Raw genomic sequence first — 56,840 nt, forward strand, 5'->3', positions numbered from 1 at the left:
GAGTCCAAAGCGTGCAAAACTTAAAATTGAGTGCATGGGGGTTCGCAGCTCATGTGACATATTTGCTAAGAAGTCTGATTTACTTAAATTTGCCGCTTCGGCTACATTTTTAGCATGCTCTAACTGCGATGTACGGGCTTTGACCTCTTCTTCTAGTAACCCTTTAGCTTCTTGAAGTAGCTCTTCTTTTTGTTTTAAGTGAGTTACATTTTTGAAAATTACAGCCAGTGCAATCTCACCATGGTGATCTATTTCGTTAAAAGAGCCAAATAAAGGTACTGTGCCACCACTCTTAATGGGTAGACGTAAATCGTAACTAAACTGACGATTGCTGTTTAATGTTGAAATTTTTTCTTTGATTCCAGCAATCGAATCGTTATCTAAAAAATCAAATAAAGATTTACCAGAAAGCCCGCTAAACGGTAGATCTAACAGTCTTAAGCAAGCGTCATTTGCTTCAATAATTTGACCGTTGCGTTTAAATAGCATGATAGCGTCAGGGGTGTGTTTATAAATAACTTGTAGCAAGCTGTCTTTTTCTATTAGTGCATCGACAGTTTCTTGAAGGCGCTCAACTAACTCGGCATTGCGGCGTTTTAATAATTCAGTTTGCCAAAGCTTATGCACTGATTGCAGTAAAATATTTTCATTGAGGGGTTTGATCAGTACGTCTTCAACACCTTGGCGAATAGCTTCAATCATTGAAACTTGGTCAGGGCGGGAAGTGAAAAGCAAGCACCGTGCATTTGGTTGCGACACTTTTAATTTTGAAAATATTTGAAGGCCAGTCGCTTCACCTAGGCTAAAATCGCTGATTAAAATATCAATTTTATTACTTTTTGCAATAGTGAGTGCGTCATTTAAGCTGCTTGCCGTAAGAGTTTTAATATGTGCACCAATTAAATTGCTCTTCATATTATCAAGGCGATTTTGGATATGATCGACCAACAATATAGTGGGCAGTTGCATCATATGGTTAGAGTCTAGCTCTAATAAACTTTCTAAAAGAGAGGTGATCTCTTTATTAGAGAAGAAAGGATAAACAACCGTAGCATCAGGTACTATTTTATTTAGGCCAGCAAATGCGGTTAACTGCTCTGTGTTTTCGGTTTTTGGGGCAAGTAATAATAAACGCCCATGAGATAATTTATCAATTAGCGGTTTAATAGGTGCAACCGGCACACCGTGAGCTATAACAACTAAATCGTAATTTTCGGCGTGAGTAAACATCTCAAGCATAGAGAAATGAATCAGCTCAACATTACATCCAATGAGCTCTAAGAGTACTTTTACTCTCATTGCTATGATGGTGCTGCTGTCTATGATCAATATTTTTCTAGCCATTAAACTACACTTACAACCAATAAAATTAATATGTTACCAGCGTAGTATAAAAACACGAAAATAACACACATTCCTGTGCGTTATTTGTAAACAAATATGACCAATAAATAAGCGTAACTTATTCTAAATGCTTACCAAATATGGTTAGGCTGTATAAGTTATTATCCATAACGGCAACGTTTGGTAACTCCCCCCACACATCAAAACCAAAGTGCTTAAATAACTTTACGCTTGGCAAATTATGGCTAAAAATAAAGCCAAGTAACACGCTAATATCAAGCTTTTTAGCCTCCGATTGCGCAAACTGCATTAACTTTTTACCCAAGCCTTTACCTTGTGCATTTTTAGTTATGTAAATGCTCATTTCTACGGTTCCATCGTAAGCAGGGCGTCCGTAAAACGATTTATAACTCACCCAGGCAAGTACAGTATCGTTTTCGCAATACACATAAATTGGGCGTTTTTGTGTATGACTATTAAACCAATCTTTTTTTTCTTCAACGGTTACTTCTTCGGTATCTGCCGTTACCATTCGCCCTTCTATGGTTTCATTATAAATGGCGACAATATCATTAAGGTCGTCAATAGTTGCTAAGCGAGTTGTCATAGTAAATTTAAGTGGTTGATCAATTTCCTCCATATTAGCGTATGATCAGCCAATCAAACAATCGGATAGTTAGGTAATATAATGCTTAAAAAAATGATAATAGGGTTTACTGCGTTGCTGGTTAGTTCAACTTTAATGGCACAAACACAGCCAAATAATGAAGCCGTAAATCCCCAAGCCTGTGACGATTTTACTAACGTTGATATCCGAAAGCTTCGCTCTAAAGAGTCCATTAATTTATGCGACTACAAAAACAAACCTCTGTTAATTGTTAATACTGCGAGTAACTGTGGCTTCACACCTCAGTTTGAAAGCTTAGAAAAACTACACAAAACATACAAAGACGAAGGGCTTGTAATATTGGGCTTCCCTTCTGATGACTTTTTCCAAGAAGAAGATAACGAAAAAGAAACGGCCAAAGTCTGTTTTATTAATTACGGGGTCACCTTTCCTATGTTCGCCACCAGCGAAGTGAGAGGGAGTGATGCAAATCCTATATTCAAGCATTTAAACGAGCAAACAAGTTCGCCCAATTGGAACTTTTATAAATATTTGGTATCTGCTGATCGTAAAACAATTTTACGATTTAACAGCAAAGTAAAACCAGATTCAGAAAAAATGATTAAGGCAGTGGAAAATTCCCTGTCTAAAATCTAAATTTATACTGGTACAATTTGTACAAACTAACTAGTATGGCAATACACTAGGTTAAAAAAACACCACTTATAATCAGGAGATTTTATGGCAGTGGCAAGCGCACGACACATTTTGGTAGACAGCGAAGCACAATGTTTAGACTTAAAAACAAAAATTGAACAAGGCGAAGACTTTGCTGAATTAGCAAAAGTACATTCTAATTGCCCATCAGGACAAGACGGCGGCGCTCTGGGTGAGTTTGGCCCAGGTATGATGGTTCCTGAGTTTGATAAAGTGGTTTTTTCTGCCCCAATAAACCAGGTACAGGGCCCTGTGCAAACGCAATTTGGTTACCATTTACTTGAAGTTACTAGCCGTTCAGAATAAATTGAGCTTTACTGCTATTAACGTTTAATAAAAGCCGCTTCAGCGGCTTTTTTTTGGAGTGATTATGCAATTAATTGGTTCTGTTCCCTCACCTTACGTTCGCCGAATTAGAATATGGGCTCTGCAAAACAACTGTAATATAGAGCTTATAAGCTTAGACATATTTTCAGCTCAAGACCGCCCTAAAATGGCCAATAAAAACCCAGCCCGAAAAATACCTATTTTAATTGATGGTGATTTAACACTGAGCGACTCAAACTCAATAATACGCTACTTATTAGAGAAAACAGGCAAATCAAAGCTAAACTGGCCGCAAGAGCACTTACTTACCACTATTAATGCCTGCAACGACTCGCTTGTTGAAATGCTATTATGCAAGCGCTCAGGTTTAGATACACAAAGCGATGCATTATTTTTTAATCTGCAAAATGAGCGAATAGAACAAACATTAAGCTTTTTAAACAACCATTTAAACGATGAACAATTTAAAAGCTGTGAATACCTCAACATCAGTTTATACTGCCTGCTTGATTGGATTAGCTTTCGTGAATTAACTGACTTTAGTCAGTACAGTGAACTTGTTGCATTTCATGGACAATTTAGCGAACGTCAATCAGCAATAGAAACTAATCCTCGTCACTAACTTAATAAGGTAAACACATGAGCGATATTGAAATTGAATCACAGCTAGTTAACTTCGTAGAAAAAGTACGTGTTAGCGAAGTCATTTGGGCACTGGGCGCAGAAGATAATGGCTTTGTAGTGTGCGACTCAAACCAATTTGACGACACTGATGTTTTACTGCTCTGGGAAAGTGAAGAAGCGGCTAAAGCGCAGTGTAAAGAAGAATGGAAAGATTACAGCCCGGTAGAAATTAACCTTGATGAATTTTTAGATGCATGGGTTGAAGATTTAAATGAGGACGACGCATTAGTTGGCATTAATTGGAATGATGACCAAGTATGTGTAGAGATTGAACCAACGGGTTTAGCTCGTGCATTAAGTGAATAATAATTTACACACAGGACCTTAAAGCCTGATAACCCGACTAGCATCTAGTGCTAGTTGGGTATAAAATAAAGCATCTCACTATTTTCAAGGTATTACGTTGAAAACCCATCTTGGTCGCCGCCCTTTTTCAGCCATGGAACTGCACACTATTTATAATGGATATATATACGGTGATGTTCGACTCCCTCGCGAGCAAGCAAAACATTGGCACTTTTGGCTGCCACTAATAGCCTATTACAGCGGTGCTTACAGTGATGAAATTGGCTGTTTAACACTTGATGATCTTTGTATTATTGATGATATTTTATGTTTTAGCTTTCATACTCACGGTAAAATAAAGCCCCGCTTAGTCCCTGCACATAAAGCACTTATCGATGCAGGATTTAGCGATTATGTTGAGTTTATAAAGTCTAAAAACCACCAGCGACTTATGTTTGATCTCCCGGCTAAAACAGGCAGATACAGTGAAAAAGTACGTATTTGGTTTTCGGGTGAAGGCGATCGTGCCGGCTATTTGCAAAAATGTGATATCCCCAACGTTGACCAGCTCGGTATGAAAACCGCCATTAGTAGCTTACGCCTTAACTTTGAACAACAAGTGCGTATTTATGCGCTTCAGGCTAACTCTAAAGATGCTTTTAATTATTTAATGGGTTTTAATGAATACCCAGATAATCAGTTTGATGAAATCAGCTTATTAAATACGGTTATTCAACAAGTACGTATTATAAATACACAACTCAGCTGGCAACGTTTTCTATCACGCGAAAGCCACTGACAAACTTTGTTACTATTTACCATCAAAGCCACTTCTTAAATCAATTACGCGCCTCACAAAAACTGGTAGGATAAACTGTACCCATAAAAATCTGGGCGTTTCTAACAATAAACAAGGGATCACTATGTTTCTTAAAAGCCTCTTAACTGTGAGTGTTGCGCTAGCAATAAATGCAGCAAACGCTAACGAATTCGTTATCGAAAAACTCGCAAAACCAAGTTCGCAAAATGTATCGCTAACGCTCGACCCAAGCAAAGATACATTCACAGGGATGACTGAAATTGCCTTAGAAGTATTAAAACCAACACATTACATTGAGCTAAACGGTGTGGATTATGCTGTAAAAATGGCGCAACTTTTAGGTAAAGAAAACTGTGACTTAAGTAATGAAATACTTAAAACAGGTAAAGTTAAATTTAGCTGTGATGAAAAAATTCAACCAGGTAAATACACACTTAATATTGATTTTTCTGCTCCCTACAACCGCCAAAGTGTGGGGTTATACAAAACATTGGATCAAGGTACACCTTACCTATTTACCCAATTTGAAATGAGTGATGCACGTCGTGCCTTCCCCGTTTTTGATGAGCCAAGCTATAAAATTCCTTTTCAGTTAACAATAACGGCTCCAAGTTCACAAAAAGTATATGCCAATACACCAGAACTAAAAACAACAATAAATGGTGATATGACAACCCACTTTTTTGATAAAACACCGCCTATTCCATCGTATTTAGTTGCAATGGCTGTTGGCCCGTTTGAAGAAATAGACATTGAAGGGATGCCCATTCCTGGGCGTGTTATTACTCCTCAAGGTAAAATTCATTTAGCCGAATATGCTAAAGATAATATGCCGCGCGTACTTGCAGCATTAGAAGAGTATTTTGGTATTCCTTATGTGTATAAAAAACTCGACTCAGTTGCCGTGCCTGAATTCCCATTTGGCGCAATGGAAAACTCAGGCTTAGTAACTTACCGCGAAGACATTTTACTCGTTGATTTAGCAGCAGCGACACGCAGTAAGAAACAACGTAACGTATCTATTATTGCTCACGAACTAGCACACCAATGGTACGGTAACTTGGTAACCATGAAGTGGTGGAATGACCTGTGGTTAAACGAAGCGTTTGCAAGCTGGATGGCAGCTAAAATGACCAAGCAGCTAAACCCTGAGTTTGAATCACATTTAGACTTACCACAAAATAACGTAATGGCATTAGACGCCCGCTTAAGCACTAAGCCTATTCGTAAGCCAATTAAAACCGAAGCTGACATTATGGACGGATTAGGCCTTGCATACAGTAAAGGTAGCTCAGTACTTGCAATGGTTGAAAACTGGATTGGCGAAGAGGCGTTCCAAAAAGGGATTCAGCGTTATTTAAAAGATTTCTCTTATAAAAATGCAGAAGCGGCTGATTTATGGCAAGCACTAGGTAAAGCATCAAATAAAGATGTAGCCAGTGTTTTAAAATCATTTATTGAACAGTCTTCTTTTCCTCTTGTGAGTGTCAAACAGCAAGGCAAAAAAGTAACCATTTCACAAAGCCGCTTTGTAAATGCAGGTGTTGATGCGCCAGCACAACTTTGGAATGTGCCAGTAACGATTAAATACGGTGCAGGCGACAACGTTAAAACAGCCAGTGTTTTACTAAACAAACAAAGCCAAACGCTTGATTTAGATTTTGCACCAGAGTGGATTTACCCTGACCAAGGTGCTCTTGGCTACTACCGCTGGGTAATGGATGACGCGCAATTTAACGCATTAATTGAAAACGCGCCAACAGTGCTGACTGACCGCGAACGTTTAGCGCTATTATCGGCCACCGATGCACTGCTTAAGGCTGGCGTTATCTCTGCCGCCAAGTTAATGCAAACACTTGAAGTATTTGTAAGTGACAGCCACCCTCGTGTAGCAAATACTGCACTGGGCTACTTAGTATCGCAGCAACGTACGTTCAAAGATGAAAGCAATAAAGACTTATGGCCTGCATTTATCCGTGACGCAGTGACTCCTGCTGCTAAAAAATATGGTTTAGAGGCAAAAATTGACGAAGATGGTGCAGTGTCGCAACTTCGTGCAGCCGTTATATCACGCTTAGGCTTTGATGGCGAAGACCAAAACGTAATCAATAAAGCCAAAGAACAAACGCAAGTGTATTTGACTAATCCTCAAAAAGTAGACCCATACTTAGCAGGTGTTTATTTAAGACTCGCGGCTTTTCATGGTGATAAAGCCTTGCTTGCTCAATTCATGACAACATTTAAAACGACTAAAGACCCTCAAGTGCGCACTAACATGCTAGCTGCTATGGGCTTTTTTGGTGAGTCTGAGTTACAAAATACAGTGCTGGCTTACAGCTTAACTGATGAAGTAACCGCCTCTGATATGCGTACTATTTTATCTGGGCAAAGTTACACAGAAGAGCGCCAAGCATTATTTATCGATTGGGTTTATAACAATTACGATAAAGTAACAGCAAGTTTGCCGCCGTTCTTTATTCCTAATTTACCGTACTTTACAACCGTAGGCTGTGATGCCAAAAGCTTAGCAACCACTCAAAACTTCTTTAACGATAAAATTTCAGAAGTGCCTGGGTACAGCCGTACATTGAGTAAACTAGAAGAAAGTACGCTTGATTGTATTGCACTAAAAAAACGCGAGCTTGATTCGGTTAATAGCTTCTTAAACAGTAAATAACCACTATGTGATTAAGCTATAAAAAAGCCGCTGAGTATTCACTCAGCGGCTTTATAATTTTAGGGCGAAACTAATTAACTCAAATTACGGATAAAAAACTTCTTAACTAAAGTTCAGATTAATTACCAATGATCATCGTCAACTTAGCAATAAAGTCTTTTGCAGCTTGCTCTGAATTTATTTTAAATGCGACACCATAATGAATTGGTTGAGCGCTTTTATATATACGAGTTGGAAATCGGGTCATTTCACTGCTATGAAAATACCCTTGTGCACGTGTTACACAATCTATGTCATTAAAGTCATCGCTAAATACTTCAAATGCAGGGCGAATCACTATTTTGCCTTTCCCACTTTCACTGTGAGTGTAAAAGGCCTCTTTAGAATTAACTAACATGTATTCAGCAATGTTTTTAATTTTAAAATTACTTCTGCATTGTAGTTTTATAAGCTGCTCTGTTAACTCATCTGCACTGTACGCCATGTTTATCCCTATTCGTTAATTTGCGTATCACCTTAACGCATACGCAGTTTGAAGTCTTACTTTATTGTGTTACGTCGCATACAAATGCAAGCTTATCGTTGTTGTAACTCATTCGGGTGATATTAGTTTCGCAGTAAGTGCTTAAATCAAGCCATTGCGATATTTCATTACTGCCATCGAGCTTACGTTGATAAATACGGTTTTTAATAGCGTAAGCAATTGTTTTATCATCTTTTAAAATGAAGTCTTGTACCTGAGTGGGTAGTCTTAATAAATCGCCTACTTGTTTATTTTGTGGATTAAAGCTCGCTAAAATATGCTGATCATTTTTAGTGTAACTAAATAAAAACATCGCCGCGTTGTGGTTATAAATAAGTGTACGAGAAATATCACTGGCGGCTATTTCACCTCTAGCAGCGTCTACTGAGGTGTATTGAAGCGTATGCGGCTGACCTAAAATAAACATCACTAAATCGTTTTTAATGCCCCAAGCATGGTAGCCAACAGGCTCTATCCAATCAAAAATACGACTAGGCGCACTTTGTGTATCAAGCGGATACTGCCACAATTTTTGTTTTGAATCGGCCTCTACAACAATGGCTGACAAACTTGTTTTATTAGGCATTAACGTTGGCGAATACTCACTGACAGGTGTATTTGTTAAGTTAGTTATTTCACGTGTTGTTAAATTGTAGTGTGCAATATCGGTTTGGCTTTGGTTATTAGTTATTACCTCATGGGTAAAGTATAAATCGTCATTAATTAAGTAAGGCTGGTTATTGTAACTTGTTTTGTCGCTTACTATGGTCACTTGAACACCATATGGCGTATTTAAATCAGCAAGTAATATTTGGCTTTTAGGCATGTTAGCGTGTGCACAACCTGCGGCTAAGGCACTTAATGAAAAGAAGCTAAGTAATGGTTTTAAAAGTTTCATGCTTTCTCTCGTTTTAATTTTAAGCACCTCATGATAACGTTATTTGCTGATGACGTCACTTGAGCTTAGTCAGTCAACACGTAAGATACCCAAACGACTTAAAAAAGTGTTAAGTTTAGTCTGGTTATATAGCCTGGTCCTAAAAAAGAGAATTAACATGTCAGCTAAAAATCCTATCATTGCAATTACTGGTTCGTCGGGTGCGGGTACAACCACCACGACCAATGCCATTAAGCATATTTTTCGTAGCCTAAATATTCAGGCTGCATTTATTGAAGGTGATAGCTTTCATCGTTATACACGTCCCGAAATGGACAAAAAAATACGCGAAGCCCAACAAGAAAGTAAACATATTAGTTACTTTGGCCGTGAAGCTAACGACTTTGGCGCCCTTGAATCGTTATTTAGTAATTATGGTGAAACAGGGCAAGGCAAATTGCGCCGCTACTTGCACACCTTTGATGAGGCTGTACCTTATAACCAACTGCCTGGCACATTTACTCCTTGGCAAGACCTTGAGCATAATACAGATATTTTGTTCTACGAAGGTTTGCATGGCGGAGTTGTTGACCAAGACGTTGATGTAGCCAAGCATGTTGATTTACTCATAGGCATGGTACCTATCATTAACCTTGAATGGATACAAAAGCTAATCCGCGATACTTCAGAGCGAGGCCACTCTCGCGAAGCCGTGATGGGGTCAATTGTGCGTAGTATGGACGATTACATAAATCATATTACCCCTCAGTTTTCACGAACGCATATTAACTTTCAGCGTGTGCCTACCGTTGATACATCAAACCCATTTAGCGCAAAAGACATTCCATCACTTGATGAAAGCTTTGTTGTGATCCGCTTCAGAGGCATTGAAGATGTTGATTTTCCTTATTATTTGAGAATGATTGAAGGCAGCTTTATGTCGCGTATTAATACCCTGGTAGTACCGGGCGGTAAAATGGGTCTTGCAATGGAGCTTGTATTAACACCACTGATAAAAGATATTATTATGAAAAAGCGCGCACTAGAAAACCTTGCTCCGCTTGATTTACCTATTTAGTATTATCGCTTTAGTGCCCTTTTTTGTTTAACAGAAGTCACGTACACTGCTGATTTTACTCAATACGAGATCAGCATGTCATCATTGTTAAAAGTTATAGTTGGATCTAAAAATCCAGTAAAAATAAATGCAGCAAAGCATATTTTTACTATGTACTTTCCAAATAACACCATTGATTGCCTAGGTGTTAACGCTCCTTCAAACGTGCCAGATCAACCTATTGGTGAAGATGAAACACGTATTGGTGCGCAAAACCGTGTTAACTATTGTAAAAAGCTCCATCAAGCCGATTACTACGTGGCAATGGAAGGCGGTGCAGAGCAGTTTAGCTATGGTGCAGCGACCTTTGCCTATGTTGTTATTGATAACGCCACAGAACAGGTTGTAGGGCGAAGCAGTAATCTTCCATTACCCAATATACTTTTTAAAGCATTACTTAATGGCGAAGAGCTTGGCGATGTAATGGATAAAGCATTTAACACCACAAATATAAAACAAAAAGGCGGCGCCATTGGCCTGCTTACAAATAACCATGCAACACGCGAAAGTACCTATACCCAAGCACTAACTTTGGCCATGGCACCCTTTTTACATAGCGACCTTTATCGCAAATAAAATACAGGAAATTGAATGAAATACAGCTACGTGTTGTTTGATGCAGACGAAACTTTATTTAGGTTTGATATATTAGCCGGTATGACCCGTATGTTTAAAAATTACGGCGTTAATTTTACGCAAGACGATTACATTCACTATCAAAAAACCAATAAACAACTGTGGGTTGATTATCAAAATGGTGTTATTAGTGCTGATTACTTGCAGGTAACCCGCTTTAACGAATGGTCAGCAAAATTAAATGTCCCCGCTAAAGAGTTGAACGATGCATTTTTAGATGCAATGGCGCAAATTTGTGAACCATTACCAGGCGCTATAGAGTTGCTTAATAAATTAAGACCTCATGCTAGGTTAGGCATCATTACTAATGGCTTTGCTCGCCTACAAACAGTACGTTTAGAGCATACTGGTTTAAAAGATATGTTTGAATGGTTAGTTATTTCTGAGCTTGTAGGTATAGCAAAACCTAACAAAGCTATTTTTGGACATACGTTCGAACTGATGGGTAACCCAAATAAGGGTCAAATATTAATGGTGGGTGATACCGCATCAAGTGACATACTTGGCGGTAATAATGTAGGTATAGATACATGTTGGTTGCAACACCCTGGTGAACAATTACCAGAAGGAATAACCCCCACTTACACAATAACCAAATTAGAACAGTTACAAGCCATTTTAGGTATTTAATTTTTAAAACTTACTATTTTAAAAGAATAGATACATAGCAAAAAAAATGACGCTAATAAGCGTCATTTTTTGTAACTGTTTTAAGTGTGTACTTTAAAATACTTGGTTAGGCTGTTGCTAACTCAAGACCGGGTGCAGGCATCGTTACAGGCGTTTCAAATGTTGCCCACTCCCACGCTGACTCGGTAGCCATTACTTTACGAAGCAACTTATTGTTTAAATCGTGACCCGACTTAAACGCTGTCACCTTACCTAAAATGTTATGGCCTGTCATAAACATGTCACCAACACAGTCTAGTATTTTGTGCTTAACGAACTCATCGCTGTAGCGTAAACCATTTGGGTTTAGTACTTTAAACTCGTCAAGTACTACTGCGCTGTCCATGCTGCCACCTAGAGCAAGGTTATTAGCATGCATGTATTCAATGTCTTTCATAAAACCAAAAGTACGAGCACGGCTAATTTCTTCAGTAAAGCTTTGAGCGGTGATGTCTAAACCAACACGCTGACGACTTTCGTTAATAGCCGGGTGATCAAAAGCGATTTCAAAGTCGATGTGAAAACCGTCGTACGGTTCTACTTCGGCCCATTTGTCGCCTTCTTCAATACGAACTTTTTCTTTAATACGAATAAAGCGTTTAGCTGCATTTTGCTCTTCAATGCCGCCTTTTTGTAATAAATAAATAAATGGTAATGCACTACCATCCATAATTGGCACTTCTGAGCTGTCTAATTCTACAATTAGGTTATCAATCCCCATTGCTGCAACCGCAGCAATTAGGTGCTCAGTAGTTGATAAACGAACGCCATCTTTGTTAATTAAACAGGTACACAACTGCGTATCGCCAACGGCTTCAGGTGTTGTTTCAAATTCAACAACCGGATCAAGGTCGACACGACGAAATACAATCCCAGTATTTGCGCTCGCAGGTCGGAGAGTTATTGTGACCTTCTCACCTTTATGAAGTCCAATTCCTATGGCTTTGACTACTTCTGCAATCGTACGCTGTTTAATCATAGGTTCGCTCACTTAAATTTATTACAGTTAGACGGCGGATAGTAACATATATACGCGCGCCTTACAATATTCGCTCAATTTACCAGCAAAATAACGTTTTTTATTAGTCTGCTTGTTTGCGTAAAAATGCAGGGATGTCAAAGTAATCACCACCCTCTGATTTATCCGCTTTTTTACTCGTTTGCGACGACGAGCTTGCTGTATTGCTAGAACTTGCTGAACTCGCTTTTTCTGCGCTTTCAGTTTGTGCTTTAGCTGCACTTTCATCGGTGCTGTCTTGGCTTGCAAAGCTAGGCACATACATGCTGCTTGCTTGGTTAGACGTGTTTGCAACATCAGAACCCGAAGCCTTTTTAAAACCGTTATCAACAATACCAAACTGTGGACGACGATCGCCGCCTAAACCCGTTGCAACTACAGTTACACGTAACTCGTCGCTCATTTCAGGATCAATTACCGCACCCACAACAACCGTTGCGTTTTCAGAGGCAAGTGCTTTAACGTGGTTACCGACAATTTCGAATTCTTCAATCGCAATATCCATACCCGCGGTGATATTAACTAAGATACCTTTGGCACCTGTTAAATCAACGTCTTCCAATAATGGGCTTGAAATAGCAGCTTCTGCGGCTTCTTGTGCACGATCAGGACCTGACGCAGATGCAGTACCCATCATAGCAGTACCCATAGCAGACATAACAGTTCGTACGTCAGCGAAATCCACGTTAATTAAACCAGAGCGCGTAATGAGTTCTGCAATACCTTGTACTGCACCAAATAATACGTCATTAGCTTTAGCAAATGCATCTAGAAGTGTAGTGCCTTTGCCTAAAACTTTAAGTAATTTATTGTTCGGAATTGTAATAAGCGAATCTACAATTTCTGACAACTCGCTGATACCTTGTTCAGCTGCTGCTGCACGCTTCTTACCTTCAAAGTCGAAAGGACGCGTCACTACCGCAACAGTTAAAATACCCAGCTCTTTAGCAATTTTAGCAACCACAGGCGCAGCCCCTGTACCTGTACCGCCGCCCATTCCAGCTGCGATAAATACCATGTCGGCACCTTCAAGGCTTGCACGAATAGTCTCTGCATCTTCTTCAGCCGATTCACGGCCTACTTCAGGGTTTGCACCCGCACCTAACCCTGAGGTTATTTGTGTGCCTAATTGAACTGTTACGTCAGCAGCCGAATTTCGTAATGCTTGCGCATCTGTATTAGCGGCAATAAAGCGCACGCCTTCGATTTGCTGTTTTACCATGTGCTCAACTGCGTTACCGCCGCCGCCGCCCACGCCAATTACTTTTATTACAGCTTCTTCGCTGTGTTGTTCCATTATATCAAACATGTTCACTCTCCGACTTGAGTCTTAAAACTCGCCTTGAAACCATTTAGTAATGCGGTTCCACCAATTATTGTTATCCTCTGCTTTCGACTTTTGTGCATTCATCGATTGCATGGTGCGCCCGTATTGTAACAAACCAACAGCGGTTGCGTACGAAGGATCATCTACGTAGTCTGTTAAACCAACCATCCCGATTGGTTTACCTATCCTTACTGGCATTTGAAAAATGTCTTCCGCCACTTCCATTGCACCAGTCATTTTGGCAGTTCCGCCTGTTATAACGAGACCTGCCGCAATTTGGTCTTCTAAACCTGAACGACGAATTTCTTCCATCGCAAGTTCAAATAATTCTCTGAAACGAGGCTCTACCACCTCTGATAATGTATGACGTGACATTAATCTTGCAGGGCGCCCGCCTACACTTGGTACTTCAATAGTGTCTTCACTGCTTGCCAATTGGCTGCTTGCACATGCGTATTGTACTTTGAGTGACTCTGCATGCGATATAGGTGTACGAAATATTTTTGCAATATCACCCGTTACCTGATTACCCGCCACAGGGATTACTGCTGAATGACGCAGCGCACCGTTGATATAAATAGTGATGTCCATTGTACCACCACCAATATCGAGTACCGCGACTCCAAGCTCTTTTTCATCATCTGTGAGAACTGAATAACAAGAAGCCAATGCTGTAAATATCAATTGGTCGACTTCAAGGCCACAACGCTCAACACATTTTTCTATGTTTTTAGCCATGTCGTTAGAGCAGGTAATAATGTGAGCACGTGCCTCCATACGCACACCGCTCATGCCTAGTGGGTTTTTAATCCCTTCTTGCATGTCTATGCTGTACTCTTGCGGTAGTGCATGCAGCATTTTACGTTCAGCTGAAATAGGCACAGAACGCGCAATGTGAATCACATTTTCAATATCTTCGTCTGTTACTTCAGTATTATTAATAGCAACAACACCGCTTTCGTTCTGGCATTGAATATGTTTACCAGAAATCCCCAAGTACACTGAACTAATTCGACAATCTGCCATTAATTCGGCTTCGTCTATAGCGCGGCGAATAGACTCAGACACTAAGTTTAAATCGTTAACGCCACCTTTATCCATACCATGGGATACTTGGCTGCCCACACCAACAATGCTGAGCTTGTTATCTGCGGTGATTTCACCTACCGTGGCTACCACTTTCGAGGTACCAACGTCTAATCCAATCACGAGGTTTCTTTCTGCTGACTTAGTCATGCCTTACTCTTATTTTGTAATTGTTCTTCTTGCACTGGCTTAAAGCTCACTGCAAGGCCGGTATCATACCGTAAATCGACTGCATCTATCTGTGCTTTTTCTGGATATTCCATACGTGGGTAAACGTCTATAAAACGTTGTACACGCTTGGCTTTATCCCTACGCCCTAAATTTAAGCGCACCCCGCTATCAAGCCAAAGCTGCCAAGAAAAACGCTCTGATAACGCTAAACTTTTAAGCGTTAACGCGTTTACTTTAAGCATTTCGTCAAACTGCTTAAAAGCAATCCATGCTTCTTGCTCGCTCCCTTCTGGGCCGAATAACTGAGGTAAATCTTTACTTAACTTATCGCTGCGAGCTTGAAAAGCCTCACCGTTGTTATTAATTAACAAGTCACTATTCCAATGCGCAACCGCCTCGTGTTCAACAACGTAAACCTGAATCGTATCAGGCCATTGTTTTCGCACCGATACAGTGGCCACCCAAGGTAGATTTTGCACTAGCTGTTGTACATGTTTTACATCAAGCTCAAAAAAACTACTTAAATCCGCTTTTTTTATTGCTGTTATTATTGCGGTTTCATCTGTGTATTTAGGATGCCCTTGCACCGTTAAGTGCTTTATTTGTGCATCTTTATTTTTTACTAACCAATCAGATACACCCGTTGTAATTTGCACTAAGCCAATAATAACAACTAAAAAAAAGCTCACGCCAAAAATCAGCGACCAATTTAGGTTCTGTTTGATTTTATGAGCTTTTTCTAAAAGGGGATGCATATTAAAGCGTTTGCTCCAAAATGCGAACAACTAATTGCTCAAAACTTGCCCCATTTGCTTTAGCTGCCATAGGCACTAATGATTTTTCTGTCATTCCGGGTACAGTATTAACCTCTAATAAATAAAAGTTGCCTTGCTCATCTTGCATTGCATCTACGCGGCCCCAACCGCTTGCGCCAACTAAGTCAAACGCTTCTAACGACATAGCCTGTAATTGCTGCGTATCGTGCGCCGATAAATTGGCTGGGCAATGATACTGCGTAGTATTTGATTGATACTTTGCCTGATAATCATAAAAGCCATTTGGCGTTGTCATTTCAATTACGGGCTGTACTTCATCACCTAAAACAGTCACTGTAAATTCACGACCCGTTATCCACTGCTCAACCAACACTTGGCTATCAAACTTAAATGCATTGATTAATGCATCTTCAAGTTCTTGCGCAGTAGTTGCTTGTGCCATACCAATGCTCGACCCTTCATGAGAAGGCTTAACCATCACTTTTTTAAATTCAGCCATGATAGCGTGTGCATCAAAACCTTTTTTAGCATCTACAACGGCATATGGTGCGGTGCTTAAACCGGCTGATTTAAACAAGTGCTTACAACGAATTTTATCCATTGCCAGCGCTGAACCCAGTACGTTACTGCCGGTGTAAGGTAAGTTCATAAACTCTAATGCACCTTGAACAGTTCCGTCCTCACCACCTCGGCCATGTAGTGCAATAAAAACACGATCTACATTTAACTCTTTGAGTTCCCACAATGACCGATTTTGAGGATCGAATGCAATCGCATCTACACCGCAATTTTGTAATGCATTAAAAACAGCCTGACCCGACTTTAATGACACTTCACGCTCTGCTGAGTTACCACCAAGCATTACCGCTACTTTACCAAATTGTGCATTTACTTGGGTCATACTTCACCTTGTTTTAATTTTTCTATCGACATGCCTGTTGCTGCTAACGTTTTTACTAACTGACCTATATTACCCGCACCTTGGGTCAATACTAAGTCATTATTTTGCAAGTTATCTGCTAATACACCCGCAAGCTCTTTACTTGATGCTACATGCAATGGCTCTTTGCCACGTTGACGAAGGCTTCGGCATAAACTTTTACTATCAGCGCCCACTATAGGCTCTTCGCCTGCGCCATAAACATCTAATAATAAGAGCTGATCTACATCGGCAAGTACTTTTACAAAGTCTTCATATAAATCACGAGTACGACTATAACGATGCGGCTGATAAATCATTACTAAGCGTTTATCGGGCCACCCCTCGCGTACTGCTGCAATAGTTGCTGCAACCTCTGAAGGGTGATGACCGTAATCATCCACTAACATTATATTGCCGCGTTCGTTTTCAAATTCGCCGTAGTGTTGAAAACGACGGCCAATACCTTCAAACTTTTGTAATGCTTCTAAAATTGCTTGGTTAGCAATATTTTGATCTTTTGCTACTGCAATCGCTGCTGTCGCATTTAATGCGTTATGTTTACCTGGCATATTTAGCGTTGCCGTTAAACACTCACCTTGTTTATTGGTTACCGTAAACGTACACGTATTAGCTGACTGGCTAAAATCACTCATGCGATAATCAGCCGTTGGCGACTCGCCATAAGTAATAATAGGACGCCCAAAACGAGGAATTAGTTCGGCGGCTACCTCAGAGTCGATACACACAACAGCCAGACCATAAAACGGCAGGTTATGTATAAAATCGACATAAGTGTCTTTCATTTTTTCAAGGCTGCCACCGTATGTATCCATGTGATCTTCTTCAATATTGGTGATCACCGATACCATAGGTTGTAAATGTAAAAACGACGCATCACTCTCATCAGCTTCTGCAATTAAAAAATCGCTTTTACCAACCTTTGCATTACTACCTGCACTATTTAATAAACCACCAATAATAAAGGTTGGATCGAGCCCAGCTTGTGCATAAATGCTGGCAATTAAACTCGTTGTTGTTGTTTTGCCATGAGTGCCAGCAATGGCAATGCCATGGCGAAAACGCATTAATTCAGCTAGCATTTCAGCACGACGTACAACAGGAATTCTTGCAGCTTTTGCGGCAATTATTTCAGGGTTAGTTTCGTCAATAGCACTTGAAACTACCACCACATTGGCATCTTTTACGTTGTTTTCGTGATGACCAATGAATACTTCTGCACCCGCTTTAATCAAGCGTTCTGTCATCGCACTATGCGCAATATCAGACCCTGTAATACGGTAACCTTCAAAAGCGAGCACTTCGGCAATACCGCCCATACCCGCTCCACCAATACCAATAAAGTGGATGGTTTCTATTCGACGCATTGCAGGTCGTATACTTTTGTTTTGTACTGATGCTTCTTTCACTTACGCTCTCTTATTTGATACTTGCTCACAGTGCGCGGCTACGCTTGCTGTGGCATCTAAAATGGCTTGTTTTTTTGCGTTATTAGCCATTTTATTAATTAAACTAGGGTTTACTAAGTAAGGGGTTAATAGCGCAACAATCGATTGCTCATTAAATACACTTTGCTGCATGAGTAACGCTCCATCTGCCTCAACCAAATATTGGGCGTTAGCCGTTTGATGGTCGTCAACTGCATGAGGAAATGGCACAAATACAGCCATTTTGCCCGCTGCTGCAATTTCACTTACCGTTAGCGCACCAGCTCGGCAGATAACAATATCAGCCCAAGCATACGCTGCATCCATGTCATCAATAAATTCCGCAACTTTTACATTATCGCTTTCAAACATGTGCGTTTTGTAGGCTTGCTCAACGCTGTTTAAATGTTCTTTACCTGTCTGGTGCCATACATTTATTGCACTGGTTTTGTTAAGCGCTTTAAATGCAGCTGGAAGTGTTTGGTTAAGTACCTGAGCCCCTAACGACCCTCCGACAACCAACATATTAACCGGTGTTGAAACGTCACGCGTTGCTATGTCTATTACACTTTGACGAACTGGATTGCCGACAAGTTCGGCTTGTCCTGCATCAAAAGCGCTTGGAAAAGCCGCTAAAACCCGATTAGCAAATCGTGAAAGCCATCGGTTACTCATGCCAGCAACCGCATTCTGTTCATGAATAACTAACGGAATACCTAAACTTTTTGCAGCAATACCTGTTGGTCCAGTTACGTACCCTCCCATGGCAAGAACAACATCTGGACGTTGATTTTTCAATACCTTACGCGCTTGCAATATTGCATTAATAACCATGAATGGCGCTTTAACAAGGCGTTTTAATCCGTTGCCACGAACACCTTTTACATTAATAAAATCAATATCTATATTGTGCTTAGGAACAACGCTTGCTTCCATTCTATCGGGTGTGCCAATCCAAGTAACTTGCCACCCCTGCGCTTTTAAGTAATCAGCAACTGCAATACCTGGAAATATATGCCCGCCAGTTCCACCAGCGACTACAACACACTTTTTACTCATCGTTTACCTCCGCCTGAGGTCGCTTGCTTGGTTGCCATTTTAGTTTCAAAGTCAACGCGTAATAATATTCCGGTTGCTATGGTCATAATCATCAAACTAGAACCACCATAAGAAATAAACGGTAATGTAAGACCTTTAGTTGGTAAAATCCCCGCACTTGCCCCTACATTCACCATGGTTTGAAACGCAAACCAAATACCTATTGCAAAGGCAAAGTAGCCTTCGTATTCTTTACCGCACTTTAAGGCTTGCTGGCCAATTAATAGTGCTCTAAATACTAAAGTGGCGAGCACCATTAAAATGCTTACCACGCCAACTAAACCAAGCTCTTCGCCAATAACCGCAAAAATAAAATCATTGTGTGCTTCAGGAAGGTATTGCAACTTTTGCACGCTATTACCTAACCCTTGGCCAAACCATCCACCTTGGCTGTATGCCATTAACGATTGAACGAGCTGGTACCCTTTTCCGAATGGGTCGTCCCAAGGGTCTAAAAAGCCAACAACACGCGCCATACGATAAGGCTCAACAATAATCAACAAAACAACCAAGCCAATCCCGGTTAAAATAAGGACAAAAAACTGCCATAGTTTTGCGCCCGCTAAAAACAATAAGCCAACTGTTGTTACAAACATAACAACTACGGTGCCTAAATCAGGCTGCAACAAAATAAGCAATGCATACACAGCAAACACTGCAATAGGCTTTGCAAAACCTTTAATGTTCTCTTGTACCTCTTCACGCTTTCGGACCAAGTAACCCGCTATGTAACTAAAAAAGTACAATTTAGCGGCTTCAGCCACCTGAAAACCAATAGGTCCAATTGGGATCCAACGCTTGGCACCATTAACCTCGCGGCCAATAATTAATACAGCAATGAGCAATACCATGCCCAGTATCAATAAATATGCATTTGAGCGTTTCCACCAATCCATTGGCACACAAACCGTGATCCAAAAAAGAACAAACGCAACGGCCAAAAACATCCCGTGACGAATAGCAATGTGATGTGAGTTATCAAAAAGGCGCTCTGCCGTGGGCATAGACGCACTCATCACCATAATAAAGCCAACACCAATTAGCATTAGCATTGAATAAAGCAAAGGCACATCATAAAGCTGCGGCGAAGGTTTTGGTGTTAATGTGTCTTTTATTTGTGCAAGCGCAATCATATGTTATCCGCCAAAACACACTTAACAAAGTCATCACCACGTTGCATATAGTTGTTATACATATCAATGCTTGCACATGCTGGCGCTAATAAAACTACATTACCCGGCGAACTAAGCTGCTTAGCTAAATTAACCGCCTCACTCATGTTATTTGTTAAATGGCTTTTGCTGCTCAGAGCCACTAGCTTTTTGGCGTCTTTACCAAAACAGATCAGCGCTTTTACATGCTTTTGTAAGTAAGGTTTAAGCGGGTTTAAATCAGCGCCTTTTGCATCGCCTCCCGCTATCACAATTAAGTTTTGAGTTTCTGTGGCCAAACTGTCTATGGCTGCTATGGTAGCGCCTACATTTGTTGCCTTTGAATCGTTAAAGTATTTAACGCCATGTTGCTGAGTAATAAATTGGCAGCGATGAGCCAATCCGCTAAACTCATTTAGTGCCTTTGTATAAGCCTCTTTACTAATATTAAAGGGGCTTAGTAACGCCATAACCGCAAGCGTATTTAAATAATTATGCTTACCTACAACAGCAAGTGTATCAACAGGTAAAAACGCTTCATTGTTAGCGAAAAAATACGTACTGCAGTTATGCTGCCCTAAACAATATTTACCCTGTTGAGTACCAAAACCAATTTTAGCCGTAGCACTGCTACTGGACGGGTGCGTTTGTTTGTCATCTTCATTTACAACAATACATTGTGTACCGTTGTAAATAGATAGCTTTGAGTCTATATATGCTTGGTAGCTATCGTAACGATCTAAATGATCTTCAGATACATTTAACACCGTGGCACTCACAGATTTTAAGCTTGTTGTGGTATCTAATTGAAAGCTCGAAAGCTCAAGCACATAAACATCAAAGTCGTCATTGAGTAAATCAAGTACTGCGGTACCAATATTGCCGCCAAGTGCCACATTAAAGCCAGCCGCTTTTAACACGTCATAGGCTAAAGTCACTACGGTTGATTTACCATTCGAGCCAGTCACTGCCACTACAGGTTTAGTATTAATGCGCGCAAATAGCTCAACATCACCTATGACTTCAACACCCGAATTAATAGCACTCGCAATGGCAGGCGTTTTAAGGCTTAACCCAGGGCTTACAATAATCATATCACTGCTATTAAGCCCAGCAGCATCTAAGCTGCCAAAGTGTGTATTTAAACTAGGCGCATGACTGCTCAGCCATTCAATCCCTGGGGGATTTGCTCGGCTGTCGACAACCTTTGGCGTTAAACCGTGAGATAGTAAAAAACGCACAATGCCCAGACCGGTTACACCGAGTCCGAGCACTGTTATTTGTTTATTCTTTATCTCGTTTAAATATTGCATTTATCTTATCTTTAATGTCGCAAGACCTGCGAGAACCAACACAATAGATATAATCCAAAAACGCACAATAACGCGCGGCTCTGGCCAACCTTTTAATTCGTAATGATGGTGAATAGGCGCCATTCTAAAAATTCGTTGCCCTCGTAACTTATACGAGCCCACTTGTAAAATCACCGACAACGCCTCCATCACAAAGACACCGCCCATGATAATAAGTAGAAGTTCTTGACGAACCAGCACTGCAATAATCCCCAGCGCTCCACCTAATGCTAATGAGCCTACATCACCCATGAATACTTGCGCCGGGTAGGTGTTAAACCATAAAAACCCAAGCCCTGCACCAACAATGGCAGTACATACAACCACAAGCTCACTGGCTAATGGCAAATGAGGAATATGTAAATAAGCAGAAAAATTAATATTACCGGTTAAGTAAGCAATTATGGCAAGTGCCGCCGCAACTAAAATAGTCGGTACAATAGCGAGACCATCTAGACCATCAGTCAGGTTTACAGCATTTGATGTTCCAACCAATGCAAAATAGGTAATAACAATGTAAAACAAGCCTAACTGCGGTAAAACATCTTTAAAAAACGGCACAACTAAAGACGTTTCTGCAGCTTGCGTACTTGTAAAGTACAATGCAGTTGCAACCACAAGTGCAATTACTGACTGCCAAAAGTACTTCCATTTCGCTATAAGCCCTTTTGGATCTTTACGGATAACTTTTCGGTAATCATCGATAAAGCCGACAATTCCCAGTGAGCCAATTACAAATAACGTTGCCCACACATACTTATTAGAGAGATCGGCCCACAATAAAGTACTTGTAAAAATTGCCGCTAAAATAAGCAGGCCACCCATAGTTGGCGTACCCGATTTTGATAAGTGTGATTGTGGACCATCATCGCGTACTGTTTGCCCAATTTGCATTTTTTGCAAACCACGAATTAGCTTTGGCCCTAAATACAGAGACATAATGAGCGCAGTTAAAATCCCCAAAATAGCGCGCAGTGTTAAATACGAAAAAACATTAAAACCACTAAAATACTGTGTTAAATACTCAGCCAGCCAAACTAACATTATGATACTCCATTGATGGCTTGTTGCTGGCCATTAACTAAATCGGTTACTAATAATTCCATGCGAGAACTGCGTGATCCTTTCACGACGATGGTCGTTTTTTTATTTACTTGATCAATTGTGGCTTGAATTTGTTGCTGCATCTGATCGCGGTTTGAGAAGTGACGATTCGCAAGCGCAAATACATCGCTTGCACACTTACTCAACACACCTAGCGTAAATAACTCATCAATGCCTTTTTCAAGCGCATATTCGCCAACTTCTTGATGGTATTTACGTGCGTCTTCACCAAGCTCCCCCATATCACCCAGCGCTAAAATACGATGCCCTTGCATATCACTCAGTAAGTCAATCGCAGCCTTTACCGATTTAACATTGGCATTGTAGGTATCATCAACCACGGTGAGCATGTCAGACACTTCTATTAAGTTTACGCGCCCTTTTACATCGCCCATCGTCGCTAATGCATGAGCAATATCATCTAAAGTGACATCAAGCTCGCTTGTTAGTGCAGCTGCAATAAGTGCATTGCTAATATTATGTTTGCCCGGTAATGCGAGAGTAACAGGTACTTTTTTTTGTTTTGTACATAACGTAAAGCTTGCACGTGCATTAGCATCTAAGCTTATATCTTCAGCCCAAATATCGAGTTTTTCAGAGGTTGAAAAGCGCTTTATGTTGCGCCCTTCAAGTTTATCTAGCCAATATTGACTAAACTCACTGTCGCAATTAATTATGGCTACGCCATTTTCTTTAAGGCCATCAAAAATTTCGCCTTTTGCTTTGGCCACGCCCATCAAGCTACCAAAACCTTCTAAGTGGGCTGGTGCTACATTACACACTACCGCTACATCAGGTTTAGCCATTGCCGTTGTGTATGCAATTTCACCTAAATGATTTGCACCCAGCTCTATTACTGCAAAACGGTGTTGTGGCTCTAAACGCAACAACGTTAGCGGTACGCCAATATCGTTATTAAAATTACCTTTGGTTGCCAGCACATCGCCATGCACAGATAAAATAGCCGCGCACATTTCTTTTACGGTGGTTTTACCCACACTGCCCGTAATAGCGATTGTTTTAGGTGCCACTTGCGCCATAACAGCTGTACCAATTGCGCCTAATGCTATACGCGTGTCATTTACTATAAACTGGGCAATATCAACATCGACTTTATGATCGACAATAACGCCTATCGCGCCTTTTTGTTTTGCCTCAGCTATAAATTTATGACCATCAAAATTTGGCCCTTTAAGTGCTAAAAATACTTCACCTTCGCATACTGTGCGAGTATCTGTATTTATGTTGAGCACTTGCTGATTATCACCCTGATAATCGGTTGTTAACACATTGGCTAACCAATCAAAATCCATCGGGATCATGCTTGAGTCCCTCTATCTGTTTTTATTAATTGTTCTTGTACAAACTGGCGATCGCAAAAGTCGATACGTTCATCGCCTATAATTTGATAATCTTCGTGGCCTTTTCCCGCAATTAACACCACTTCATTAGAGGCTGCATTATTAATTGCATAACTAATTGCTGACGCTCTATCAGCTTCTAAATGGGCGCTTTGAGGTGCAGCTAAACCTGAAGCTACCTCTGCAATAATCACATTTGGATCTTCTGAGCGTGGGTTATCGCTGGTAATAATCACTTTGTTAGCATTTTTTTCAGCAGCTTGGGCCATTAATACGCGCTTCCCCTTGTCCCTGTCACCACCACAGCCAAATACACAGCTCACGCCACCTGGCACATGTTTTTGCAATGCTTGTAGTGCTAAAGCTAATGCTTCTGGCGTATGCGCATAATCAACTACGCAAGTTGGTTTACCCGCAACACTAAATGCTTGCATTCGTCCTGCTACTGGCTGAAGTTGTTGGCAACCTGTAATAAGTTGCTCAAGGGGATAACCTAAACCCAATAACGTGGCTAAAGCAGCTGTTAAGTTATAAAGATTAAATTCACCAAACAGCGGCGATTTTACCTTAATATCACCCCAGCTTGTAGATAATTGCGCCGAAATACCTTCATCCGAATAATCAACATCTGAAAAGTACACATACTGTGCATTTTTAGGCGCTAAATTTTTTCGTCCGTAGCAAATTAAATTATTAAAATCGTATTTTTCGAGCCACTGCCCTGCTTGGTTGTCATCTTGGTTTAGTACAACAAGCTGTGGGTCAAAATCACGAAATAGCATGAGTTTTGCATCACCATAACTCGCCATATCACCATGGTAATCTAAGTGATCGCGAGAAAGGTTAGTAAATACAGCAGCTTTAAACTGGCACTGTGCAACACGGTGCTGCACAAGTCCGTGCGACGACACTTCCATTGCCACCAGCTTTTTATCTGCTTGATGTAAGTCGCTCAATATATGTTGTAAATCGACTGCTGAAGGCGTGGTGTTTATGAGCGGCGTTAAATTATCTGGATGGCCAAAACCAAGCGTACCAATAATTGCTGACTGCGTATTACAATACTGCGCTAAATGAGCAATCATAGCCGTGGTAGTCGATTTACCGTTTGTACCGGTTACACCAATTAAATCAAGGTTATGGCTCGGTTTATCGTAAAAACGACTAGCAAGTTCAGCCAACTTTTTATCAAGCTCAGACACTAAATAAAGTGGCTCAAAAGCAACATCAAACTCGCACAGTCTGTCGGCAATAACTGCGACAGCACCCTTTTCAATTGCTTTAGCTATAAACTGCCCGCCATCTAGCTCATGGCCTTTTATTGCTACAAATACATCGCCTGGGTTGACGTCTCGGCTATCTAATCGCAAATGACTTACAAGCTGCGATGGTGCATCTATTTCTATGTATTTTAAAATGCTTTTTAAATCACGCATCGTTCTTTTTACCTTTTACGTACGCAACTTCTTCCTTGTCGGGTGCGACGTTTAATATTCTTAATGCGTTAGAAACGATTTCTGCAAATGCAGGGCCTGCAGTGGCACCTCCATAGTACACATCACCGCCAGGTTCATTGATCATTACTACCACAGCTAAACGTGGATTACTTGCTGGTGCAACACCTGCAAAATAACCAACATATTCATCACCGTAACCACCTACTGCGGCTTTTTTAGAAGTACCCGTTTTACCCGCTGCACGGTAACCATCAACTTTAACGTTATGTGCAGTGCCACCACTTTCAAATACGCTTTCCATCATGTTTACTACCGCTTCAACATCTTGCTGTTGAAAAACACGATCCCCTTCAGGGGTAGAATCTTGCTTTAGTACAGTGAGCGGTCTGTTAACACCTCCCGCGCCTAACATGGCATAGAAGCGAGCCATTTGCGCAGTACTAACAGCAATATTGTAACCAAATGACAATGCAGCAATTTCGTGATCAGACCAACGACGATTAGGGTAAAATAAACCACTGCTTTCACCTACCATACCCGTGCCTGAGTCAGATCCGAATCCGACCTTTTGGAATAACCCCACTAGGTAGTCTTTTGGAACCAACTGAGTAACCTTAGTCACCCCCATATTTGACGAATATTTTAGTATTTCTCGTAGTGACATTTCACCATGGTTACGCGTATCTTGGACTAAACTTCCCCCTAAACGCATCCAACCTGGGTAGGTGTCAATTTGTTCATCGGCTTGAATAGCGCCGAAGTCTAGCCCAGCTAAAATGGCCAGTGGCTTAACGGTTGAACCCGGTTCGAACAAATCAGTAATAGCGCGATTTCTGCGTTTATGAGGAGCCGCATCGGTTAGATTATTTGGATTGAAAGACGGGCTATTAACCATTGCTAATACTTCACCGGTTTTAACATCAACCACCATGGCTGAACCCGATGTAGCCTTATAAGATAAAACCGCTGACTTTACAGCTTTATAAGCAATAGCCTGAATACGTTGATCAATACTTAGTTGAATACTTTCGGGCTCTACACGTTCTCGCTCATCTAGCACTTGCACTTCACGGCCTTGGGCGTCTTTTCTGATAGTTCGACGACCTTCTTCACCGGTTAAAGCGTTTTCATAGAGCTTTTCAATACCTTCAATGCCTTTACCATCGATGTTGGTAAAACCAATAATATGCGCGGTCACTTCGCCAGCCGGATAGTAACGCTTAGACTCATCCAATAAATGAATACCAGGAAGACGCAAGCCACCAATATAATCAGCGACTGCAGGGGTTACTTGGCGTTTTAAATAAACAAAACGACGACTCGGATCATTTAAAAGTCGGGAGTTAATTTTTGCCTGATCAATACGTAATACATCAGCTAATTCGCGCCAACGTAAATCGTTTTTGTAATACTGTGCGGTGCGTTTGTTTAGCTCTACTGCATTATCTAACAGCGCTTGTTTGTCTTCACCATTTTTTCGCGCTTGCCTAACAACTTTAGATACCAGCGACTTATGTAAAGCCTTAGGGTCAGCATACACACTCACAACGGGTACGCTGACCGCGAGCTCTTTGCCATTGCGGTCAAAGATCATTCCGCGTTGCACATGAAGTTTTTCGACGCGTACTGTACGTTTGTCACTTTCCGAACGTGCTTTATCAGGTTCAATTACTTGTAAATAGGCGGCACGAGACACTAGCGTCACAAACACCAAAAACACAACCGAACACACCAGCATAAAGCGCCATGTGATTAAGTTGTTAACTGGTTTTTTGCCTCGATTTCTCATTTTACTATAATTACCTGTTCATCCTGACTCGTCGGTCTTTTCATTTTTAATTGCGAGGTTGCCACTTCTTCAATACGCGCATGCTGAGAGTAAAACTCCTCCTCAACTAGTAAGTATCGCCACTCTAAATCAAGCTCATCTCGTTCTTGCAGTAATTTATCTTGTTCAATTAATTGCCCGCGCGCTAAATGCGTAACTTGCACTACGCTAAAGCCAGAAACAAATATCGTAACCAATAAGGCCAAGGTGAGCTTATTAGCACCAAGGCCTTTAATTATTTCGAAAAATAAATTGGGAGGTTGACGATGATTTGCTTTTGTATTCATCCCAACCTCTGAGCAATCCTAAGTACAGAGCTTCGTGAACGCGGATTGCGCGCTACTTCTTCAGTGCTTGGTTTAATAGCTTTACCCACTGCTTTTAACGTCAGATTTTGATTTATTTGTGCATCGGTTAAAGGCAGACCTCTGGGTAATGCTTCTCCCTTACTCTGTTTTCTAATAAATTGTTTTACTATGCGATCTTCAAGTGAATGAAACGAAATGACCACTAAGCGACCGCCCGGCTTTAATACTTTTACGGCCGATTGCAGCGCCGTTTGTATTTCTTCAAGTTCGCTGTTTATATAAATACGAATAGCCTGAAAAGTGCGCGTTGCGGGGTGTTTAAACTTATCTTTCACTGGTACGGCTTCATCAACTAAATCAGCAAGCTGCTTAGTTGTTGTAATGGGTGTGTGCTCTCGAGTTTCTAAAATTTTATGTGCAATACGCTTACCGAACTTTTCTTCACCCAACTTTTTAATGACGTGGGTGATATCATCTAACTCAGCTTCTGCCAACCACTGAGCAGCACTTCGGCCGCTTGTTGGATCCATGCGCATATCAAGCGGGCCATCTTTCATAAAACTAAAACCGCGCTCAGCATCATCTAGTTGTGGAGATGACACACCAATATCTAATAAAATGCCATCCACTTTACCAATGAGATCGTTTTGCTCAGCTACATCGTATAGTTTTGAAAATCGAGTGTGTGCTATAGCAAATCGGGAGTCATCGGCAAATTTTTCAGCCGACTTTATAGCCTGTGGATCTTGGTCTATTGCCTGTAAGCGTCCTGCGTCGCCTAAACGAGCAAGTATTTGACCTGAATGACCGCCTCGTCCAAATGTGCCATCCATATATATGCCGTCTGGCTTAATTGCTAGGGCATCAATGGTTTCGTCCATCAAAACAGATACGTGTTCAAATTGCGCTGTCATTAGCTATTGTTTGCCTTTTTTTGTGCCGTTAAAGTGTAAAGTTATCTAAATCTGAATTAGGCTCAAAATCACCTAACCTCTCAAGCTCAGTGTCTTGGCGCATTTGCTCGTTCCAACGCGCTTCATCCCAGATTTCAAATTTATTCATTAACCCAACTAGCATTATTTTTTTACCAAGGTCTGCATGCGCACGTAACGACGGCGCTAACAAAATCCGACCATTTTTATCAAGTTGATACTCTGTCGCATTGCCTAACAACATGCGTTGCATTCGACGGGCGCGTGGATTCATATTGGAAATCTTAGCTAAACGACTTTCTATTTCTTGCCATTCAGCCAATGGATACAACCACAAGCAGGGCTCATTTAACGCGACGGTACAAATCACTGTTCCCTGATCTTCAGATAGCAGCGATTCTCGGTACTTGGTCGGCACCGCAAAACGTCCTTTATCATCCAAACTCAGTGAACTCGCGCCACGGAACATAATTAGCCTGCTTTAAATTATTTTAATCAGCTATTAATCTATGCTGATCCAGTTTGATCCACTAAAAACCACTTTTTACCACAGTGCTCCAGTTTAGGGCTTGACAAGCCTTTTTGTCAAGTAAGCTGACCTCCTTTAACGAGTCTCTAAGCTAGAAAAAATAAGGGTTCAGGCGAAGCGGTTGAATTAAGTGGGAAAAAGTGGAGATACAAACAAAAAAATATTTTTATCCATTTTAATAACTTTTTGTTTACATGGTTTGATTACTGAATAAACAGTGAATAATTACAATTTTTTAGCGGGTTTTACTCACTTTGTAATATTTACTTAGATCGGCAGTAAGAGTTACTACTTCGTTTTTATTATATATTCAAAATGCTTCACTAATAAAATAAAATAACAAACAAAATCAATACCTTATATAAAAACCACAGTCTGGTTTAATTGTTGCTTCAGTTAATGCACTACTTAAATAATTTTACTCATTAAGGATTGATCATGGCTACTGCTACGACGACTAAACAAAATACGACTACAGATATTAAGTCTGACACTAAAGCACAAACGACTGATGCCCCACTGACAGAAAAAGCAACATCAGCTGCTCATGATGCGGTTGATGCACTGTCTACAAAAGCAGCAACAGCTGAAAGTAGTGTGAGAAAAGGTGCATCTAGTTCTGCTGAGGCACTTAGCGAAAAGCAATTGATTGCTCGCGAAAAGCTAGGCGAGTGCACAGCTAAAACACGTGCCTTCGCATCTGAAAACCCTCTAGCTACAGCAGGGATTGCATTTGCAGCGGGTATGTTAATTACTTCATTATTCCGTCGTAAGTAAAACCTGATGGAAAATTTCCACTCGAGCACAACCAAGGATGGTAAAGCGCAAAACCAAACGACTGATCAACAGTATCAAAAGGACGATTGGCAAGATCATATTGCAAAACTCTTAACGTATTCAAAACAGCTCAAGGATGATTATCATACTCAAGGAAAGATCACCCACCAGCTTGCAAAGGCTGAATGGCGCTTATCGTTAAGATCGCTTGCATTGATCTCTATATTTTTAGGCTGTTTTGCCAGTGGTTTGGTTTTGTTGTGGGCGGGCGTATTAGGTGCGGCAGGTTATGCGATATACGACCTATTTGGTTCTGTGTGGGTAAGTATTGCAACCGTTACACTATTACAGGTCGCATGTTTGTTTTGGCTATGGAAAAGCGTTGCGTACTTAAGCAACAAAATAGGTTTTAGCAAAACCCTTAAAAGCATAAAGCAATTATTAAACTTACAAGGACATTAATATGTTAGTTGATATATTGATTAAAAACCCTGATGCAAACGTAAAAGCACTGACTAAACAAATGGATTTACAAAGCGAGCTTAAGCGACAACACCAAGCCGCGTTTGTATATCGATTAAAGCGTTTTGCAGCCAGTAAAGTAGGCTTAAGCAGCGCATTTATAGCTGGCGTTGCCGTTCAATCAGGTAAAAGTGAAACCAGCCTTATAAGAAAATACGGCTGGCTAATTAGGTTAATTGGTTAGCTAGTTAACTATGCCCTGCCATGTGCTTGCAAATAATTTATTTCTGGCCCTTTTGGTACAATCTGGGTGGGATTGATCATAGTGTGGCTAAAATAGTAATGCCGCTTAATGTGATAGAAATTAACCGTATTTGCAACTCCCTCAACTTGGTACAAATCCCTTAAGTATCCACTCAACGAAGGGAAACTCTCAATTGTGCGCAAATTGCATTTAAAATGCCCTACATACACACAATCAAATCTAATTAACGTTGTAAATAAGCGCCAATCTGCTTCCGTTATTTTGTCGCCCGCAAGGTAGCGTTTTTTACTCAGTATTTTTTCAACTTTGTCTAGAGCTGTAAACACATCATCAAATGCTTGTTCGTAAGCGTGCGTTGCCGTTGCAAATCCTGCTCGGTAAACACCGTTATTAATATTTGGATAAATTAACGCATTAAGTTCATCGATTTCACTACGAAGTGATTCAGGGTAGTAATCGTCTTTATTACCTGTTATTTCGTTAAACGCACTATTAAACATGCGTATTATATCGGCAGATTCATTACTAACTATCTTGTTTTGTTTTTTGTCCCACAAGACAGGAACAGTTACTCGCCCTGAGTAATTAGAATTATTTTTAGTATAAACTTGGTGTAAGTAATCACTAGCAAATAAGGCATCACCCGTGCTGTGGTTATTTTGATCAAACTCCCAGCCATTAGCCAACATGTCGGGGCTTACAACCGATACAGTAATAAGCTCATCAAGCTTTTTTAACGTACGAAAAATAAGTGTGCGGTGTGCCCAAGGGCACGCTAACGAAACATATAAATGATAACGCCCAGCCTCAGCTTTAAACCCCCCTTCGCCAGTTTCACCTGCGCTACCGTCTGAAGTGATCCAATTTCGTAATTGCGCAGCCTCACGCTCAAACTTTCCGTCGCTTGAATCTGTGTCATACCATTTATCTTGCCATTGACCATTAACAAGTAATCCCATTATTTGCTCCTCAAAAATTAAATAAGTGTGCCAAATTGACCATTTTGGTAATCACGAACGGCTTGCTGTATTTCGGCTTGTGTTGTCATAACAAATGGCCCCATGTGTGCAATGGGTTGCTTGAGCGGATCACCCGCTAAAATTAATACACCTGCACCATGTTGCGTTACTATATCAATATCGCTACCTGGCTCTAAAATTAGTAACTTACCCGCCTTGAATGTTTGATTATCTGGCGTGATAAGGGATCCCGAATGTATGTAAAGCATCACATTTTGTTGTTTTAAAGGAGCAAGCTCTAGCTGCTTACCAGCAGGTAAATTTACATCGGCTAAAGCGGCATTTGCAGAGAGCTTTTGAATACTTGATGTTAATTCAACTGCTTCAAACTGCCATGAACCAGCAAGGGCAGTTAATGTAACACCGCTTTCATTTTTAAAGGTTGGAGCTGGGCTTTGCGTTGTATCTTGATAAATGGGATCGCGCATTTTTTCTTTGCTTGGCATATTGATCCAAATTTGAAAACCATGGAGTCCGTCTTTGGCATCAGGCAGAGGCATTTCGCTATGAATCACTCCATTGCCTGTACTCATCCATTGCACATCGCCTGCTCTGATCGCTTTTTTATTACCCATTTGATCTTTGTGCTCAAATCCTCCTTTAATAATATAAGTAAACGTTTCCATACCTCGGTGCGGATGCGCAGGAAAACCGCCCATATAATCAGCCTCGTTATCTGACTTGAGCTCATCGATCATTAAAAACGGGTCAAGGTATTTACCATCGAATCCAGGGATACGACTTATATTGACACCATCACCATCTTGAGTTGCATAGGACGTTAATATTTTTGCTATATTCATTTTTTAAATCACTATCTGAAATGTTATCTATACTTATTAAAGCACTGATAAAACCAAACAACCATGTCTTTATATCGCGCTAACCATTCGTTTTTTTAGAATAATTTGATAGTAAAATATTTTTTCATAACAACTTATAAAATATGGTTTTTTTATATTTTATTGACTACAATCACCATTAGATTTACTCAAAAAAGGGACAGAGTATTTTAACTTCATCGCTCAAAAGTCAATTTTATAGGTTACTAATCATTATTAGTATCCCGGGCATTCTTGTGACATTTTTAGCCCTTTGGGCAGAACGTGAGGCTGCGATTGAAAAAAGCGAAGAAAAAGTCGTTAATATTGCTAAGCATTTAACCCACCAACAAACAGCAATGATTGGAGAGACTGAGCAACTCACTCGGTTTTTAGCAAACACAATTGCTGCAGAACCCAACCTTCCGGACACGTGCCCTAGCTATTTTTACCAAATACAAGAGCTCTACACAAACGTTGCCAATATTGGTGTAGTTGATGACAAAGGAAACTTAATTTGTGTAACCAATGGCATAGTAAAAAATGTGTCTATTAGTGATAGGCAATACTTTAAAAATGCCATAGCAAATAAAAGCTTTTCAATTGGGTATTTTCAATACGACAGAAGCATTCAAGCACCCAGTGTTAACTTTGCTCACCCTATTATTGATAAGCAAGAGCAATTAAAGGGCGTTGTTGTTACAGTGATTGCACTTGACTGGTGGAGTGCAGCTTTAGACAAAGCCGAATTCCCAATTGGTTCGAACGCTGTTATTGCTGATTCTAATGGCCTTGTACTGGCAAGTTACCCAAACTCATTGCTACCTTTAGGGGAAAAAATTAACAACAAACACTTTTTACATGGCGATAGCTCATTGGCTATGTTTAAAGACGATAACAACGTCAATCAAATCTTTCACCGAGCAACTATTTATAATGACATTAATAACAATAATTTAGAAATTTACATCACATCGCCCACTGATAAATATATTGATCGAGCAAATAAACACTTTTTAGAAACTATTATTTTATTTTTTAGCGCTATTTTAATTATTGCTTTTATTGGGCATCGTATTATCAGAAAAAGTATTTTTTACCCCATTGAAGAACTTGCCCAAGCAACCGACCTATTAGCACAAGGCAATATGCCCGCTCATAAAATAAAACCTAATAGTCCTGAATTATCAGCTTTGTATACGCGCTTTGAAGCCATGGCTGAAACACGTTTGCAAACAGAAGCCGATTTAAAAAACAAACACGACGAGTTGACTGGGTTACTAAATGCCCTCCCCGATATGTACCTTAGGTTAAATAACCTAGGTAAGGTACTTAATATTAGTGGCACTATTATCCCGCTATTCGCCGCAAGCAGTAAACTGCCTGAAAAATTATTAGATATTTTACCAACCGACATCACTGAACAAATTTTAAATGAAGCATCTACTCGCAAAGATGTCATCACATTTGATTTTAAAATAAGTACAGGCATAAGCACTCATTACTTTGAAGCTCATATCAATCACCTTGAAAAGAACGATGAGTTAATACTTGTGCTGCGTGATATCAGCCAACGAAAAGTAAATGAAGACTCGCTTCACTTAGCATCTCTTGTTTACGGCAATAGTAGTGAAAGTATGGCAATTACAGATGCCAACGGTATTATTTTTGATGTAAACCCTGCCTTTTGTGAAACAACACAATATTCTAAAGACGAAGTAATTGGCCACTCTACCCGCATACTTTCTTCAGGGGAGCACTCAAAAGAGTTTTATGAAAAAATTTGGGCATCAATAAATGCCACTGGCCGCTGGCAAGGCGAAATTATAAACCGTAAAAAAAATGGGGTACTATTTACTGAGTGGCTAAATATAGACACTGTTTACGATGAAAATAACAAACCGGCACGCCGAATAGCTATCTTCACTGATTTAACTGAAAAAATTCAAGCTAATAAAACAATTTGGCGACAAGCTCACTTCGATCATTTGACCGATTTACCAAATCGATTAGAGCTTAAAAAGCGACTAAATAAACAGTTTTCTAATGCAAATAATGAAAGCTTTGTTGTGATGCTTCTAGATATTGATCATTTTAAAGATATTAATGATACTTTAGGCCACCACTATGGAGACAACCTATTAAAAGTGGTGTCGCAGCGTATTGTCAATTCAGCTAAAAATGCCGAATTTGTTGCGCGTATTGGTGGTGATGAATTTGTTATTGTTTTTAATCATATTAAAAGTACTCGCCATATAAACCAGATTGCTAGCAATATATTACAAAGCTTATCGTCTGCGCTACATGTTGAAAATGAAGAAGTATTTATAAGTGCCAGCATGGGTATAGCCTGTGCGCCCGAAGATGGTGAAAACACCGAGCAGCTATTAAAAGCAGCCGATCAGGCAATGTATAAGGCTAAAAATAATGGCCGTAATGGCTTTGAATTTTTCTCTCGTGATATGAGAGAGCAAGCACAAGCTCGTATGTTGTTACTCAAAGACTTGCGCTGTGCAATAGAATATAACCAGTTCGAATTATTTTATCAGCCTATTGTGTCGCTAAACGATTTACATATACACAAGGCTGAAGGCTTAATACGCTGGCAACATCCACAAAAAGGGTTAATAAGCCCTATCGCGTTTATTCCACTTGCTGAAGAAACAAGGCAAATTAATGCCATTGGCCAATTTGTATTTTCCCAAGCAATAGAAACGCTCACCGATATAAAAAAATTGACTGATGACGATTTTCAAATAAGTGTGAACGTCTCCCCTGTACAATTATCTACTGCTAATAGTGGTATTGATGATTGGTATGCCATGCTTGATGCCGCTAAAATTTCCCCCTCTTCTATTGTTGCTGAAATAACAGAAGGCTTAATGGTTAACCCTGAGGAACTGACGCAAAAGCGCCTCAAACAAATTGTGAAATCAGGGATGCAACTGGCTCTTGACGATTTTGGTACAGGCTACTCATCGCTTGCCTACTTGCAGGAAATGGATACTGACTACTTAAAGATTGATAAACGATTTGTTGATAATATTAAAGCTGATAGCCAAGAACTATCCTTGTGTGAAGCAATAATTGTAATGGCTCACCAGCTTGGTTTAAAAGTAATAGCAGAAGGCATTGAAACACCATTACAATATCAGCTACTAACTGAGGCTGGTTGTGATTATGGGCAAGGTTACTTATTTTCCAAGCCTTTAAATAAAAGCGATTTTATGGATCTTATTACTGAGAAAAAAGTGATTCTTTCAAAGTAAACTTACCGAGATTAGTAAGTTTTGTTAGGGCTGGGTTAAACATAAATTAATCTATTTCTGTTATGCAATTAAAAATGCGTCTATACGGTCAAGTCCAAGAAGCAAATAACTTTCTAACAGGATTTCAAATGGCAAAACCCACATTAGATCAATGGCGGATGTTTAAAGCCGTGGTAGAACATGGTGGTTTTGCTGGCGCCAGTGCCGCGGTATTTAAAAGCCAGTCAACGGTTCATCATGCAGTGCAAAAACTCGAAGCCGCTTTGCAAATAAAACTACTTGAGGTGAAAGGCCGTAAAGCGTTTTTAACGGAAAGTGGAAAACTTATATTACGCCGTGCAGAGTTTTTAATTGAAGAAGCGAATAAAATAGAATCTGTTGCAAATACACTAAGTGAAGGAGTGGAAAGTACATTAAAAATAGCAGTTGATGAAGTATTCCCTCAGCCCATTTTGTATCAAGCACTTGCTAAAACAAGTGAGCTTTATCCATTACTAAAAATCGATTTGATCGAAAGCGTGCTAACCGGCGCCAATGAATTACTTAACAATGCGGTGGTTGATTTAGCTATTTCATCAGTTCCTATTTATGGCATTAGTTGTAGCAAATTGACAGATGTTGAGTTTATTGCCGTAGCGCATAAAAATCACCCACTTAACAAATATGAAGAACAATTAAGCTTTCGAGATTTAAAACAACATCGACAAATTGTAGTGCGCGATTCTGCAACACACACTAACCAAGACGAAGGTTGGTTAGGCGCAGATATGCGCTGGACCGTTAGCCACTTACGTAATTCAATTGATATGGTGAGCCAAAATCTAGGTTACGCGTGGCTTCCGTGTGATCAAGTCACTCATCTCATTAATGATCATACACTCAAGGTGCTAAACCTTGAGCAAGGCATTACGCGTCCTCTTAACTTATATTTAATGTGTAACGATGTTGATAGATTAGGCCCTGCAGCACAAGAATTTAAAGATCAACTTACAGCAATAATTGCAGCAGAGTAACGATTGATTAATCGTTTTTGATACCCAGGTGATCAGCAACATACGCGCCGCGTTCACCTAGCTCTTTCTCAGGTCCAATTGTGCTGTCTTTTGCCGTTTGCTGCTCTGTTTCTGCGTTAATCACGGCTCCCATGGTGACGATGTACGCGCTTATGTATAACCACATTAGCATGATAACCACCCCACCCAAGGATCCATAAGTTTCGTTATAACTTGAAAAGCGCGATACATAAAATGAAAAGCCAATAGATGCTATAATCCAAAATACGGTTGCAATAGCAGAGCCGAGCGTTATCCAACGCCATTTAGCCGCTTTTCTATGCGGTGCGTAACGGTATAAAAGCACCAATGCAAAGTTAAACGTAAGGGCTAGTATTGGCCACGACACGACCTTAATTAACAAATCAATACTGTCTTTGAGACCTACTAAATTTAGTACTATAGGCAAAATACCTATAATCAACAGCGCAAAAATAGCGACTAAAATAGCACCTACCGAAAACATAAAACGAACAAACTGCGCCCTCAAGAAAGAACGTTTTTCATATTCATGATAACTTATGTTGCAGGCTGTAATTAATGCTTGGCTTCCCTTAGAGCTACTCCAAATAGTGAGTAATAACGTGCCTAACGCCCCTAAAGTTAGCCGCGCCTGAGAGCTTTGCGTGAGCTCTGAAATTTGCGATAAAATCAGTTCACGCGAACTATTTGGTATTAAGGTTGTAAACTGCCTAAGGTGCTCACTGATTTCTGCAGGTGAAGCAAAATAAGCGTATATAGAAACCAAAGCAGCAATAGCTGGGAAAATAGCAAGTAACGCATAAAATGCAACTCCGGCAGAAACCAAAGATAAATTGTCTTTGCTCATGCGCGCAAAAATACGCTTAGCAATATCCCACCAGCCCTTAATTGGAATATGTGCTGGTTGCTCTGCATGTTGACCTCTTTTTGGCTTTTTCATACTTAATCTCACTATAATTAGTACTTTAATGAAGCAAAATAACTGCCAACTTAAAAAAGGTGTTTGGTATTAAACTTGCTGTTAAAGTAAAAGTAACTAAACACGGAAGAAACCCAATGCCTACAATAGCATCAGACGTACCATCAGCTGCCAGTACCCCCTCATTGACCCCCGTAATGGAAGGAAATGTGTTTTCGTGGCAATTTTTTTATGACCAAAGCATGCAATTAGTTCACGCTACAGCGCAAATATTACCCACCTTGTTGTTAGGTTTACTCTTACTCACTATCAGCTATTTTACAGCAGGCCCTCTTTCACGCATGCTCATAAAACCTATCAATTTAGTAACCGATAGTAAGCTAGTTTTGCTGGTTGTAAGGCGCGGAATTAGCACTTTAGTCATTTTATTAGGCCTGTATCTGTTTTTACGTTTAGCAGGGCTTACTGAATTTGCGGTAGCCATAATGAGTGGGACCGGTTTAATAGGCTTAATATTAGGCTTTGCTTTTAGAGACATCGCAGAAAATTTTATAGCAAGCTTACTTTTAAGTGTACAACGCCCGTTCAAAATAGACGATGTAATTGAAGTAGATGGACGTTTAGGCGTTATAAAAAAAGTAACGGCTCGTGCCACAACGCTTGTTGATTACGATGGTAATCACATTCAAATTCCAAATGCTACGGTATATAAAAATACCATCAAAAATTTAACGGCCAACCCCAAAATGCGCGGTAAAGTGGAAATAGGTATAGGCTACGATAACGACATACGCAGCGCGCAAACGCTTGCTCTAAATATAGCAAACAAACAAACGGCCGTATTAAACGATCCCCCAGCACAAGTACTTATAAAAAATTTAGGCTCATCAACAATAAACTTTATTTTATATTTTTGGGTTAATAGCGAGCAGCATAGTCCACTTAAAGTAAGCTCTCAGCTTATGCGTGAACTAGTTAATGAATTTACTGAGCAAAATATAAGTATGCCGGATGATGCTAGAGAACGAATTTTATTAAATGCCTCTGGCAAGGAATTTTCAAGCTCAGCAGTAAAAGAGCGTTTAAATGAAAAGAAACCACCGGAAACCCACGAGCAAACAGAAACACTTAACGATGTAAGCAGTGATACTGACGAAATACGCGAACAGGCAGAGCAGTCAAGGGATCCTGAACAAGGAAAGAATATTATTTAAGTTAATAAAATTTAGATGCAAAAAAGCCCGCAGCGTTAACTGCGGGCTTCTTATTGAATGAGTGAGTCAGCCTATAAGCCGGGTTTTGTCCTTTCCGAAGAAAGTGATAATCATTCGTCTAGGCCATAAATCGCTCTATGGCTCAAGCAACCTACCCGGTTCCAACGTGGGCCACGCCATAAGGAACCCTATTTGGTCTTGCTCCGAGTGGAGTTTACCTTGCAACCGACTATTACTAGCGGCCCGGTGCGCTCTTACCGCACCCTTTCACCCTTACCAACCGAAGTTGGCGGTCTTCTCTCTGCTGCACTTGTCGTGGGCTCACGCCCCCCAGCCGTTAGCTGGCACTCTGCCCTGTGGAGCCCGGACTTTCCTCCCCCTGATCATTTTCGTCACAGGCAGCGATTATCTTGGCTGACTCGGCGCGCAGTATACATGACGCTAAAGCCAAGCGCAGTAATATTTACTCTTTTTCTTCAATAATTGTTTTGTATAGTGCATTTTTTTTCATGCCAAAGTACTCAGCTACAACACCGCACGCTTTTTTCATTGGCATTTCTTTTTCAAGTAGAGCCAACATTTTACGAGCCTCTGGTGGAATGTCGTCTACCACCTTAGGTTTGCCCGGCAGCATGAGGACTATTTCGCCGCGTTGCTTAGTGGGATCATCGGTTAAAAACTGCTTTAGCTCACTCACTGTGCCATTAAAAAAAGTTTCGAACGTTTTAGTTAGCTCTTTGGCAAATACGACCTGCTGCTCACTGCCAAGCGCAGTTTCTAAATCGTCTAGGCTTGCCATAATACGGTGTGTGCTTTCGTACATTATACTGGTAATACTTGAGTTAATCGCATCAATAAAAAAATCTTGGCGAGCTTTACTTTTAGCGGGTGTAAAGCCAATAAACTGAAAGCGGTCGGTAGGCAGCCCTGAACAACACACCGCGGTTATAGCAGCGCACGCACCTGGTACTGGGGTTACGCTTGCACCTTGCTCACGACATAAGTTTACAACCGCATATCCAGGGTCACTTATGAGTGGCGTGCCTGCATCCGATACTAAAGCAATATTTAATCCTTGATTAAGCTGATCGATAATTTGCTGTGCTTTTTGTTTTTCGTTGTGATCATGTAATGCAAATGTTTTTGCCTTAATACCAAAATGGCTAAGGAGCTTACCTGTATGGCGAGTGTCTTCAGCAGCGATTAAGTCAACCTGCGATAATGTCGCGATAGCACGCTGACTTAAGTCGTCATAATTGCCAATTGGGGTGGCAACAACGTAAAGAGTGCCAATTTTATGTGAATTCTCCTCATTTAACATTGAGGTCTCCTGCGTCAGTCAGTAATATAAGCAAATCGCGTTAACGTATTGGGAAATCATTGTGCGACTTAAACTAGTTGGTCTATTAATTATATTGTCAGGGTTATCGGCGTGTAGCACAACCGAAAAACCAATTAAAAAAAGCGATAACTTCAGCAGCAGTGCTAATGCGCTAAAAAATCAAGCGACTAATGCGCAGTCTATCTATCAATTGGCCGTAAATCGCGAAGGTGCAGATAAAATACAATTATTGTATAGCGCACGTGATGCTGCTATTTCTGAGAAGAGCTGGCCATTATTAGAGCAAATTGGTAGCGACCTAGAGTTAACAGCGAGTGTCGATCAAACTCAAAATCGCCTTTATATTGCATACGCGCAAAAGCAACAAAATAAAAATGACCAGTCTTTGATTATTTTACAATCGTTAGATGGTCAACTGACACAACCTGAACACTTTGCATGGCATCAGTTTTTAACAGCCAGTATTTACGCCTCACAAAATTTCCCTAAAAAAGCGGCTCCCTATTTTTTTAGAGCATCAGAAACATCTACAAAAAATAATATTGATATACCACAACTCGACCAACAATTATGGGATAACCTAAAACAGCTTTCTTCTTATGCGCTGGAGCGTTTTAACCGTGGCTCTGTTATTCAACAAGGCTGGGTAAATCTTGCTTTATACCATCAAGTATATGCAGGTAGCGGTGTAGAGTTAGATCAAGCAATAAATAATTGGCGACGCCGTTACGTGGGGCACCCTGCTGGAGCCGTGTTACCTAAACAAGATGAAAACTTTGTTGAATTAGCACCTTTGAACATTGACCGCTTAGTTTTGTTATTCCCTCAATCAGGTCCTAACGAACGCCTAGGTGATGCTTTAAAAGCAGGAGCTTTAGCCGCATTAGATAAACAAAATATTAATGAAGCTATTTTTATTGATGAAAATTTAAGTACTGCAGACATTGCAGCAAAACTTGACCAAATTAAACCTGACTTTGTAGTTGGGCCACTACTTAAAGCGAACATAGATAAGCTTACGGCAGCTAAAACGCTTATTAATATTCCTACGTTGCATTTAAATACATTCGATGGAGACACTATTTCGCTCCAACACTACTATTTTGCCCTAAACCCAGAGCACGAAGTTGAACAAGCTTTAGAGCATTTTCTAGCTATGGGATATCAAAAACCCATGCTACTCGCTCCAGAAAATACGAATGGCCAGCGCTTAGTTGATTTTTTTAATCAGCAATGGCAACGCTACAGCGAGACTAAACCTCAAATTGGTTTTTATGAAAACAATCAAGACATGCCAAAAACGATTAGTAGTTTATTAGAAGTTGATCAATCTAAAGAGCGTATAAAAACAATAAAAGCCTTATTTAAGCAAGAAGTTGAAAGTGAAACACGCTCACGTAGTGATATTGATGTGATTTATATTTTAGGTGATGCAATAGAAACACGCTTAATTAAGCCCTACCTCGATGTAAATGTGAGTACATTCTCAGAGCGAATTCCGCTGTATGCGAGCTCAAAAAGTCACAGTAAGCAAATTGACTCAACCGACAAAGGCGATTTAGACGGCCTGTATTTCACAGAATTACCTTGGATGCTTAATTCACAAATCACACAACATAACTTACGTGAGCAGTATAATTTGCTTTGGCCCGAGCAAGCCGATATTAGCCAGCGCTTATTCGCCATGGCATACGATGCAGTACTCGTTATTAACGATATTAGGCAGTTGAGCTTAATGCCTGGCAATAAATTTAGCGGTTTGAGCGGTAAGTTATCAGTTAATAGTAATGGTCACCTACAACGCGTACTTGATTGGGCTCAATATACTAATCGCCAAATTAAGTCTGTGCAGTTAAAAACACAACGCCCTGTGCCCTTATTTATGCAGTCGGCTAGCGGTGTAAAAACGATAAATTAAGGGGGCGGCATGTCGTGGTTTAAAGAGCTGTGGCAAAATAGTCGTGAAAAAGGTCAGTATTACGAACTACAAGCGCAAAAATACCTAGTAGCGCAAGGTTTAAAACCTATAGAACGTAATTATTACTGCCCCTTTGGTGAGCTCGATATTATTATGAAAGAGGGTAACACCCTTGTTTTTGTGGAAGTGAAGTTTCGCAAAAACAACGCTCGAGGTGGTGCTAATTATGCGCTCAGCGCTCAAAAACAAGCACGGCTTAAACGTAGTATTCATCATTACTTAGCAGCTAAAAACTTAACAAATCAGGCATTAAGAATTGACTATGTAGCCATAACCGGAGAATCATCTCCTACATATAATTGGCTTAAAAACGTATTTTAAAAATACTAAAAAGAATTGGTAGGCTATGCAAGACACGATAAAAGAAATTTTCACAGAAAGTATTCAAGTTCAAATAGCCGCTGGAGAGGTCCTTCCCAGTGCTCTTGAATCGGCCGCGTTCACAATTGCACAAAGCCTTATTAACGGTAATAAGTTAATTTGTTGCGGGACAGCTAACTGTCATATGCTTGCGCAACATATAGCGGGTATATTGGTCAATCACTACGAAACAGAGCGTCCTTGCTTGCCTGCTATTGCTTTGTCACAAGAAAATATAAATCTTGGACAGAACAATCACAGTGATGATCACGATACATTTGCCCGTCAAATCCGTGCATTCGCTCAACAAGGTGACTTACTATTGGTATTAGCAATTAATGGCAATGAAAAGCAGGTAATTTCAGCCGTTGAAGCTGCACTTACACGCGATATGAAGGTCATTGTAATGGTCGGTGACGATGGCGGTGAATTAGTGGGTTTACTTGGCCCTAATGATGTTGAAATAAGAACACCGTCTAAACGTCCAAGCCGTATTATAGAGTCGCATTTAACTAACTTACATTGTTTAAGTGAACTTATAGATTTAACGCTTTTCCCGCAGGATGAAAATTATGTTTAAACGCTCCCTTATTATTTTAGGTACCGTTGTATTATTACAAGGCTGTGCTGCAGCTGTTGTAGCCGGCACTGCCAGTGCAGTAACCGCTGCAAACGACCGTCGCACTATAGGCTCTCAAATCGATGATAACAATATAGAAATTAAAGCTAGCATTGCTATTAGTGAAGTTGAACGCCTAGAAAAGTCTGCTCGAGTTAACGCTATAAGTGTCAATGGTATTGTTTTGCTTGTTGGTCAAGTTGCTAATCAGGAAATGAAAAACGAAGCACAAATAACCGTAGAAGCGATTGCCGGCATTCGTAAAATTCATAACCAACTTCGTATTGGTTCAAATATTGGTATAACAACTCAAACTCATGATTCGTGGCTTACCTCAAAGGTAAAAGCACAGTTACTAGCAGCTAAAGATATTAGTAGCAATAACATTAAAGTGGTTACAGAAAACGCTGAGGTTTATTTGATGGGCTTGGTGTCTCAAGATGAAGCTAATCGTGCAGTTGATATTGCACGTAATGTGTCGGGCGTTGAGCGAGTAGTAAAGGTATTTGAATATATTAATTAAAAGCCACTAAATTACAGCGATAAAAAAACCGCTTTTAAGCGGTTTTTTTGTGATCTACATATTATTTTATAACACGTAAATGTGAGCCTTTTTTCTTTTCAGGTTTTTCTGGCGGTGTTTCATCTATATTCTTAGATGAATCAACACTTTCTAGCCCTGTATCAAACTCGTCTTCGTCCTCTACAAACTCGTCTGCAGTGAAGACTGTACCTTCGCCATTCTCACGGGCGTAAATTGCAAGCACAGCACCTAAAGGTACATAAACTTGCATTGGCTGACCGCCAAAACGCGCGTTAAAACTAAGTTGGGTTAGGTCTAACGAAAACTGTGTTACTGCTGATGGGCTAATGTTAAGCACTATTTGTCCATCTTGCACAAATTGTGTAGGCACTTGCACATTCGCAAAACCAGCGTCCACCACAATATGTGGCGTACATTCGTTATCGACTATCCAATCAAAAAAAGCACGTAATAAATAAGGACGATTAGGCGTCATTATAAACGGATCTCACGCTCAGCTTCAGTTAAAGAGGCTTGGAATGACTCACGTTCGAATAAACGGATCATGTACTCTTTCATCTCTTTAGAGCCTGCACCATTAAGCTCAATACCAAACTCAGGTAAACGCCATAGTAGTGGTGCTAAGTAACAATCTACTAAGCTAAACTCTTCACTCATAAAGTAAGGAGCTTCGCTAAAGATAGGAGCTACTGCAAGTAATGCCTCAGTTAACTCTTTACGAGCTTGTGCTGCATCTGATGTATTATTACTGATTTTAGCAGCTAAGCTGTACCAATCAGTATCAATGCGGTGCATCATTAAACGGCTACGACCACGCATTACCGGGTAAACAGGCATTAGTGGAGGATGAGGGAAACGTTCATCAAGGTATTCCATGATGATATTTGCCTGATATAAACCAAGCTCACGGTCAATCAGTGTTGGCACTGTACCGTAAGGGTTAATTTCGTGAAGTGCTTCTGGCAGATTATCCTTTTCAGCCAAATGAATATCTACACTTACACCTTTTTCTGCAAGTACGATACGTACTTGATGGCTATACATACAGTTAGCCCCAGAGAAAAGGGTCATTACAGGGCGCTTATTGGCAGCTACGGCCATGCCTACCTCCATTAAATAACTAAAACAGCAATAGGGGCTTAAGCCCCTATTGCAAAATTACCTTTAAATATGTTCAAACTTAATGAACATCTCTCCAGTATTCTTTCTTAAGCATAAATGCCAAGATAAACAGGATAACTAAGAACCCAATTACCTTAATACCTAGCGCTTCCGATTCAAGTCGAGTAGGTTCACCTACGTACTCTAGGAAATTCGTTAAATCACGAACAGCTTGGTCATACTCATCTACACTCATCTCGCCTGAACCATCTGTTTCAGTACCTGTGATATGTACAGTTGTTACACCATCAACAGTTACTTCTTCAGTTATAGGAGTAGGAACACCCTGAAGTTCTTGTAGAACATGTGGCATACCTACTGATGGAAATAACGTATTATTTACACCAAACGGACGAGACTCATCTTTATAAAATGATTTCAAGTACGTGTAAATCCAGTCACTTCCACGTACACGTGCAACATTAGTTAAATCCGGCGGAGCCGCACCAAACCATTTTGCTGCATCATCTTTAGCCATTGAGTTCTTAATATGGCTACCTACTTTTGAACCATCAAAAATAAGCTGCTCTTGGCCAACTTCCGTTGGAATACCAATATCACGGAAAGTACGTTCATAACGCTGATACTGCATTTGGTGACAACCAAGACAGTAGTTCATGAACAACTTAGCGCCGCGCTGCAAAGATGGCTGATCAGATATATCGTTACCCGCGTCCATTAGTGGAACTGACGGGCCTGCCGCCATTGCAGGTAACATATTTACTGATAAAGCGAATAAACCAATTATTAGTTTTTTCATCATTTCGTTAACCTCTCAGGCAATGGCTTAGTTTTTTCATTCTTACTGTAAACAAATAACAGTACGAAGAACATAAAGTAAGTCACAGTACAAACTTGCGAAACAATTGTTTTAAAGTCAGTTTGCGGTGTAGCACCAACCCAACCTAAAAGAACAAAAGTAACAACAAAGCCTGCAATGTTCCATTTGTGGAAACCACAACGGTAACGAACAGAGCGAACTGAACCACGGTCAATCCAAGGTAATAACGCAAGTACTACAATTGACGCACCCATTGCTGCAACACCCATTAATTTATCAGGGATTGCGCGCAAGATTGCGTAGAATGGCGTGAAGTACCAAACAGGGAATATATGTTCCGGTGTTTTAAGTGGGTTTGCCGCTTCAAAGTTTGGCGCCTCTAAAAAGAAACCACCCATAGCAGGCATAAAGAACACAACCCAACAGAACAATATTAAGAAACCAACCACGCCCACAATATCTTTTACTGTGTAATAAGGATGGAACGGAATCGCATCAATAATGTCTTTTTTATCAGTGTAGTATTCATGGAACTTAAACTTAGGCTTATCTTCTTCAGGAACCGTGCCTTTTTTACGTTTGTTATCAATACCGTCTGGGTTATTAGAACCCACTTCGTGTAGTGCAACAATGTGTAAAAATACTAAGATAACAATAACCAATGGCAGTGCAATTACGTGTAATGCAAAGAAGCGGTTAAGCGTTGCGCCAGAAATTACGTAGTCACCACGGATCCAAAGTGTAAGGTCATCACCAATAACAGGAATAGCCCCGAATAATGAAATGATTACCTGTGCACCCCAGAACGACATTTGGCCCCATGGTAATAAGTAACCCATGAATGCTTCAGCCATTAGGGCTAAGAAAATAAACATACCAAACAACCACAGTAACTCACGTGGTTTTTGGTAAGAACCGTAGATCATGCCACGGAACATATGCAGGTATACAACAATGAAGAATGCTGATGCACCGGTTGAATGCAGATAGCGCAGTAACCAGCCATAATCTACATCACGCATGATATATTCTATTGATGCAAATGCACCTTCAGCAGACGGTACGTAGTTCATTGTTAGCCAAATACCGGTCAGTATTTGGTTAACTAGTACTAACATTGCTAATGAGCCAAAGAAGTACCAAAAGTTAAAGTTTTTAGGTGCTGGATACTGTGCAATATGCATGTTCCAAACACGTGTCATTGGGATTCTGTCGTCAATCCAACCAATAATCTTACCAAACATTAGGCCACCCCTTGTTCTTCGCCCACTAAAATAGTGGTTTCATCAAGAAAAGTATATGGTGGAATTTCTAAGTTTAATGGTGCTGGAACCGATTGAAAAACACGGCCAGCCATATCAAATTTAGAACCGTGACATGGACAATAAAAACCATCATCAGTCCCTTCCACTTTTTCACCAAAGCCACCTTGTAAAAAGCTAGGTGAACATCCTAAATGCGTACAAATACCTACAGCGACAAAAATCTCTGGACGTAATGAACGGTAGTCATTTGTTGATGATTCTAATTGTTGTGGCTCTTGCGATTGCGGATCACGAAGTTGACCTTCATGTTCTTTCATTTGCTCAAGCATTTTTGGGGTTCGTGATACAACCCATACAGGTTTACCACGCCACTCGACACGTATTAATTGTCCTGGCTCAAGTTTGCTTATATCTACTTCTACAGGCGCACCCGCAGATTTAGCTCGCTCACTTGGATTCCAAGACGCAATAAAAGGAACAGCAGCCCCAGCCGCACCAACACCACCAACAACAGAGGTAGCTATGGTTAAAAAGCGACGTCGGCCATTGTCTACAGGCGCATTGCTCATCCACTTATCTCCACTTACGATTCTCAACACTTGCTATATTGAGAACATCAGTTACAGCAGGTTAATTATTCGAAATTTTTAAAATAGAAATGATCATAATTAAAACCCTTGTTTAAAACAAGGTTATTAACAACTCAGGTCTTGAAAAATATTAATTTCACCAATGGTTTGATTAAGCTAGTTCGAGCACGAGCCGAAAAGTAATAATATCACTTCTGTAAAAACGATGTAGTGACCAAGATCAACTCCACTAAGCGGAAGTTTTAAGACTACACATAGTGTTATAAAACTTGATCGTTTTACTTCCACGCCAATTGTAGCAAAAAATTCCATCAATTAACTGATGGATTTAAACTAATTACGATAATTATTTAACTTTTTTGCACCTATCTGGCTATTTACTTCCTTTCGTTCAATTAATACGCCGTTATTGCACTGTGTGATCATCATAAACAGTAATTTGCAATTACAGCTTAGGCTAACAATTTTTTAAAGCTCAAAGGAATCAGAAGAAATTTATCGCCAATAACAAAAAACCCAGCATAAGCTGGGTTTTTGAATTCTTGATAACGTATAGATTAACGTTTTGAGAACTGTGGACGCTTACGCGCTTTCTTAAGACCCACTTTCTTACGTTCAACTTTACGTGCATCACGAGTAACGAAACCTGCTTTACGAAGTTGTGGACGTAGTGACTCGTCAAACTCCATAAGTGCACGAGTGATACCGTGACGGATAGCACCAGCTTGACCAGTTGTACCACCACCAGAAACGGTGATGAAAAGGTCAAATTTTTCAGTCATATCAACAAGCTCAAGAGCTTGATGAACAACCATGCGTGCTGTTTCGCGACCAAAGTACTCTTCTAAAGAGCGCTTGTTGATTACGATGTTACCAGTGCCTGGGCGTAAGAATACGCGAGCACTTGAACTTTTACGACGACCTGTACCGTAGTATTGATTTGCCATGATAGTGCTCCTTAAATGTCTAGAACCTGAGGCTGTTGTGCAGCATGGTTATGCTCAGTACCTGCGTAAACTTTAAGTTTACGGTACATAGCGCGGCCTAAAGGACCACGTGGCAACATGCCTTTAACTGCTTTTTCGATGATCATTTCAGGCTTTGCAGCTTGAAGTTTATCAAAAGTAGTAGACTTAAGGCCACCTGGAAAACCAGAGTGAGCGTAGTACACTTTATCTTTGAATTTGTTACCAGTTACAGTAACTTTCTCAGCGTTGATAACGATGATGTAATCACCAGTATCTACGTGTGGAGTGTATTCAGCTTTGTGCTTACCGCGTAGGCGATGAGCGATTTCAGTAGCGATGCGACCTAAAGTTTTACCTTCAGCGTCAACTACGTACCAGTCACGTTTTACTGTTTCTGGTTTAGCAACAAACGTTTTCATTTATAAAAATCCAATGTTTTTCAATTAAAACCACAAGTAGTTAATATTAACTACTGCTCTAAGTTTGCTATAACCCCTTCGAGTTTTAGACTTTTGCGCCGCTCATTAGTGGCTAAACTATATGAAGGCATAGAACGCAACGTGGCAGACGCGGGAGTATACCAGCACTTAAATCACATTGCTACCGATCGGTTGTTTTTCCCACAAGAAAATTATCGCTATTTACAAATAAGAGTTGGAAGCGCGCAACGACCGGCATTCTAATTTTTATTAGGCTAAATGTTCTCTTGCTAAATACTCTAACGACTGCATTTCTTGTAAACGGCTTATGCAGCGTTTAAATTCAAAATTTAAGTTACCTTGGGTGTAAAGTTCGGTAATCGGTTTTTCTGCTGAAATAATTAGCGTCACGTGGCGTTCGTAAAATTCATCTACTAGAGCAATAAAGCGCCTTGCTGCATCGTCATTACTTTGGCCAAGCTGTTTTACATTAGAAATAATTACCGTGTTATATAAACGGCTAATTTCCATGTAATCAACTTGGCTACGTGCAGTCTCACACAATTCACTAAATTCGAATAGCACGACACTTTGAGCTACTTTGCGCGTTTTTATTAAGCGCCCTTCTATTTCTATAGGGTGATCGAGTTGACCCGGTTCAGCTGACAACTTATCAAAATATTCAAATAGATTTTTATCAGCTTGTTCATCAAGCGGGCTGTGAAAAATTTCAGCTTGTTCTAAGGTTCTCAGTCGATAGTCAATACCGGAATCTACATTCACTATTTCAGTATTGAGTTTTACCAGTTCAATAGCAGGCATAAAACGAGCCCGCTGTAAGCCATTTCTATATAAATCGTCAGGTACAATATTAGAGGTAGCGACTAAAACAATTCCGCGAGCAAAAAGCGCTTCCATTAAACCACCCAGTAACATGGCATCCGTTATGTCTTGCACAAAAAATTCATCAAAACAAATGATGTCGGTTTCTGATTTAAATATATCCGCTACTTTTTCCAGTGGATTGGCCGTGTTATTTAGTTTTTTTAATTCATCATGCACACGGTGCATGAAACGATGAAAATGCACGCGCATTTTTCGATCACTTGGCAAAGCCTCGTAAAAAGTATCAACTAAATACGTTTTTCCACGTCCAACTCCGCCCCAAAAATACAGGCCTTTTATAGGTTCTGGTTCGTTTTTACCAAATAAATTAGCGAAAAAACCTGTTGATTTTGGTTTTGTTTGCGTGAGGTCATCATATAAACGTTGCAAGTGGCGCACAGCATTTTCTTGTGCTGCGTCGTGTACAAAGTCATCTCGTTTTAAATCTTGTTGATATGTTTGCCAAGGAGTCATATGTATTTTCAGTCAAAACGCAGTTTAATTTGTAAAGCATATTAACACGCATCATAACTCGGGGTATATTACACTTAATATGATTTATAAATGAATCAGCATTCTTTCGTCATTTTCCCAAAGGGGTAGTTTATGGGCACAGTTATATGGGTAGGTTTAATCGTTATTGTTGCGGTTATAGCATTTTTTATTGGTGCATTTGTTACTAAAAAACAGTTCAAACAAGATGAGTTAAAAGAGCAAGCGGAACAAGCGCAAAGCGAACTTGAGCAATACCGCCAAGACGTAGCTGACCATTTAGCAAGCACCAGCAAGCTTGTAAATAAAATGAAAGATAACTACAACCAGCTTCTTAGCCACGTTGAAGAAACTAATCAATTACTGTTAGAAGATAGAAATAAAGAACCAGCAGCCCCTTACTTTTCAAAAGAAACAACAGAGCAATTACAAGCATCTTTAAAAGAGCGTCGTTCTGATCGCTCTTCAGCAGAGGCGCAACCGGCAGACTTTGTGTCAGGTGAGTCTGGTTTATTTGCTGGTGAAAATAAAGTACAGGACCGCTCTAAAGCATCTTGATGAACTTTTTTTTGACCCCATAGTCTTTAGATATAACAGCTTTGTTGTTTTATCTTACTAACAAACTAAAAAAAGGCTGCTTATGCAGCCTTTTTTAATTTTTGTTTTTCCTAAGTGGAGTAAACCTTGACTATGAAAATGAAATTATCACTTATCAGTGCTGCTATTTTATCTACAAGCTTATTAATGAGCCCGGTAGCGTCTTACGCAAAGTTACCAATAGCAGTTAATGGGCAACAGCTACCTACTCTTGCACCTATGCTTGAACAAATCTCCCCTGGTGTTGTGAGTATTCAGGTTTCGGGCTCTAAAGAGGTTCGCCGCCGCGCCGATCCACTTGAGTTCTTTTTTGGCCAGCAACAACCTCGCAGCCAAAAGCGCCAATTTAGTGGTTTGGGTTCAGGTGTGATTATCGATGCAGATGAAGGTTATGTGGTTACTAATAATCACGTGATCCAAGATGCTGAAAAAATGATCGTTACACTCGAAGATGGACGTGAATTTGAAGCTACTAAAATTGGTACAGATAAAGAGTCTGACATTGCACTACTACAAATAGACGCTGATGACCTGACAGAAATCAAACTTGCTAACTCAGACCAATTACGAGTCGGTGATTTTGCAGTTGCTATAGGCAACCCGTTTGGCTTAAGCCACACCGTCACCTCAGGCATTGTTAGTGCCCTTGGACGCAGTGGTTTAAACATTGAAGGTTACGAAGATTTCATTCAAACAGACGCCGCAATTAACCAAGGTAATTCTGGCGGTGCTTTAGTGAATTTAAATGGAGAACTAATTGGCATTAACACCGCTATTTTAGGTGCATCTGGTGGTAACGTTGGAATTGGTTTTGCTATTCCTTCTAACATGATGAAAAACTTGGTTGATCAGATTATTGAGCATGGTGAAGTACGCCGTGGCTCGCTAGGCATATCGGGTCGTCCACTTGATGCGGGCTTAGCCAAAGCACAACAGCTTGATGTTAAACAAGGTGCTTATGTAATGCAGGTAATGGATGATACTGCTGCAAGTAAAGCAGGTATAAAAGCCGGGGATGTTATTGTAAGCATTAATGGCAGCGATATAAGCGGCTTCCATGAACTGCGCAGTAAAATTGCTACATTAGGTGAAGGCAGAGAAATAAAGCTCAGTATTTACCGGGATGGAAAAATAAAAACGCTCAAAGTTACACTCGACGGCGCGTCTGGTGTTAAAGCGGTTGGCGAAGAACTACACCCCGCATTTCAAGGGGCTGAATTAGAAAATGTTCAGAAAAATAACGCAAAGGGGATTGAAATTACTTCTGTCGATCCTCGCTCTCCTTCTGCACGGGTAGGCCTAGAAGAAGGTGACATGATAGTTCAAGTGAACCGCCAACGTGTTGAGACAATTCGCGATATGAATAAAATCATCGAAAATACGAAAGGTAATATTGTACTAGGCGTTAAACGTGGACGTGAGTCTATATTTATCCTAATTCAGTAATTAATCGCAGTATATGTGTAATAAAAATAACAGTGGCACTTGCCGCTGTTATTTTTTTTGTGCCATCATAAAGGGATTGCTCCTTTAATAATAAGAAACTTGTGCTGAAATTCATTAAATTTGTCCTCCCTCCTCTATTTGCAGGTCTCAGTATTGCTTTTTTGGTGGTTTTTTTCAGCCCAAATATGAGAGCAGCGCTGCTGCCTAATGTTCCTATCCCTAGTGCAATGAGTGCAAGCCACTTAAGCTTTTCTGATGCAGTAAAGCGCGCAGCCCCGTCAGTCGTTACTATTTTTTCTGAAAGTATTTCCAAGGAGCCCCGCTACAAAAGAAAAAACACCGTTCAGGAGTTAGGCTCTGGCGTTATTATGTCGCAAGATGGCTATATACTTACAAATTATCATGTTGTTAATAATGCTGATGTCATCATGGTGATTTTAACTGACGGCCGACGTTTTTTTGATGTGCAGCTGATAGGCTTTGATACAATTACAGATCTAGCACTACTTAAAATAAATGCAGAACACCTTCCTGTTATTCCCGTAAACGATGACTATACGACTAGCGTGGGAGATGTTGTATTAGCTATCGGCAACCCACTTAATCTTGGACAAACAATCACACAAGGAATTATTAGTGCCACAGGTAAACAAAAAATTACCGATAGCCCGTTTAATAATCTACTGCAAATGGATGCAGCAATTAATGTAGGAAATTCTGGTGGTGCACTCGTTAATTCAAATGGTGATTTAGTGGGTATTACTTCGGCGCAATTTAAAACCCGCGAAAACTTAAACATCCAAGGCATCTTTTTTGCTGTCCCCTACACCCTAGCTAAGGAAGTAATGTCTAAGCTAATTCGCCATGGCCGTGTAGTGCGTGGTTACTTAGGGTTTGAAGGCACAGCTGTAGACAGTACAGGCAAAGAGGTTAATGACAACTTAACCCCTGTGAGCGGCATGCGTATTACAAATTTAGATCCATTAGGGCCTGCGTGGCAAGCTGGCATTGAAGAACAAGATATTGTAATAAAAATTGCAGGGCTTTCAGTGGCTAATCCACAAAAGGTACTCGAAAAAATTGGCAATACTGAACCAGGTAAAGAAATAGAGTTTGAATTGTATAGAGATGGGAAAATCGAGAAAATAATGGTTACTGTGGCTGAGCTTGAAACCAAACTCTAAATAAAAAAAGGTCGGTGTAATCACACCGACCGGCATTTAAACGTGTTAGCTTGCTTTACGCTTTATGTTAGCGCCTAGCGCGCTGAGTTTATCCTCAATACGCTGATACCCTCTATCAACGTGATAAATACGATCAACAACGGTTTCACCTTGCGCTACAATCCCTGTAAGGATTAAGCTTGCTGATGCTCGTAAATCCGTAGCCATAACTTGAGCGCCCGACAAACTTTTAGTCTCACCACATATTGCTGTGTTGCCTTCTAAACGAATGTTTGCGCCCATGCGCTGTAACTCAGGCACATGCATGAAACGGTTCTCAAAAATAGTTTCTGTAATTGTCGCGCTGCCGTTAGCCACTACATTAAGTGCAGTAAACTGAGCTTGCATATCGGTTGGGAACCCAGGATGCGGGGCGGTTTTAACATTCACCGCTTTAAGCTCACGACCACGCATATCCAGATAAATAGAATCGTCTTTCACTTCAAGTAAGGCATTTGTCGCGCGCAGTTTTTCAATAACCGGTTCAAGTGAATGAAAGTCTGTGTTTTTACACAATACTTCACCACCAGCCATTGCTGCAGCAACTAAGAACGTGCCCGTTTCAATACGATCCGGTAAAATTTTATGTTCACAACCGGATAAGCGCTCTACGCCTTCAATTTCAATACGGCTCGTTCCAGCGCCTGTAATTTTAGCACCCATTGCAATCAAGCAATTTGCTAAATCGGTAATTTCAGGTTCACGGGCTGCGTTTTCTAGTACTGTTTTACCATCGGCCAACGCTGCTGCCATCAACAAGTTCTCGGTTGCGCCTACACTGACCATCTCCATAAAGATCTCAGCGCCTTTAAGGCGACCATCCACTTTAGCATTAATGTAGCCATTTTCGACGCTAATTTGCGCACCTAAACGTTCCATGCCTTGAATGTGAATATCAACAGGGCGAGCACCAATAGCACAGCCGCCTGGCAATGAAACTTGTGCCTCACCAAAGCGAGCAACTAAAGGCCCTAATGCTAATACAGACGCGCGCATTTGCTTTACTAAATCGTATGGGGCCAACGTTTTATCAACAGTTGCACCATCAATGACGAGGGTATCACTCTGCCAATTTACATCTGCACCTAATGTTTTTAGCAAAGCTTCAGTAGTTACAATATCGCGTAAGCGTGGCACATTGGTAAATGTGCTTTTACCGTCGGCCAAAAGTGAGGCAAATAAAATAGGCAGTGCCGCGTTTTTAGCACCAGAAATAGTCACCTCACCAGCAAGTGAAGTGCCACCTTGAATTACAAATTGATCCATTAGGAGGCCCTATTTATTGCGGTAAAATAAATTTTTGTTCGCGTTTCCACTCAGTCGGTGTAAAAGCACGAATAGAAACTGCATGAATAGTACCGTCTGAAATAGTATTCATTAGTGGACCATATACTAGCTGTTGCTTTTTAACTCGGCTTAAACCGTCGAAGCACTCACCCACGGCAACAACTTCATAATGGCTTCCATTGGCTTTTACATGAACTTCTGCTAATTGAAGTTCTTCGCGTAATAATGTTTCGACTTGGCTAGTTTCCATAACTCTCACTCAAATAGGGTTGTAACTTGACCCAATTGCATTAAATTTTGCAATTGCTCAGGTGGATTTTGCAATTCAAGGCGAATACCTTGCTGCTTTAATTCTGCAAAAGAGTGAATTAACCAAGCTAAGCCGGCTGTGTCAACCCTTGACACCCCACTTAGGTCAAAATAGATGGTTTTATGCTTAGTTTGTAGCTGCTTGTTCAGAAGTTGTTCATCGCCAATTGAATTTCGAGAGAGCTCGCCGCTCGCTCGAAACTGTTGATCATCAATTTGGCTTATCGCCAATTTAGTCATTCGAGCTACTGCCTCTAAATTGAACTGGAAGCTTACTTTTTTGCTCTAAAAGGTCACTTACCTTATCAATACCTTGCTGACGCAAAATACCTTGTAGCTCACTTTGCTTAGCATCTAACAAGCTTATCCCTTCAGCAATCATGTCGTATGCACGCCACTGACCACTACGATCTTCACGAACTTTAAAATCAATGCGGATATCTGGCTTACCATCTTCGATAATCTTTGTTTTTACTACAACCACATCCTGACCTTTAAATGGTTGCGGTGCACCAAATTCAACGTGTTGGTTAGTATATTGGGTAAATACACCTGCATACGTAGCAACTAAATACTCTCTAAACACGCCAATAAAGCGCTGAATATCTTTAATTGCTTGTGCTTTTTCAGCATCATCTGTGATTGCGCGCACTTTAGATACTTCACTTCCTAATACACGCAGTGCTGCGTATTTATAATCAATATAGGGCATCAACTCTTCTTCAACGATAACGCGAAGATACTCTTGATCTTTAACAATCAATGGTTGATCTTTTTTGATTCGGTCAAATGTATGCTCTGATACCTTGCGCACCATTTTATTTGGATCGTCTAACTTTACTTCTGCAGCACTCACCGTTTGCATTAGGCTTAATGCGCTAAGCGTTATAATAGCTAAATACTTTTTCAACATAATAATTACTCACTACCTTGGTTGAATAAAAACTGCCCAATTAATTCTTCTAACACAATGGCAGACTTGGTATCAATAATTGAATCCCCATTCCCTAGCGCCTTACTTTCTACGCCAAATAAGTCATCAATTGCAGTATCTTGTTCATTGTTGGTTACTGTTTCACCTAAACAACGTTGTTCAGCTGAGCTGGAGGCAATAACAGGATTTATACCTAAGTATTGCTCGCCTAAAATACCCGATGTAAGTATGGATATTGAGCTTGTATCTGAAAAACGACATAAGTATTGCGCATCAATAGTCATATCAACCACAGGTAAAAACTCTTTTGGATGAACATAAATTGACTCAACGCGACCAATTACCACACCACCTACTTTGATGGGGGCTCGTGCTTTTAATGAGCCTATATTTTCAAACTTTGCATTGAGTGAATAGGTTTCGCCTGAGCCACTAATACCTGCATTCGCCACTTTAAGCGCTAACATAGCAAAAGCTAAAATGCCAAGCGCTACAAAAAAGCCAACTAAAATTTCTAATTTCCGTGAATTCATTATTTATACCCTAATTAGCTGGTAAACATTACCGCTGTCAAAATAAAGTCGAAACCTAAAACGGCCAATGACGAATGTACAACTGTCTCGGTAGTTGCCTTGCTGATCCCTTCCGACGTTGGAACACAGTCATAGCCTTTGTAAAGTGCAATCCAAGTAACCACTATTGCAAATACAAA

At 40.4% G+C, this 56,840-nt stretch carries 61 protein-coding genes and 1 other RNA gene (2 of these 62 cut by a window edge); 22 read left to right on the forward strand and 40 right to left on the reverse strand.

Annotated features, from left to right (window positions below):
• Together MTF67_RS02380 and MTF67_RS02385 are read right to left on the reverse strand one after the other, a co-directional pair.
• A protein-coding gene (locus MTF67_RS02380; RefSeq protein ID WP_006794086.1) for an ATP-binding protein crosses the window boundary here: on the reverse strand, positions 1-1,344 show its 5' portion. It extends 630 nt beyond the left edge of the window; the window shows 1,344 of its 1,974 coding nt (coding positions 1-1,344); its start codon is at positions 1,342-1,344; its stop codon lies beyond the left edge, outside the window.
• Between the two features lie 118 nt (positions 1,345-1,462).
• Entirely contained in the window at positions 1,463-1,984 is a 522-nt protein-coding gene (locus MTF67_RS02385; protein ID WP_235420587.1) for a GNAT family N-acetyltransferase, read from the reverse strand.
• A gap of 48 nt (positions 1,985-2,032) precedes the next feature.
• On the opposite strand from MTF67_RS02385, the gene MTF67_RS02390 reads away from it, so the two are divergent.
• From MTF67_RS02390 to MTF67_RS02415, 6 genes are all read left to right on the forward strand, one after another.
• Entirely contained in the window at positions 2,033-2,608 is a 576-nt protein-coding gene (locus MTF67_RS02390) for a glutathione peroxidase (RefSeq protein WP_006794084.1), read from the forward strand.
• A gap of 84 nt (positions 2,609-2,692) precedes the next feature.
• The gene (locus MTF67_RS02395) at positions 2,693-2,974 is read left to right on the forward strand and encodes a peptidylprolyl isomerase (protein ID WP_006794083.1); all 282 of its coding nucleotides are present in this window, start codon (positions 2,693-2,695) and stop codon (positions 2,972-2,974) included.
• A gap of 64 nt (positions 2,975-3,038) precedes the next feature.
• Positions 3,039-3,617 (forward strand): glutathione S-transferase family protein, encoded by a 579-nt coding sequence (locus MTF67_RS02400; RefSeq protein ID WP_006794082.1) that lies wholly within the window; start codon positions 3,039-3,041, stop codon positions 3,615-3,617.
• A gap of 17 nt (positions 3,618-3,634) precedes the next feature.
• The gene (locus MTF67_RS02405) at positions 3,635-3,985 is read left to right on the forward strand and encodes a DUF2750 domain-containing protein (RefSeq protein WP_006794081.1); all 351 of its coding nucleotides are present in this window, start codon (positions 3,635-3,637) and stop codon (positions 3,983-3,985) included.
• A gap of 97 nt (positions 3,986-4,082) precedes the next feature.
• Positions 4,083-4,763 carry a hypothetical protein gene (locus MTF67_RS02410; protein WP_248518614.1) on the forward strand — a complete coding sequence of 227 codons (681 nt, stop codon included), beginning with the start codon at positions 4,083-4,085 and terminating at the stop codon, positions 4,761-4,763.
• Positions 4,764-4,887: 124 nt separating this feature from the next.
• Complete coding sequence (locus tag MTF67_RS02415; RefSeq protein ID WP_248518615.1) at positions 4,888-7,461, forward strand: M1 family metallopeptidase; 2,574 nt, start codon at positions 4,888-4,890, stop codon at positions 7,459-7,461.
• 118 nt (positions 7,462-7,579) lie between these two features.
• On the opposite strand, the gene MTF67_RS02420 is transcribed toward MTF67_RS02415, so the two are convergent.
• Positions 7,580-7,945, reverse strand: coding sequence for a hypothetical protein (locus tag MTF67_RS02420; protein WP_248518616.1), 366 nt, complete (start codon positions 7,943-7,945; stop codon positions 7,580-7,582).
• A 61-nt stretch (positions 7,946-8,006) separates the two neighbouring features.
• Positions 8,007-8,882 (reverse strand): hypothetical protein, encoded by an 876-nt coding sequence (locus MTF67_RS02425; protein ID WP_248518617.1) that lies wholly within the window; start codon positions 8,880-8,882, stop codon positions 8,007-8,009.
• A gap of 157 nt (positions 8,883-9,039) precedes the next feature.
• Here MTF67_RS02425 and MTF67_RS02430 point away from each other — a divergent pair, with 157 nt between their 5' ends.
• The 3 genes from MTF67_RS02430 to yjjG all read left to right on the forward strand — a co-directional run bounded on the left by MTF67_RS02430 (position 9,040) and on the right by yjjG (position 11,244).
• Positions 9,040-9,939 carry a phosphoribulokinase gene (locus tag MTF67_RS02430; protein ID WP_138740409.1) on the forward strand — a complete coding sequence of 300 codons (900 nt, stop codon included), beginning with the start codon at positions 9,040-9,042 and terminating at the stop codon, positions 9,937-9,939.
• A gap of 75 nt (positions 9,940-10,014) precedes the next feature.
• The gene (gene yjjX / locus MTF67_RS02435) at positions 10,015-10,554 is read left to right on the forward strand and encodes an inosine/xanthosine triphosphatase (RefSeq protein ID WP_248518618.1); all 540 of its coding nucleotides are present in this window, start codon (positions 10,015-10,017) and stop codon (positions 10,552-10,554) included.
• 15 nt (positions 10,555-10,569) lie between these two features.
• Positions 10,570-11,244, forward strand: a complete 675-nt coding sequence (gene yjjG / locus MTF67_RS02440) for a pyrimidine 5'-nucleotidase (RefSeq protein WP_248518619.1) — start codon at positions 10,570-10,572, stop codon at positions 11,242-11,244.
• 106 nt (positions 11,245-11,350) lie between these two features.
• On the opposite strand, the gene lpxC is transcribed toward yjjG, so the two are convergent.
• From lpxC to mraZ, 16 genes are all read right to left on the reverse strand, one after another.
• On the reverse strand, positions 11,351-12,262 hold the full coding sequence (lpxC, locus tag MTF67_RS02445; RefSeq protein WP_008126813.1) for a UDP-3-O-acyl-N-acetylglucosamine deacetylase: 912 nt from the start codon (positions 12,260-12,262) through the stop codon (positions 11,351-11,353).
• 103 nt (positions 12,263-12,365) lie between these two features.
• A complete protein-coding gene (gene ftsZ, locus MTF67_RS02450) occupies positions 12,366-13,610 on the reverse strand; it encodes a cell division protein FtsZ (RefSeq protein ID WP_010555688.1) in 1,245 nt (414 codons plus the stop codon).
• A 21-nt stretch (positions 13,611-13,631) separates the two neighbouring features.
• Entirely contained in the window at positions 13,632-14,864 is a 1,233-nt protein-coding gene (ftsA, locus tag MTF67_RS02455) for a cell division protein FtsA (protein WP_010555687.1), read from the reverse strand.
• Positions 14,861-15,640 (reverse strand): cell division protein FtsQ/DivIB, encoded by a 780-nt coding sequence (locus tag MTF67_RS02460; protein ID WP_006792148.1) that lies wholly within the window; start codon positions 15,638-15,640, stop codon positions 14,861-14,863. The genes ftsA and MTF67_RS02460 overlap by 4 nt, the downstream gene beginning before the upstream one ends.
• 1 nt (position 15,641) lies before the next feature.
• A complete protein-coding gene (locus MTF67_RS02465) occupies positions 15,642-16,562 on the reverse strand; it encodes a D-alanine--D-alanine ligase (RefSeq protein WP_010555686.1) in 921 nt (306 codons plus the stop codon).
• A complete protein-coding gene (gene murC / locus MTF67_RS02470; protein ID WP_248518620.1) occupies positions 16,559-18,010 on the reverse strand; it encodes a UDP-N-acetylmuramate--L-alanine ligase in 1,452 nt (483 codons plus the stop codon). The genes MTF67_RS02465 and murC overlap by 4 nt, the downstream gene beginning before the upstream one ends.
• A complete protein-coding gene (gene murG, locus MTF67_RS02475) occupies positions 18,011-19,087 on the reverse strand; it encodes an undecaprenyldiphospho-muramoylpentapeptide beta-N-acetylglucosaminyltransferase (RefSeq protein WP_248518621.1) in 1,077 nt (358 codons plus the stop codon).
• A complete protein-coding gene (gene ftsW, locus MTF67_RS02480) occupies positions 19,084-20,259 on the reverse strand; it encodes a cell division protein FtsW (RefSeq protein ID WP_006792144.1) in 1,176 nt (391 codons plus the stop codon). The genes murG and ftsW overlap by 4 nt, the downstream gene beginning before the upstream one ends.
• Complete coding sequence (gene murD / locus MTF67_RS02485; RefSeq protein ID WP_248518622.1) at positions 20,256-21,590, reverse strand: UDP-N-acetylmuramoyl-L-alanine--D-glutamate ligase; 1,335 nt, start codon at positions 21,588-21,590, stop codon at positions 20,256-20,258. Before murD ends, ftsW begins: the two co-directional genes overlap by 4 nt.
• Positions 21,591-22,673: a phospho-N-acetylmuramoyl-pentapeptide-transferase gene (gene mraY / locus MTF67_RS02490; protein WP_006792142.1), complete on the reverse strand. Its 1,083-nt coding sequence runs from the start codon at positions 22,671-22,673 to the stop codon at positions 21,591-21,593. It abuts the gene before it with no gap.
• Positions 22,673-24,055, reverse strand: coding sequence for a UDP-N-acetylmuramoyl-tripeptide--D-alanyl-D-alanine ligase (murF, locus tag MTF67_RS02495; RefSeq protein WP_248518623.1), 1,383 nt, complete (start codon positions 24,053-24,055; stop codon positions 22,673-22,675). The genes mraY and murF overlap by 1 nt, the downstream gene beginning before the upstream one ends.
• On the reverse strand, positions 24,052-25,530 hold the full coding sequence (gene murE / locus MTF67_RS02500) for a UDP-N-acetylmuramoyl-L-alanyl-D-glutamate--2,6-diaminopimelate ligase (protein WP_248518624.1): 1,479 nt from the start codon (positions 25,528-25,530) through the stop codon (positions 24,052-24,054). Before murE ends, murF begins: the two co-directional genes overlap by 4 nt.
• On the reverse strand, positions 25,523-27,340 hold the full coding sequence (locus MTF67_RS02505; RefSeq protein ID WP_248518625.1) for a penicillin-binding transpeptidase domain-containing protein: 1,818 nt from the start codon (positions 27,338-27,340) through the stop codon (positions 25,523-25,525). The genes murE and MTF67_RS02505 overlap by 8 nt, the downstream gene beginning before the upstream one ends.
• Entirely contained in the window at positions 27,337-27,666 is a 330-nt protein-coding gene (gene ftsL, locus MTF67_RS02510) for a cell division protein FtsL (protein ID WP_006792138.1), read from the reverse strand. Before ftsL ends, MTF67_RS02505 begins: the two co-directional genes overlap by 4 nt.
• A complete protein-coding gene (rsmH, locus tag MTF67_RS02515; protein ID WP_010555681.1) occupies positions 27,663-28,601 on the reverse strand; it encodes a 16S rRNA (cytosine(1402)-N(4))-methyltransferase RsmH in 939 nt (312 codons plus the stop codon). Before rsmH ends, ftsL begins: the two co-directional genes overlap by 4 nt.
• Before the next feature lie 28 nt (positions 28,602-28,629).
• Complete coding sequence (gene mraZ / locus MTF67_RS02520) at positions 28,630-29,088, reverse strand: division/cell wall cluster transcriptional repressor MraZ (RefSeq protein ID WP_006792136.1); 459 nt, start codon at positions 29,086-29,088, stop codon at positions 28,630-28,632.
• Positions 29,089-29,586: 498 nt separating this feature from the next.
• Here mraZ and MTF67_RS02525 point away from each other — a divergent pair, with 498 nt between their 5' ends.
• From MTF67_RS02525 to MTF67_RS02535, 3 genes are read left to right on the forward strand one after another with little or no spacing between them, the layout of a single operon-like run.
• A complete protein-coding gene (locus MTF67_RS02525) occupies positions 29,587-29,925 on the forward strand; it encodes a hypothetical protein (protein ID WP_006792135.1) in 339 nt (112 codons plus the stop codon).
• A gap of 6 nt (positions 29,926-29,931) precedes the next feature.
• Positions 29,932-30,387, forward strand: a complete 456-nt coding sequence (locus MTF67_RS02530; protein ID WP_008126785.1) for a hypothetical protein — start codon at positions 29,932-29,934, stop codon at positions 30,385-30,387.
• A gap of 1 nt (position 30,388) precedes the next feature.
• Positions 30,389-30,631 carry a hypothetical protein gene (locus MTF67_RS02535; protein ID WP_010555678.1) on the forward strand — a complete coding sequence of 81 codons (243 nt, stop codon included), beginning with the start codon at positions 30,389-30,391 and terminating at the stop codon, positions 30,629-30,631.
• A gap of 8 nt (positions 30,632-30,639) precedes the next feature.
• Here the strand turns inward: MTF67_RS02535 and MTF67_RS02540 are convergent, their stop codons facing one another.
• Positions 30,640-31,611, reverse strand: a complete 972-nt coding sequence (locus MTF67_RS02540) for a glutathione S-transferase family protein (RefSeq protein ID WP_248518626.1) — start codon at positions 31,609-31,611, stop codon at positions 30,640-30,642.
• Between the two features lie 17 nt (positions 31,612-31,628).
• Entirely contained in the window at positions 31,629-32,474 is an 846-nt protein-coding gene (locus MTF67_RS02545) for a pirin family protein (protein ID WP_248518627.1), read from the reverse strand.
• Positions 32,475-32,749: 275 nt separating this feature from the next.
• Between MTF67_RS02545 and MTF67_RS02550 the strand changes: the two genes are divergently transcribed.
• Both MTF67_RS02550 and MTF67_RS02555 read left to right on the forward strand, forming a co-directional pair.
• On the forward strand, positions 32,750-35,761 hold the full coding sequence (locus MTF67_RS02550) for an EAL domain-containing protein (protein WP_248518628.1): 3,012 nt from the start codon (positions 32,750-32,752) through the stop codon (positions 35,759-35,761).
• A 128-nt stretch (positions 35,762-35,889) separates the two neighbouring features.
• Positions 35,890-36,774 (forward strand): LysR family transcriptional regulator, encoded by an 885-nt coding sequence (locus MTF67_RS02555; RefSeq protein ID WP_248518629.1) that lies wholly within the window; start codon positions 35,890-35,892, stop codon positions 36,772-36,774.
• Positions 36,775-36,781: 7 nt separating this feature from the next.
• Here the strand turns inward: MTF67_RS02555 and MTF67_RS02560 are convergent, their stop codons facing one another.
• Positions 36,782-37,735 (reverse strand): YihY/virulence factor BrkB family protein, encoded by a 954-nt coding sequence (locus tag MTF67_RS02560; protein WP_008130339.1) that lies wholly within the window; start codon positions 37,733-37,735, stop codon positions 36,782-36,784.
• 116 nt (positions 37,736-37,851) lie between these two features.
• On the opposite strand from MTF67_RS02560, the gene MTF67_RS02565 reads away from it, so the two are divergent.
• Complete coding sequence (locus MTF67_RS02565) at positions 37,852-38,928, forward strand: mechanosensitive ion channel domain-containing protein (RefSeq protein ID WP_248518630.1); 1,077 nt, start codon at positions 37,852-37,854, stop codon at positions 38,926-38,928.
• 58 nt (positions 38,929-38,986) lie between these two features.
• Here MTF67_RS02565 and rnpB read toward each other — a convergent pair.
• An RNA gene (rnpB, locus tag MTF67_RS02570) (RNase P RNA component class A) lies at positions 38,987-39,350 on the reverse strand.
• A 41-nt stretch (positions 39,351-39,391) separates the two neighbouring features.
• Positions 39,392-40,249 carry a 16S rRNA (cytidine(1402)-2'-O)-methyltransferase gene (rsmI, locus tag MTF67_RS02575; RefSeq protein WP_248518631.1) on the reverse strand — a complete coding sequence of 286 codons (858 nt, stop codon included), beginning with the start codon at positions 40,247-40,249 and terminating at the stop codon, positions 39,392-39,394.
• Between the two features lie 61 nt (positions 40,250-40,310).
• On the opposite strand from rsmI, the gene MTF67_RS02580 reads away from it, so the two are divergent.
• The 4 genes from MTF67_RS02580 to dolP are packed head-to-tail and all read left to right on the forward strand — an operon-like array spanning position 40,311 to position 43,750.
• On the forward strand, positions 40,311-42,188 hold the full coding sequence (locus tag MTF67_RS02580; protein ID WP_248518632.1) for a penicillin-binding protein activator: 1,878 nt from the start codon (positions 40,311-40,313) through the stop codon (positions 42,186-42,188).
• A gap of 9 nt (positions 42,189-42,197) precedes the next feature.
• A complete protein-coding gene (locus tag MTF67_RS02585; protein WP_006792124.1) occupies positions 42,198-42,569 on the forward strand; it encodes a YraN family protein in 372 nt (123 codons plus the stop codon).
• 25 nt (positions 42,570-42,594) lie between these two features.
• Positions 42,595-43,188: an SIS domain-containing protein gene (locus MTF67_RS02590; RefSeq protein ID WP_006792123.1), complete on the forward strand. Its 594-nt coding sequence runs from the start codon at positions 42,595-42,597 to the stop codon at positions 43,186-43,188.
• Positions 43,181-43,750, forward strand: coding sequence for a division/outer membrane stress-associated lipid-binding lipoprotein (gene dolP / locus MTF67_RS02595; protein WP_008130334.1), 570 nt, complete (start codon positions 43,181-43,183; stop codon positions 43,748-43,750). The genes MTF67_RS02590 and dolP overlap by 8 nt, the downstream gene beginning before the upstream one ends.
• 61 nt (positions 43,751-43,811) lie before the next feature.
• Here dolP and MTF67_RS02600 read toward each other — a convergent pair whose 3' ends face one another.
• The 8 genes from MTF67_RS02600 to zapE all read right to left on the reverse strand — a co-directional run bounded on the left by MTF67_RS02600 (position 43,812) and on the right by zapE (position 50,314).
• The gene (locus MTF67_RS02600; protein WP_248518633.1) at positions 43,812-44,246 is read right to left on the reverse strand and encodes a ClpXP protease specificity-enhancing factor; all 435 of its coding nucleotides are present in this window, start codon (positions 44,244-44,246) and stop codon (positions 43,812-43,814) included.
• Positions 44,246-44,872, reverse strand: coding sequence for a stringent starvation protein SspA (gene sspA, locus MTF67_RS02605; protein WP_006792120.1), 627 nt, complete (start codon positions 44,870-44,872; stop codon positions 44,246-44,248). Before sspA ends, MTF67_RS02600 begins: the two co-directional genes overlap by 1 nt.
• 79 nt (positions 44,873-44,951) lie before the next feature.
• Positions 44,952-45,695, reverse strand: coding sequence for a cytochrome c1 (locus tag MTF67_RS02610; RefSeq protein WP_006792119.1), 744 nt, complete (start codon positions 45,693-45,695; stop codon positions 44,952-44,954).
• Positions 45,692-46,957: a cytochrome b N-terminal domain-containing protein gene (locus MTF67_RS02615; RefSeq protein ID WP_006792118.1), complete on the reverse strand. Its 1,266-nt coding sequence runs from the start codon at positions 46,955-46,957 to the stop codon at positions 45,692-45,694. The genes MTF67_RS02610 and MTF67_RS02615 overlap by 4 nt, the downstream gene beginning before the upstream one ends.
• Complete coding sequence (gene petA / locus MTF67_RS02620; RefSeq protein ID WP_006792117.1) at positions 46,957-47,547, reverse strand: ubiquinol-cytochrome c reductase iron-sulfur subunit; 591 nt, start codon at positions 47,545-47,547, stop codon at positions 46,957-46,959. The genes MTF67_RS02615 and petA overlap by 1 nt, the downstream gene beginning before the upstream one ends.
• A gap of 578 nt (positions 47,548-48,125) precedes the next feature.
• Positions 48,126-48,518: a 30S ribosomal protein S9 gene (gene rpsI / locus MTF67_RS02625; RefSeq protein WP_086007041.1), complete on the reverse strand. Its 393-nt coding sequence runs from the start codon at positions 48,516-48,518 to the stop codon at positions 48,126-48,128.
• An 8-nt stretch (positions 48,519-48,526) separates the two neighbouring features.
• Positions 48,527-48,955, reverse strand: a complete 429-nt coding sequence (gene rplM / locus MTF67_RS02630) for a 50S ribosomal protein L13 (protein ID WP_002957960.1) — start codon at positions 48,953-48,955, stop codon at positions 48,527-48,529.
• Between the two features lie 270 nt (positions 48,956-49,225).
• Positions 49,226-50,314 carry a cell division protein ZapE gene (gene zapE / locus MTF67_RS02635; protein ID WP_008130324.1) on the reverse strand — a complete coding sequence of 363 codons (1,089 nt, stop codon included), beginning with the start codon at positions 50,312-50,314 and terminating at the stop codon, positions 49,226-49,228.
• Between the two features lie 132 nt (positions 50,315-50,446).
• Between zapE and MTF67_RS02640 the strand changes: the two genes are divergently transcribed.
• Both MTF67_RS02640 and MTF67_RS02645 read left to right on the forward strand, forming a co-directional pair.
• Positions 50,447-50,890: a YhcB family protein gene (locus tag MTF67_RS02640; RefSeq protein ID WP_008130322.1), complete on the forward strand. Its 444-nt coding sequence runs from the start codon at positions 50,447-50,449 to the stop codon at positions 50,888-50,890.
• Positions 50,891-51,022: 132 nt separating this feature from the next.
• Positions 51,023-52,375, forward strand: coding sequence for a Do family serine endopeptidase (locus MTF67_RS02645; protein ID WP_008130320.1), 1,353 nt, complete (start codon positions 51,023-51,025; stop codon positions 52,373-52,375).
• Here the strand turns inward: MTF67_RS02645 and MTF67_RS02650 are convergent.
• A complete protein-coding gene (locus tag MTF67_RS02650; RefSeq protein ID WP_248518738.1) occupies positions 52,359-52,688 on the reverse strand; it encodes a hypothetical protein in 330 nt (109 codons plus the stop codon). The genes MTF67_RS02645 and MTF67_RS02650 overlap by 17 nt on opposite strands.
• Between MTF67_RS02650 and MTF67_RS02655 the strand changes: the two genes are divergently transcribed.
• A complete protein-coding gene (locus MTF67_RS02655; protein WP_248518736.1) occupies positions 52,603-53,559 on the forward strand; it encodes a trypsin-like peptidase domain-containing protein in 957 nt (318 codons plus the stop codon). The two genes, MTF67_RS02650 and MTF67_RS02655, sit on opposite strands and share 86 nt — an antisense overlap.
• A 45-nt stretch (positions 53,560-53,604) precedes the next feature.
• Here MTF67_RS02655 and murA read toward each other — a convergent pair whose 3' ends face one another.
• The 6 genes in view from murA to mlaE are tightly spaced (at most 14 nt apart) and all read right to left on the reverse strand, a layout consistent with a single transcriptional unit that may run on beyond the window.
• A complete protein-coding gene (gene murA / locus MTF67_RS02660) occupies positions 53,605-54,864 on the reverse strand; it encodes a UDP-N-acetylglucosamine 1-carboxyvinyltransferase (RefSeq protein WP_008130314.1) in 1,260 nt (419 codons plus the stop codon).
• A 13-nt stretch (positions 54,865-54,877) separates the two neighbouring features.
• Positions 54,878-55,135, reverse strand: coding sequence for a BolA family protein (locus MTF67_RS02665; RefSeq protein WP_006792109.1), 258 nt, complete (start codon positions 55,133-55,135; stop codon positions 54,878-54,880).
• Positions 55,136-55,140: 5 nt separating this feature from the next.
• Positions 55,141-55,434 (reverse strand): STAS domain-containing protein, encoded by a 294-nt coding sequence (locus tag MTF67_RS02670; protein WP_006792108.1) that lies wholly within the window; start codon positions 55,432-55,434, stop codon positions 55,141-55,143.
• Positions 55,427-56,107 (reverse strand): ABC transporter substrate-binding protein, encoded by a 681-nt coding sequence (locus MTF67_RS02675; RefSeq protein ID WP_010555664.1) that lies wholly within the window; start codon positions 56,105-56,107, stop codon positions 55,427-55,429. The genes MTF67_RS02670 and MTF67_RS02675 overlap by 8 nt, the downstream gene beginning before the upstream one ends.
• Positions 56,108-56,112: 5 nt before the next feature.
• Positions 56,113-56,661, reverse strand: coding sequence for an outer membrane lipid asymmetry maintenance protein MlaD (gene mlaD / locus MTF67_RS02680; RefSeq protein ID WP_006792106.1), 549 nt, complete (start codon positions 56,659-56,661; stop codon positions 56,113-56,115).
• Positions 56,662-56,675: 14 nt separating this feature from the next.
• Positions 56,676-56,840: the 3' portion of a lipid asymmetry maintenance ABC transporter permease subunit MlaE gene (gene mlaE / locus MTF67_RS02685; protein ID WP_010555663.1), read on the reverse strand. It continues 615 nt past the right edge of the window; the window shows 165 of its 780 coding nt (coding positions 616-780); the start codon falls outside the window, past its right edge; the stop codon is at positions 56,676-56,678.

The organism is Pseudoalteromonas sp. 2CM32C, assembly GCF_023161925.1.
Taxonomy (GTDB): Bacteria; Pseudomonadota; Gammaproteobacteria; order Enterobacterales; family Alteromonadaceae; genus Pseudoalteromonas; species Pseudoalteromonas marina.

What these genes read in the sequence shown, in the direction of transcription:
- MTF67_RS02385 (WP_235420587.1), bottom strand. Translation starts at nt 1,984, where the DNA reads ATGGAGGAAATTGATCAACCACTTAAATTTACTATGACAACTCGCTTA.
- MTF67_RS02390 (WP_006794084.1), top strand. Translation starts at nt 2,033, where the DNA reads ATGCTTAAAAAAATGATAATAGGGTTTACTGCGTTGCTGGTTAGTTCA.
- MTF67_RS02395 (WP_006794083.1), top strand. Translation starts at nt 2,693, where the DNA reads ATGGCAGTGGCAAGCGCACGACACATTTTGGTAGACAGCGAAGCACAA.
- MTF67_RS02400 (WP_006794082.1), top strand. Translation starts at nt 3,039, where the DNA reads ATGCAATTAATTGGTTCTGTTCCCTCACCTTACGTTCGCCGAATTAGA.
- MTF67_RS02405 (WP_006794081.1), top strand. Translation starts at nt 3,635, where the DNA reads ATGAGCGATATTGAAATTGAATCACAGCTAGTTAACTTCGTAGAAAAA.
- MTF67_RS02415 (WP_248518615.1), top strand. Translation starts at nt 4,888, where the DNA reads ATGTTTCTTAAAAGCCTCTTAACTGTGAGTGTTGCGCTAGCAATAAAT.
- MTF67_RS02420 (WP_248518616.1), bottom strand. Translation starts at nt 7,945, where the DNA reads ATGGCGTACAGTGCAGATGAGTTAACAGAGCAGCTTATAAAACTACAA.
- MTF67_RS02425 (WP_248518617.1), bottom strand. Translation starts at nt 8,882, where the DNA reads ATGAAACTTTTAAAACCATTACTTAGCTTCTTTTCATTAAGTGCCTTA.
- MTF67_RS02430 (WP_138740409.1), top strand. Translation starts at nt 9,040, where the DNA reads ATGTCAGCTAAAAATCCTATCATTGCAATTACTGGTTCGTCGGGTGCG.
- yjjX (WP_248518618.1), top strand. Translation starts at nt 10,015, where the DNA reads ATGTCATCATTGTTAAAAGTTATAGTTGGATCTAAAAATCCAGTAAAA.
- yjjG (WP_248518619.1), top strand. Translation starts at nt 10,570, where the DNA reads ATGAAATACAGCTACGTGTTGTTTGATGCAGACGAAACTTTATTTAGG.
- lpxC (WP_008126813.1), bottom strand. Translation starts at nt 12,262, where the DNA reads ATGATTAAACAGCGTACGATTGCAGAAGTAGTCAAAGCCATAGGAATT.
- ftsZ (WP_010555688.1), bottom strand. Translation starts at nt 13,610, where the DNA reads ATGTTTGATATAATGGAACAACACAGCGAAGAAGCTGTAATAAAAGTA.
- ftsA (WP_010555687.1), bottom strand. Translation starts at nt 14,864, where the DNA reads ATGACTAAGTCAGCAGAAAGAAACCTCGTGATTGGATTAGACGTTGGT.
- MTF67_RS02460 (WP_006792148.1), bottom strand. Translation starts at nt 15,640, where the DNA reads ATGCATCCCCTTTTAGAAAAAGCTCATAAAATCAAACAGAACCTAAAT.
- MTF67_RS02465 (WP_010555686.1), bottom strand. Translation starts at nt 16,562, where the DNA reads ATGACCCAAGTAAATGCACAATTTGGTAAAGTAGCGGTAATGCTTGGT.
- murG (WP_248518621.1), bottom strand. Translation starts at nt 19,087, where the DNA reads ATGAGTAAAAAGTGTGTTGTAGTCGCTGGTGGAACTGGCGGGCATATA.
- ftsW (WP_006792144.1), bottom strand. Translation starts at nt 20,259, where the DNA reads ATGATTGCGCTTGCACAAATAAAAGACACATTAACACCAAAACCTTCG.
- murD (WP_248518622.1), bottom strand. Translation starts at nt 21,590, where the DNA reads ATGCAATATTTAAACGAGATAAAGAATAAACAAATAACAGTGCTCGGA.
- mraY (WP_006792142.1), bottom strand. Translation starts at nt 22,673, where the DNA reads ATGTTAGTTTGGCTGGCTGAGTATTTAACACAGTATTTTAGTGGTTTT.
- murF (WP_248518623.1), bottom strand. Translation starts at nt 24,055, where the DNA reads ATGATCCCGATGGATTTTGATTGGTTAGCCAATGTGTTAACAACCGAT.
- murE (WP_248518624.1), bottom strand. Translation starts at nt 25,530, where the DNA reads ATGCGTGATTTAAAAAGCATTTTAAAATACATAGAAATAGATGCACCA.
- MTF67_RS02505 (WP_248518625.1), bottom strand. Translation starts at nt 27,340, where the DNA reads ATGAGAAATCGAGGCAAAAAACCAGTTAACAACTTAATCACATGGCGC.
- ftsL (WP_006792138.1), bottom strand. Translation starts at nt 27,666, where the DNA reads ATGAATACAAAAGCAAATCATCGTCAACCTCCCAATTTATTTTTCGAA.
- rsmH (WP_010555681.1), bottom strand. Translation starts at nt 28,601, where the DNA reads ATGACAGCGCAATTTGAACACGTATCTGTTTTGATGGACGAAACCATT.
- mraZ (WP_006792136.1), bottom strand. Translation starts at nt 29,088, where the DNA reads ATGTTCCGTGGCGCGAGTTCACTGAGTTTGGATGATAAAGGACGTTTT.
- MTF67_RS02525 (WP_006792135.1), top strand. Translation starts at nt 29,587, where the DNA reads ATGGCTACTGCTACGACGACTAAACAAAATACGACTACAGATATTAAG.
- MTF67_RS02530 (WP_008126785.1), top strand. Translation starts at nt 29,932, where the DNA reads ATGGAAAATTTCCACTCGAGCACAACCAAGGATGGTAAAGCGCAAAAC.
- MTF67_RS02535 (WP_010555678.1), top strand. Translation starts at nt 30,389, where the DNA reads ATGTTAGTTGATATATTGATTAAAAACCCTGATGCAAACGTAAAAGCA.
- MTF67_RS02540 (WP_248518626.1), bottom strand. Translation starts at nt 31,611, where the DNA reads ATGGGATTACTTGTTAATGGTCAATGGCAAGATAAATGGTATGACACA.
- MTF67_RS02545 (WP_248518627.1), bottom strand. Translation starts at nt 32,474, where the DNA reads ATGAATATAGCAAAAATATTAACGTCCTATGCAACTCAAGATGGTGAT.
- MTF67_RS02555 (WP_248518629.1), top strand. Translation starts at nt 35,890, where the DNA reads ATGGCAAAACCCACATTAGATCAATGGCGGATGTTTAAAGCCGTGGTA.
- MTF67_RS02560 (WP_008130339.1), bottom strand. Translation starts at nt 37,735, where the DNA reads ATGAAAAAGCCAAAAAGAGGTCAACATGCAGAGCAACCAGCACATATT.
- MTF67_RS02565 (WP_248518630.1), top strand. Translation starts at nt 37,852, where the DNA reads ATGCCTACAATAGCATCAGACGTACCATCAGCTGCCAGTACCCCCTCA.
- rsmI (WP_248518631.1), bottom strand. Translation starts at nt 40,249, where the DNA reads ATGTTAAATGAGGAGAATTCACATAAAATTGGCACTCTTTACGTTGTT.
- MTF67_RS02585 (WP_006792124.1), top strand. Translation starts at nt 42,198, where the DNA reads ATGTCGTGGTTTAAAGAGCTGTGGCAAAATAGTCGTGAAAAAGGTCAG.
- MTF67_RS02590 (WP_006792123.1), top strand. Translation starts at nt 42,595, where the DNA reads ATGCAAGACACGATAAAAGAAATTTTCACAGAAAGTATTCAAGTTCAA.
- dolP (WP_008130334.1), top strand. Translation starts at nt 43,181, where the DNA reads ATGTTTAAACGCTCCCTTATTATTTTAGGTACCGTTGTATTATTACAA.
- MTF67_RS02600 (WP_248518633.1), bottom strand. Translation starts at nt 44,246, where the DNA reads ATGACGCCTAATCGTCCTTATTTATTACGTGCTTTTTTTGATTGGATA.
- sspA (WP_006792120.1), bottom strand. Translation starts at nt 44,872, where the DNA reads ATGGCCGTAGCTGCCAATAAGCGCCCTGTAATGACCCTTTTCTCTGGG.
- MTF67_RS02610 (WP_006792119.1), bottom strand. Translation starts at nt 45,695, where the DNA reads ATGATGAAAAAACTAATAATTGGTTTATTCGCTTTATCAGTAAATATG.
- MTF67_RS02615 (WP_006792118.1), bottom strand. Translation starts at nt 46,957, where the DNA reads ATGTTTGGTAAGATTATTGGTTGGATTGACGACAGAATCCCAATGACA.
- petA (WP_006792117.1), bottom strand. Translation starts at nt 47,547, where the DNA reads ATGAGCAATGCGCCTGTAGACAATGGCCGACGTCGCTTTTTAACCATA.
- rplM (WP_002957960.1), bottom strand. Translation starts at nt 48,955, where the DNA reads ATGAAAACGTTTGTTGCTAAACCAGAAACAGTAAAACGTGACTGGTAC.
- zapE (WP_008130324.1), bottom strand. Translation starts at nt 50,314, where the DNA reads ATGACTCCTTGGCAAACATATCAACAAGATTTAAAACGAGATGACTTT.
- MTF67_RS02640 (WP_008130322.1), top strand. Translation starts at nt 50,447, where the DNA reads ATGGGCACAGTTATATGGGTAGGTTTAATCGTTATTGTTGCGGTTATA.
- MTF67_RS02645 (WP_008130320.1), top strand. Translation starts at nt 51,023, where the DNA reads ATGAAAATGAAATTATCACTTATCAGTGCTGCTATTTTATCTACAAGC.
- MTF67_RS02655 (WP_248518736.1), top strand. Translation starts at nt 52,603, where the DNA reads ATGAGTGCAAGCCACTTAAGCTTTTCTGATGCAGTAAAGCGCGCAGCC.
- murA (WP_008130314.1), bottom strand. Translation starts at nt 54,864, where the DNA reads ATGGATCAATTTGTAATTCAAGGTGGCACTTCACTTGCTGGTGAGGTG.
- MTF67_RS02665 (WP_006792109.1), bottom strand. Translation starts at nt 55,135, where the DNA reads ATGGAAACTAGCCAAGTCGAAACATTATTACGCGAAGAACTTCAATTA.
- MTF67_RS02670 (WP_006792108.1), bottom strand. Translation starts at nt 55,434, where the DNA reads ATGACTAAATTGGCGATAAGCCAAATTGATGATCAACAGTTTCGAGCG.
- MTF67_RS02675 (WP_010555664.1), bottom strand. Translation starts at nt 56,107, where the DNA reads ATGTTGAAAAAGTATTTAGCTATTATAACGCTTAGCGCATTAAGCCTA.
- mlaD (WP_006792106.1), bottom strand. Translation starts at nt 56,661, where the DNA reads ATGAATTCACGGAAATTAGAAATTTTAGTTGGCTTTTTTGTAGCGCTT.